Origin of the sequence: uncultured Pluralibacter sp., from assembly GCF_913775985.1 — a bacterium.
Classification (GTDB): domain Bacteria; phylum Pseudomonadota; class Gammaproteobacteria; order Enterobacterales; family Enterobacteriaceae; genus Pluralibacter.
Genome location: NZ_CAJYMB010000124.1, coordinates 57,672 through 114,172 on the forward strand (window position 1 = coordinate 57,672; position 56,501 = coordinate 114,172).

Annotated in this window: 54 protein-coding genes, 1 tRNA gene and 1 pseudogene (2 of these 56 cut by a window edge); 33 read left to right on the forward strand and 23 right to left on the reverse strand. The window is 55.8% G+C overall.

Annotation, left to right across the window (positions count from 1 at the left end; genetic code table 11):
• Positions 1–68, forward strand: partial view of a lipid IV(A) 3-deoxy-D-manno-octulosonic acid transferase gene (gene waaA / locus QZ766_RS14750; protein WP_297203184.1) — the final stretch only. 1,210 nt of this gene lie to the left of the window's left edge; the window shows 68 of its 1,278 coding nt (coding positions 1,211–1,278); its start codon lies beyond the left edge, outside the window; the stop codon is at positions 66–68.
• A gap of 8 nt (positions 69–76) precedes the next feature.
• Positions 77–556 (forward strand): pantetheine-phosphate adenylyltransferase, encoded by a 480-nt coding sequence (coaD, locus tag QZ766_RS14755; protein WP_297203186.1) that lies wholly within the window; start codon positions 77–79, stop codon positions 554–556.
• Between the two features lie 4 nt (positions 557–560).
• Here coaD and mutM read toward each other — a convergent pair whose 3' ends face one another.
• From mutM to radC, 4 genes are all read right to left on the reverse strand, one after another.
• Positions 561–1,370, reverse strand: coding sequence for a bifunctional DNA-formamidopyrimidine glycosylase/DNA-(apurinic or apyrimidinic site) lyase (mutM, locus tag QZ766_RS14760; protein WP_297203188.1), 810 nt, complete (start codon positions 1,368–1,370; stop codon positions 561–563).
• A 186-nt stretch (positions 1,371–1,556) separates the two neighbouring features.
• The gene (rpmG, locus tag QZ766_RS14765; protein ID WP_003024094.1) at positions 1,557–1,724 is read right to left on the reverse strand and encodes a 50S ribosomal protein L33; all 168 of its coding nucleotides are present in this window, start codon (positions 1,722–1,724) and stop codon (positions 1,557–1,559) included.
• 21 nt (positions 1,725–1,745) lie between these two features.
• Positions 1,746–1,982 carry a 50S ribosomal protein L28 gene (rpmB, locus tag QZ766_RS14770; RefSeq protein WP_043081265.1) on the reverse strand — a complete coding sequence of 79 codons (237 nt, stop codon included), beginning with the start codon at positions 1,980–1,982 and terminating at the stop codon, positions 1,746–1,748.
• 204 nt (positions 1,983–2,186) lie between these two features.
• Positions 2,187–2,849, reverse strand: coding sequence for a DNA repair protein RadC (radC, locus tag QZ766_RS14775; RefSeq protein ID WP_297203192.1), 663 nt, complete (start codon positions 2,847–2,849; stop codon positions 2,187–2,189).
• A 166-nt stretch (positions 2,850–3,015) separates the two neighbouring features.
• Between radC and coaBC the strand changes: the two genes are divergently transcribed.
• The 3 genes from coaBC (at position 3,016) to slmA (ending at position 5,381) form a co-directional block, all read left to right on the forward strand.
• Positions 3,016–4,230, forward strand: a complete 1,215-nt coding sequence (coaBC, locus tag QZ766_RS14780) for a bifunctional phosphopantothenoylcysteine decarboxylase/phosphopantothenate--cysteine ligase CoaBC (protein ID WP_297203195.1) — start codon at positions 3,016–3,018, stop codon at positions 4,228–4,230.
• Positions 4,208–4,666 carry a dUTP diphosphatase gene (gene dut / locus QZ766_RS14785; protein ID WP_297203196.1) on the forward strand — a complete coding sequence of 153 codons (459 nt, stop codon included), beginning with the start codon at positions 4,208–4,210 and terminating at the stop codon, positions 4,664–4,666. The genes coaBC and dut overlap by 23 nt, the downstream gene beginning before the upstream one ends.
• A 118-nt stretch (positions 4,667–4,784) precedes the next feature.
• Entirely contained in the window at positions 4,785–5,381 is a 597-nt protein-coding gene (gene slmA, locus QZ766_RS14790) for a nucleoid occlusion factor SlmA (protein ID WP_297203198.1), read from the forward strand.
• Positions 5,382–5,412: 31 nt separating this feature from the next.
• On the opposite strand, the gene pyrE is transcribed toward slmA, so the two are convergent.
• Positions 5,413–6,054 carry an orotate phosphoribosyltransferase gene (gene pyrE, locus QZ766_RS14795; protein WP_297203200.1) on the reverse strand — a complete coding sequence of 214 codons (642 nt, stop codon included), beginning with the start codon at positions 6,052–6,054 and terminating at the stop codon, positions 5,413–5,415.
• A gap of 59 nt (positions 6,055–6,113) precedes the next feature.
• Positions 6,114–6,830, reverse strand: a complete 717-nt coding sequence (rph, locus tag QZ766_RS14800) for a ribonuclease PH (protein ID WP_297203201.1) — start codon at positions 6,828–6,830, stop codon at positions 6,114–6,116.
• A 212-nt stretch (positions 6,831–7,042) separates the two neighbouring features.
• On the opposite strand from rph, the gene QZ766_RS14805 reads away from it, so the two are divergent.
• From QZ766_RS14805 to QZ766_RS14835, 7 genes are all read left to right on the forward strand, one after another.
• The gene (locus tag QZ766_RS14805; RefSeq protein WP_297203203.1) at positions 7,043–7,906 is read left to right on the forward strand and encodes a YicC/YloC family endoribonuclease; all 864 of its coding nucleotides are present in this window, start codon (positions 7,043–7,045) and stop codon (positions 7,904–7,906) included.
• A 418-nt stretch (positions 7,907–8,324) separates the two neighbouring features.
• Positions 8,325–10,610, forward strand: a complete 2,286-nt coding sequence (locus QZ766_RS14810) for a catecholate siderophore receptor Fiu (protein ID WP_297203205.1) — start codon at positions 8,325–8,327, stop codon at positions 10,608–10,610.
• Positions 10,611–10,715: 105 nt separating this feature from the next.
• Positions 10,716–11,390 (forward strand): PKHD-type hydroxylase YbiX, encoded by a 675-nt coding sequence (gene ybiX / locus QZ766_RS14815; protein WP_297203207.1) that lies wholly within the window; start codon positions 10,716–10,718, stop codon positions 11,388–11,390.
• 50 nt (positions 11,391–11,440) lie between these two features.
• The gene (locus QZ766_RS14820) at positions 11,441–12,349 is read left to right on the forward strand and encodes a LysR family transcriptional regulator (RefSeq protein WP_297203209.1); all 909 of its coding nucleotides are present in this window, start codon (positions 11,441–11,443) and stop codon (positions 12,347–12,349) included.
• A 103-nt stretch (positions 12,350–12,452) separates the two neighbouring features.
• The gene (locus QZ766_RS14825; protein WP_297203211.1) at positions 12,453–12,860 is read left to right on the forward strand and encodes a DoxX family protein; all 408 of its coding nucleotides are present in this window, start codon (positions 12,453–12,455) and stop codon (positions 12,858–12,860) included.
• A 9-nt stretch (positions 12,861–12,869) separates the two neighbouring features.
• On the forward strand, positions 12,870–13,826 hold the full coding sequence (locus tag QZ766_RS14830) for a glutathione S-transferase family protein (RefSeq protein WP_297203213.1): 957 nt from the start codon (positions 12,870–12,872) through the stop codon (positions 13,824–13,826).
• A 185-nt stretch (positions 13,827–14,011) separates the two neighbouring features.
• Positions 14,012–14,629, forward strand: coding sequence for a trimeric intracellular cation channel family protein (locus QZ766_RS14835; RefSeq protein ID WP_297203215.1), 618 nt, complete (start codon positions 14,012–14,014; stop codon positions 14,627–14,629).
• Here QZ766_RS14835 and ligB read toward each other — a convergent pair.
• Entirely contained in the window at positions 14,626–16,302 is a 1,677-nt protein-coding gene (ligB, locus tag QZ766_RS14840; protein WP_297203217.1) for an NAD-dependent DNA ligase LigB, read from the reverse strand. The genes QZ766_RS14835 and ligB overlap by 4 nt on opposite strands.
• A 253-nt stretch (positions 16,303–16,555) precedes the next feature.
• Between ligB and gmk the strand changes: the two genes are divergently transcribed.
• The 7 genes from gmk to fpr all read left to right on the forward strand — a co-directional run bounded on the left by gmk (position 16,556) and on the right by fpr (position 24,492).
• On the forward strand, positions 16,556–17,179 hold the full coding sequence (gmk, locus tag QZ766_RS14845; RefSeq protein ID WP_297203219.1) for a guanylate kinase: 624 nt from the start codon (positions 16,556–16,558) through the stop codon (positions 17,177–17,179).
• Between the two features lie 54 nt (positions 17,180–17,233).
• Entirely contained in the window at positions 17,234–17,509 is a 276-nt protein-coding gene (rpoZ, locus tag QZ766_RS14850; RefSeq protein WP_002442542.1) for a DNA-directed RNA polymerase subunit omega, read from the forward strand.
• 19 nt (positions 17,510–17,528) lie between these two features.
• Entirely contained in the window at positions 17,529–19,637 is a 2,109-nt protein-coding gene (spoT, locus tag QZ766_RS14855) for a bifunctional GTP diphosphokinase/guanosine-3',5'-bis pyrophosphate 3'-pyrophosphohydrolase (RefSeq protein ID WP_297203224.1), read from the forward strand.
• Positions 19,638–19,819: 182 nt separating this feature from the next.
• The gene (gene trmH, locus QZ766_RS14860; protein ID WP_297203225.1) at positions 19,820–20,509 is read left to right on the forward strand and encodes a tRNA (guanosine(18)-2'-O)-methyltransferase TrmH; all 690 of its coding nucleotides are present in this window, start codon (positions 19,820–19,822) and stop codon (positions 20,507–20,509) included.
• Between the two features lie 3 nt (positions 20,510–20,512).
• Positions 20,513–22,594 (forward strand): ATP-dependent DNA helicase RecG, encoded by a 2,082-nt coding sequence (gene recG / locus QZ766_RS14865; protein ID WP_297203227.1) that lies wholly within the window; start codon positions 20,513–20,515, stop codon positions 22,592–22,594.
• Between the two features lie 44 nt (positions 22,595–22,638).
• Positions 22,639–23,649, forward strand: coding sequence for a class II fructose-bisphosphatase (gene glpX, locus QZ766_RS14870; RefSeq protein ID WP_297203229.1), 1,011 nt, complete (start codon positions 22,639–22,641; stop codon positions 23,647–23,649).
• A gap of 96 nt (positions 23,650–23,745) precedes the next feature.
• Positions 23,746–24,492: a ferredoxin--NADP(+) reductase gene (fpr, locus tag QZ766_RS14875; protein WP_297203231.1), complete on the forward strand. Its 747-nt coding sequence runs from the start codon at positions 23,746–23,748 to the stop codon at positions 24,490–24,492.
• On the opposite strand, the gene QZ766_RS14880 is transcribed toward fpr, so the two are convergent.
• On the reverse strand, positions 24,493–24,912 hold the full coding sequence (locus QZ766_RS14880; RefSeq protein WP_297203233.1) for a DUF805 domain-containing protein: 420 nt from the start codon (positions 24,910–24,912) through the stop codon (positions 24,493–24,495).
• Positions 24,913–25,025: 113 nt separating this feature from the next.
• On the opposite strand from QZ766_RS14880, the gene QZ766_RS14885 reads away from it, so the two are divergent.
• Positions 25,026–25,616, forward strand: a complete 591-nt coding sequence (locus tag QZ766_RS14885; RefSeq protein ID WP_297203235.1) for a DUF1454 family protein — start codon at positions 25,026–25,028, stop codon at positions 25,614–25,616.
• Between the two features lie 108 nt (positions 25,617–25,724).
• The gene (gene tpiA, locus QZ766_RS14890) at positions 25,725–26,492 is read left to right on the forward strand and encodes a triose-phosphate isomerase (protein WP_297203237.1); all 768 of its coding nucleotides are present in this window, start codon (positions 25,725–25,727) and stop codon (positions 26,490–26,492) included.
• Positions 26,493–26,532: 40 nt separating this feature from the next.
• Here the strand turns inward: tpiA and QZ766_RS14895 are convergent, their stop codons facing one another.
• The 5 genes from QZ766_RS14895 to zapB form a co-directional block, all read right to left on the reverse strand.
• Positions 26,533–27,837 carry an SLC13 family permease gene (locus QZ766_RS14895; RefSeq protein ID WP_297203239.1) on the reverse strand — a complete coding sequence of 435 codons (1,305 nt, stop codon included), beginning with the start codon at positions 27,835–27,837 and terminating at the stop codon, positions 26,533–26,535.
• A gap of 64 nt (positions 27,838–27,901) precedes the next feature.
• Positions 27,902–28,990 carry an AAA family ATPase gene (locus QZ766_RS14900; RefSeq protein ID WP_297203241.1) on the reverse strand — a complete coding sequence of 363 codons (1,089 nt, stop codon included), beginning with the start codon at positions 28,988–28,990 and terminating at the stop codon, positions 27,902–27,904.
• Positions 28,987–29,745, reverse strand: coding sequence for a CDP-diacylglycerol diphosphatase (locus tag QZ766_RS14905; protein WP_297203243.1), 759 nt, complete (start codon positions 29,743–29,745; stop codon positions 28,987–28,989). The genes QZ766_RS14900 and QZ766_RS14905 overlap by 4 nt, the downstream gene beginning before the upstream one ends.
• A gap of 88 nt (positions 29,746–29,833) precedes the next feature.
• Positions 29,834–30,823 (reverse strand): sulfate ABC transporter substrate-binding protein, encoded by a 990-nt coding sequence (locus QZ766_RS14910; RefSeq protein ID WP_297203244.1) that lies wholly within the window; start codon positions 30,821–30,823, stop codon positions 29,834–29,836.
• Positions 30,824–30,985: 162 nt separating this feature from the next.
• The gene (gene zapB / locus QZ766_RS14915) at positions 30,986–31,225 is read right to left on the reverse strand and encodes a septal ring assembly protein ZapB (RefSeq protein ID WP_043081326.1); all 240 of its coding nucleotides are present in this window, start codon (positions 31,223–31,225) and stop codon (positions 30,986–30,988) included.
• A 435-nt stretch (positions 31,226–31,660) separates the two neighbouring features.
• Here zapB and QZ766_RS14920 point away from each other — a divergent pair, with 435 nt between their 5' ends.
• From QZ766_RS14920 to QZ766_RS14940, 5 genes are all read left to right on the forward strand, one after another.
• Entirely contained in the window at positions 31,661–32,509 is an 849-nt protein-coding gene (locus QZ766_RS14920) for an MIP/aquaporin family protein (RefSeq protein ID WP_297203247.1), read from the forward strand.
• Between the two features lie 21 nt (positions 32,510–32,530).
• Positions 32,531–34,039 carry a glycerol kinase GlpK gene (gene glpK / locus QZ766_RS14925; protein WP_297203249.1) on the forward strand — a complete coding sequence of 503 codons (1,509 nt, stop codon included), beginning with the start codon at positions 32,531–32,533 and terminating at the stop codon, positions 34,037–34,039.
• 142 nt (positions 34,040–34,181) lie between these two features.
• Entirely contained in the window at positions 34,182–35,573 is a 1,392-nt protein-coding gene (locus QZ766_RS14930; RefSeq protein ID WP_297203251.1) for a uracil-xanthine permease family protein, read from the forward strand.
• A gap of 117 nt (positions 35,574–35,690) precedes the next feature.
• Positions 35,691–37,373 carry an AsmA family protein gene (locus tag QZ766_RS14935; protein WP_297203253.1) on the forward strand — a complete coding sequence of 561 codons (1,683 nt, stop codon included), beginning with the start codon at positions 35,691–35,693 and terminating at the stop codon, positions 37,371–37,373.
• A gap of 205 nt (positions 37,374–37,578) precedes the next feature.
• A tRNA-Sec gene (locus QZ766_RS14940) sits at positions 37,579–37,673 on the forward strand.
• A gap of 306 nt (positions 37,674–37,979) precedes the next feature.
• On the opposite strand, the pseudogene yqhD reads toward QZ766_RS14940, so the two are convergent.
• The 4 genes and pseudogenes from yqhD to QZ766_RS14960 form a co-directional block, all read right to left on the reverse strand.
• A pseudogene (gene yqhD, locus QZ766_RS14945) lies at positions 37,980–39,143 on the reverse strand (alcohol dehydrogenase).
• 246 nt (positions 39,144–39,389) lie between these two features.
• Positions 39,390–39,704 carry a putative quinol monooxygenase gene (locus QZ766_RS14950; RefSeq protein WP_297203255.1) on the reverse strand — a complete coding sequence of 105 codons (315 nt, stop codon included), beginning with the start codon at positions 39,702–39,704 and terminating at the stop codon, positions 39,390–39,392.
• 28 nt (positions 39,705–39,732) lie between these two features.
• Positions 39,733–40,314 (reverse strand): NAD(P)H-dependent oxidoreductase, encoded by a 582-nt coding sequence (locus QZ766_RS14955; RefSeq protein ID WP_297203257.1) that lies wholly within the window; start codon positions 40,312–40,314, stop codon positions 39,733–39,735.
• 15 nt (positions 40,315–40,329) lie between these two features.
• Positions 40,330–40,851 (reverse strand): hypothetical protein, encoded by a 522-nt coding sequence (locus QZ766_RS14960; RefSeq protein ID WP_297203259.1) that lies wholly within the window; start codon positions 40,849–40,851, stop codon positions 40,330–40,332.
• On the opposite strand from QZ766_RS14960, the gene QZ766_RS23095 reads away from it, so the two are divergent.
• From QZ766_RS23095 to QZ766_RS14970, 3 genes are all read left to right on the forward strand, one after another.
• Positions 40,804–40,914 carry a YdgH/BhsA/McbA-like domain containing protein gene (locus QZ766_RS23095; RefSeq protein WP_366509426.1) on the forward strand — a complete coding sequence of 37 codons (111 nt, stop codon included), beginning with the start codon at positions 40,804–40,806 and terminating at the stop codon, positions 40,912–40,914. The two genes, QZ766_RS14960 and QZ766_RS23095, sit on opposite strands and share 48 nt — an antisense overlap.
• A gap of 187 nt (positions 40,915–41,101) precedes the next feature.
• Positions 41,102–41,887 carry a glucose-1-dehydrogenase gene (locus QZ766_RS14965; RefSeq protein WP_297203261.1) on the forward strand — a complete coding sequence of 262 codons (786 nt, stop codon included), beginning with the start codon at positions 41,102–41,104 and terminating at the stop codon, positions 41,885–41,887.
• Positions 41,888–42,057: 170 nt separating this feature from the next.
• Positions 42,058–42,909, forward strand: a complete 852-nt coding sequence (locus tag QZ766_RS14970) for a GRP family sugar transporter (RefSeq protein WP_297203263.1) — start codon at positions 42,058–42,060, stop codon at positions 42,907–42,909.
• A gap of 393 nt (positions 42,910–43,302) precedes the next feature.
• On the opposite strand, the gene QZ766_RS14975 is transcribed toward QZ766_RS14970, so the two are convergent.
• Positions 43,303–44,793, reverse strand: a complete 1,491-nt coding sequence (locus tag QZ766_RS14975) for a PLP-dependent aminotransferase family protein (RefSeq protein WP_297203265.1) — start codon at positions 44,791–44,793, stop codon at positions 43,303–43,305.
• A gap of 284 nt (positions 44,794–45,077) precedes the next feature.
• Between QZ766_RS14975 and QZ766_RS14980 the strand changes: the two genes are divergently transcribed.
• Entirely contained in the window at positions 45,078–45,533 is a 456-nt protein-coding gene (locus tag QZ766_RS14980; RefSeq protein WP_297203267.1) for a GNAT family N-acetyltransferase, read from the forward strand.
• Between the two features lie 49 nt (positions 45,534–45,582).
• Here QZ766_RS14980 and potE read toward each other — a convergent pair whose 3' ends face one another.
• Positions 45,583–46,929, reverse strand: coding sequence for a putrescine-ornithine antiporter (gene potE, locus QZ766_RS14985; protein ID WP_297203269.1), 1,347 nt, complete (start codon positions 46,927–46,929; stop codon positions 45,583–45,585).
• A 572-nt stretch (positions 46,930–47,501) separates the two neighbouring features.
• Here potE and adiA point away from each other — a divergent pair.
• The 3 genes from adiA (at position 47,502) to argS (ending at position 52,562) form a co-directional block, all read left to right on the forward strand.
• Positions 47,502–49,772: an arginine decarboxylase gene (adiA, locus tag QZ766_RS14990; RefSeq protein ID WP_297203271.1), complete on the forward strand. Its 2,271-nt coding sequence runs from the start codon at positions 47,502–47,504 to the stop codon at positions 49,770–49,772.
• A 426-nt stretch (positions 49,773–50,198) separates the two neighbouring features.
• A complete protein-coding gene (argR, locus tag QZ766_RS14995; RefSeq protein WP_297203274.1) occupies positions 50,199–50,663 on the forward strand; it encodes a transcriptional regulator ArgR in 465 nt (154 codons plus the stop codon).
• Positions 50,664–50,831: 168 nt separating this feature from the next.
• On the forward strand, positions 50,832–52,562 hold the full coding sequence (gene argS, locus QZ766_RS15000; protein WP_297203276.1) for an arginine--tRNA ligase: 1,731 nt from the start codon (positions 50,832–50,834) through the stop codon (positions 52,560–52,562).
• A gap of 281 nt (positions 52,563–52,843) precedes the next feature.
• Here the strand turns inward: argS and QZ766_RS15005 are convergent, their stop codons facing one another.
• From QZ766_RS15005 to tssF, 4 genes are all read right to left on the reverse strand, one after another.
• Positions 52,844–53,314, reverse strand: a complete 471-nt coding sequence (locus QZ766_RS15005) for a hypothetical protein (protein WP_297203278.1) — start codon at positions 53,312–53,314, stop codon at positions 52,844–52,846.
• A gap of 88 nt (positions 53,315–53,402) precedes the next feature.
• Entirely contained in the window at positions 53,403–53,945 is a 543-nt protein-coding gene (gene tssJ / locus QZ766_RS15010; RefSeq protein WP_297203280.1) for a type VI secretion system lipoprotein TssJ, read from the reverse strand.
• Positions 53,923–55,005, reverse strand: a complete 1,083-nt coding sequence (gene tssG / locus QZ766_RS15015) for a type VI secretion system baseplate subunit TssG (protein WP_297203281.1) — start codon at positions 55,003–55,005, stop codon at positions 53,923–53,925. Before tssG ends, tssJ begins: the two co-directional genes overlap by 23 nt.
• Positions 54,969–56,501 carry the 3' portion of a type VI secretion system baseplate subunit TssF gene (gene tssF, locus QZ766_RS15020; RefSeq protein ID WP_297203283.1) on the reverse strand. It continues 222 nt past the right edge of the window, so 1,533 of the gene's 1,755 nt are visible here — the last part of the coding sequence; its start codon lies off the right edge, out of view; its stop codon occupies positions 54,969–54,971. The genes tssG and tssF overlap by 37 nt, the downstream gene beginning before the upstream one ends.

A 56,501-nucleotide genomic window follows, 5' to 3' on the forward strand; every position in this document is an offset into this window, starting at 1 on the left:
AGAACCAGGGCGCGCTGCAGCGTCTGCTACAGTTACTGGAACCGTATCTTCCCCCCAAATCACACTGAGGTCTGATATGCACAAACGGGCTATCTATCCCGGCACATTCGATCCAATGACCAACGGCCATCTCGATATCGTCACTCGCGCTGGCTGCATGTTCGATGAAGTGCTGCTGGCTATTGCCGCCAGCCCCAGTAAAAAACCGATGTTCAGCCTCGACGAGCGCGTGGCGCTTGCGCAGCAGGCAACGTCGCATCTGGATAACGTGCAGGTGGTTGGCTTTAGCGATCTGATGGCGAACTTTGCCCGCGAGCAGCAGGCCAACATTCTGATCCGCGGCCTGCGCGCGGTAGCGGATTTTGAATATGAGATGCAGCTGGCGCAGATGAACCGCCACCTGCTGCCCGAGCTGGAAAGCGTATTTCTGATGCCCTCGAAGGAGTGGTCGTTTATCTCGTCCTCGCTGGTAAAAGAGGTCGCCCGCCACGGCGGCGACGTAACGCATTTTCTGCCGCCGGTTATCCATCAGGCACTGCTGCAGAAGCTCTCCTGAGCGCTTACTTCTGACACTGACGGCAGTAGAAGGTCGCCCGCTGCGCGTGCTTAGTCGCAATAATTGGCGTACCGCACACCCGGCAGGGCTCGCCCTTGCGGCCATAAACCTGCAGCTCCTGCGCGAAATAGCCCGGCTTGCCATCGCTCTGCAGGAAATCCTTCAGCGTGGTACCGCCCTGTTCAATGGAGCGCAGCAGCACCGCCTTAATGGTGCTCACCAGCAGCGCCGACTCCTCCGGCGATAGGGACGATGCCAGCCTGTCAGGGTGGATCCCGGCGGCAAAGAGCGATTCGCTGGCGTAAATATTCCCCACGCCCACCACCAGCTTGTTATCCATCAGCCACGGCTTGATCGGGCTTTTTTTCTTTGCGCACTTCTCGCGGAAATAATCGGTATTGAATGCATCGCTAAGCGGCTCCGGCCCGAGGTGCGCCAGCACATTGTGCCCTTCCAGCTCTTTCGTCCACAGCCAGGCGCCGAAGCGGCGGGGATCGGTGTAGCGCAGCACCTTGCCGTTGCTCATCACCAGGTCGACGTGGTCGTGCTTCGCCGGGGGCAAATCCTCAGGCAGGATGCGCAGGCTGCCGGACATACCGAGGTGAATAATGATCCAGCCATCGGGCAGTTCCAGCAGCAGGTATTTGGCGCGGCGCTGCACGCTGAGCACCGGTTTGTCGCTCAGGCTGTGGATCTCGGCCGAGACCGGCCAGCGCAGGCGCCCGTTGCGCACAACTGCGTGCAGGATAGTCTCGCCGACCAGATGCGGCTCGATGCCGCGGCGGCTGGTTTCAACTTCAGGTAATTCAGGCATAGCGACTCCGGCAGTGGCAGGTGTAGGCCCGGCATATCGTAGGCGGCAGGAATTTCAGACGCGCACAGGCGCCGCGTCAGAGACCTTGCTCCACCGCTCGAATGATGTCGGATAGGATTATTATGGGGACGGCCTGAAAACAAAAAACCCCGCCGAAGCGAGGTTTTTTGTTTAAGAAACCGAAAATTATTTAATTTTCGCTTCTTTGTACAGAACGTGCTGACGGACAACTGGATCGAACTTTTTCAGTTCCAGTTTTTCCGGCTTAGTACGCTTGTTCTTCGTGGTGGTATAGAAGTGACCAGTACCAGCAGAAGAAACCAGCTTGATTTTCTCACGAATACCTTTAGCCATGATTTATTTCCTCTTAAGTACTTAGTACTTTTCGCCACGGGCACGCATGTCGGTCAGGACCGCATCAATGCCTTTCTTATCAATAACACGCATACCTTTAGCAGATACGCGCAGGGTGACAAAACGCTTCTCGCTCTCAACCCAGAAACGGTGAGAGTGCAGGTTCGGCAGGAAACGGCGTTTAGTCGCGTTCAGTGCGTGGGAACGGTTGTTACCGGTCACCGGACGCTTGCCAGTTACTTGGCAGACTCGGGACATGTCTATTCTCCAAAAATCAAATTAGCTCGAGCTTCGTATAGGGTATTGGCGCCTCGTCAGGCTGCTACAGCCCGGTTTGACGGTTCTTAGTGAACTCGTACAGCCAGGCCCAATTGCCAAACCCGAGATTCTCAAAGGTGGCGTAGTATACGCTGCCTGAGCGGTGTGCTCAAGTCCCGAACAGACAAAGATCCCGATGGATCGCTAAATCCAGCCGCGTTCGGCGAAAGAAACGATTTCACCGCGGCCAATTACCAGGTGATCGAGAACCTTTATCTCCATGAAGTTGCAGCTTTTTACCACTTTTTCGGTGATAAATCTATCCGCTTTGCTCGGTTCAGCGCTGCCTGACGGATGATTGTGCGCGAGAATTAATGCCGCGGCATTAGCTTTGATCGCCTCGCGGACAATCTCGCGCGGGTGCACTTCAACGTGGCTGAGGGTGCCAGAAAACATACGGCTGTGCTTGATCACCCGATTCTGGTTATCCAGAAAGATAACCATAAAGATCTCCCGCTCCTCATCGCACAGGTGGCTTTGCAAAAATTCCCGCGTGGCGTCCGGCGTGTGCAGCGGATCCTGCTCCATTAACCGCACGCTAAAAAAGCGCCGGGCCAGCTCGGTAATCCCCTTCAACTGGGCATACTTGGCCATGCCAATGCCGTTCACGCCCCGCAGCTCGGCTTCGGATGCCTCAAGCAGCCCGTGTAGCGAGCCAAAGTGGCTGAGCAAATAATCGGCAAAGGTTAATAAGTCTTTGCCGCGGGTTCCGGTGCGTAAAAAAAGCGCCAGCAGCTCGGCATCTGTGAGCGCGCTAATACCGTTATGCTGCATCTTCTCCCGGGGCAATATCCGTTCTGTCTCCATAAACACCTCCCTGTCAGCCAACAGTGTGCCGGGCCGCTTCCCGGGCCGCCATGCCGGGATCTGCCGCCTGCGCAGCGGCTCGCAAAGTGAATTTCCCTTTGCAACGCGGCTGCAGGGGGATTGTGATAAAATGGGCAGATTCCGATGTACAGCACAGGAAAGAATCATGATCAGTCTGGCGGGTAAAAAAATCGTGCTCGGCGTCAGCGGCGGCATTGCCGCTTACAAGACGCCGGAACTGGTGCGTCGCCTGCGCGAGCGCGGCGCAGACGTGCGCGTCGCGATGACCGATGCAGCAAAAGCCTTCATTACACCGCTGAGCCTGCAGGCGGTGTCTGGCTATCCGGTTTCGGATAGCCTGCTGGATCCCGCAGCAGAAGCCGCGATGGGCCATATTGAACTGGGCAAATGGGCGGATCTGGTGATCCTGGCGCCGGCTACCGCCGATCTCATCGCCCGCGTAGCGGCGGGAATGGCTAACGATCTGGTTTCTACTATTTGCCTGGCCACCGCCGCACCGGTAGCGGTGGTACCCGCGATGAATCAGCAGATGTACCGCGCCGCCGCAACCCAGCACAACCTCGCCACGCTGTCCGAACGCGGACTGCTCATCTGGGGGCCGGACAGCGGCAGTCAGGCCTGCGGCGACGTGGGCCCGGGCCGCATGTTAGATCCGCTGACGCTGGTAGAGATGGCCGCAGCCCACTTTTCGCCTGTCAACGATCTGCAACATCTGCGTATCATGATTACCGCAGGTCCCACCCGGGAGCCGCTGGATCCGGTTCGCTATATCAGCAACCACAGCTCCGGTAAGATGGGATTTGCCATTGCTGCCGCGGCAGCCCGGCGCGGCGCAAAGGTGACGCTGGTCAGCGGCCCGGTAAACTTGCCAACCCCGCCCGGCGTTCAGCGTATCGACGTGACTACCGCACTTGAAATGGAATCCGCCGTGCAGGCCCGCGCACCGCAGCAGCACATTTTTGTCGGCTGCGCCGCCGTTGCCGACTACCGCGCCGCCACCGTTGCCGATGAAAAAATTAAAAAGCAAGGCGATGAAATCACACTGAAAATGGTCAAAAACCCGGACATTGTTGCCGGCGTCGCCGCGTTAAAAATCGATCGCCCCTATGTCGTAGGGTTTGCCGCAGAAACAAATAATGTGGAAGAATATGCGCGGCAAAAACGTGCCCGCAAAAACCTGGATCTGATTTGCGCCAACGACGTATCTCAGCAAAATCAGGGCTTTAACAGTGACAGTAATGCACTGCACCTTTTCTGGCAGGAAGGAGATAAAGTCTTAGCGCTTGCGCGCAAAGAGCTCCTGGGCCAACAACTACTGAACGAGATCGTTACCCGTTATGATGAAAAAAATCGACGTTAAGATTCTGGACCCGCGCGTGGGCGAGCAGTTCCCGCTGCCGACGTATGCGACCTCCGGCTCCGCCGGACTTGATCTGCGAGCGTGTCTTGATAACGCCGTTGAGCTTGCGCCGGGCGCAACCACGCTGCTGCCGACCGGACTGGCTATTCATATCGCAGACGCCTCTCTTGCCGCCGTTATTCTGCCGCGCTCGGGACTCGGCCATAAGCACGGCGTTGTGCTGGGCAACCTGGTCGGCCTTATCGATTCAGACTATCAAGGGCAGCTGATGGTTTCCGTCTGGAACCGCGGCCAGCAGAGCTTCACTATCGAACCGGGCGAGCGCATTGCGCAGATGGTTTTTGTGCCGGTAGTGCAGGCCGAATTTAATCTTGTTGAAGAGTTTGATGCCACCGACCGTGGCGAAGGCGGCTTTGGCCATTCAGGACGTAAATAACACGCCCTGCTGAGTATCCCACTGCGTAAAAATGCAAAAACAGTAACGCCAACATTATGTTGCGTTCGCAGTGCGGGTGCCTGTCTGATGCGCGTTTATTTCAGGGGTATTTTAAAACATGGCAGAAAAACAAACTGCGAAACGGAATCGTCGCGAAGAAATACTTCAATCTCTGGCACTGATGCTTGAATCCAGCGACGGCAGTCAGCGTATTACCACCGCCAAGCTGGCCGCTTCCGTTGGCGTCTCCGAAGCGGCGCTGTATCGTCACTTTCCCAGCAAGACGCGGATGTTCGACAGCCTGATCGAGTTTATCGAAGATAGCCTGATCACCCGCATCAACCTGATTCTGAAAGACGAAAAGGATACCGGCGCGCGCCTGCGGCTGATCGTGCAGCTTATCCTCGGCTTCGGCGAGCGCAATCCGGGACTGACCCGCATCATGACCGGCCATGCGCTGATGTTTGAGCAGGATCGCCTGCAGGACCGCATTAACCAGCTGTTTGAGCGTATTGAAGCCCAGCTGCGTCAGGTACTGCGGGAGAAAAAAATGCGCGAAGGGGAAGGCTACAGCGTTGATGAAACCCTGCTGGCAAGCCAGCTGCTGGCGTTCTGTGAAGGGATGCTGTCTCGCTTCGTGCGCAGCGAGTTCAAGTACAGCCCCACCGCCGACTTTGACGTGCGCTGGCCGCTGGTGGCCGCGCAGCTGCAGTAAGCAAAACCGGGCTGGCGCCCGGTTTCTATTTTCAGACGCCAAATGCCTCGCGGTAGGCTTCCACTGCCGCCAGATGATCGGCCATTTCCGGCTTCTCTTCCAGGTAAGCCACCAAATCTTTCAGGGTGATAATCGAAATCACCTTACAACCGTAGTCGCGCTCAACTTCCTGAATTGCCGAGATATCGCCGCGTCCGCGCTCCTGCCGATCGAGAGAAATAAGCACGCCCGCAAGCGTCGCGCCGTGCGCCTGGATAATTTCCATCGACTCCCGGATAGCGGTGCCGGCAGTGATAACGTCGTCCACCAGCATGATGCGTCCTTCCAGCGGGCTGCCCACCAGGCTGCCGCCTTCGCCGTGATCTTTCGCCTCTTTGCGATTGAAGCAGTACGGCACGTCGCGCTCGTGATGCTCGGCGAGCGCCACGGCGGTAGTTGTGGCAATCGGAATACCCTTGTAGGCCGGGCCAAACAGCAGGTCGAAATCAATCCCGGAATCTACCAGCGCCTCGGCGTAGAAGCGACCCAACAACGCCAGATCGCGTCCGGTATTAAACAGCCCGGCGTTAAAGAAATAGGGGCTTTTGCGCCCGGATTTCAGCGTAAACTCGCCGAACTTAAGCACCTGCTTGTTAAGCGCAAATTCAATAAACTGGCGCTGATACGGTTTCATGGATTTGCTCCTCGCTACGTTTTTTGGACAAAAAAAAGGGCGACCGCGTCGCCCTTAAATCAATTTTCCAGTGCCGCTTTCTGCGTCACGATAATGGATTCGATGCCCCCTCTGGCCAGCGCCAGAAGCGTCAACAGCTCTTCGTGGGTGAACGGCTCGCCCTCGGCGGTGCCCTGCACCTCGATAATGCGCCCGTCTTCGGTCATCACCACGTTCATATCGGTTTCCGCTGCGGAATCTTCAACGTACTCCAGATCGCACACCGCTTCGCCGCCAACGATGCCCACGGATACCGCGGCCACCATGCCTTTCATCGGATTGGTTTTCAGCTTGCCCGCCGCGACCAGCTTGCCAAGGGCGTCCGCCAGCGCCACGCAGGCGCCGGTGATAGATGCGGTACGAGTGCCGCCGTCCGCCTGGATAACGTCGCAGTCGAGGGTAATGGTAAATTCACCCAGCGCTTTCAGATCGACGGCAGCGCGCAGCGCGCGGGCGATAAGACGCTGGATTTCCATGGTGCGGCCGCCCTGCTTGCCTTTCGCTGCTTCGCGGGCGTTGCGGGTGTGGGTGGCGCGGGGGAGCATACCGTACTCGGCGGTGATCCAGCCCTGGCCCTGGCCTTTCAGAAAGCGCGGCACGCCTTCGTCAATAGAGGCAGTGCAGAGGACTTTGGTGTCGCCAAATTCGACCAGCACGGAGCCTTCTGCGTGTTTAGTGTAGTTACGGGTCAGAGTAACGGGACGCACCTGCTGTGCGCTTCGACCTGCTGGACGCATAATGAAATCTCCGGCGTTAACGAATGTGGCGCGCATTATACACAAAATCCCTCACGTTGCATTGCGCCGGCGGGCGGGCCTGCATTCTCGACATCGTCGCTTCAGGAGAAGCAATTCTGCGCCAGCGGGCCGCATAAACCGCGCTTATCCCTGTCCTGCGATCGCCGCGCCCGCTATAATCCCTCCACTCTCCTTTAAAAACAGGAACGTCTATGATCCGCAGTATGACCGCCTACGCCCGGCGTGAAATCAAGGGCACATGGGGCAGTGCCGCGTGGGAACTGCGCTCGGTAAACCAGCGTTATCTCGAAACTTACTTCCGCATGCCGGAGCAGTTCCGCAGTCTTGAGCCGGTGGTGCGCGAGCGCCTGCGCAGCCGACTGACGCGGGGCAAAGTAGAGTGCACGCTGCGCTTTGAGCCGGATCCGAGCGCGCAGGGCGAGCTGATCCTCAACGAGAAGCTGGCTAAGCAGCTGGTCAACGCCGCCAACTGGGTCAAGATGCAGAGCGACGAAGGTGAAATCAATCCGGTCGATATTCTGCGCTGGCCGGGGGTTATGGCCGCTCAGGAGCAGGATCTTGACGCCATTACCGCTGAAATTCTCACTGCGCTTGACGGCGCGCTGGACGACTTCATCGTCGCGCGCGAAACGGAAGGTCAGGCCCTGAAATCGCTGATTGAGCAGCGCCTCGACGGCGTCAGCGCCGAAGTGGTGAAAGTTCGCGCCCGCATGCCGGAAATTCTGCAGTGGCAGCGCGAACGCCTGCAGGCCAAACTGGAAGAAGCGCAGGTGCAGCTGGAAAATAATCGCCTGGAGCAAGAGCTGGTAATGATGGCCCAGCGCATCGACGTGGCCGAAGAACTGGACCGCCTGGAAGCCCACGTGAAAGAGACCTGGAATATCCTGAAGAAAAAAGAAGCCGTCGGCCGCCGCCTCGACTTTATGATGCAGGAGTTCAATCGCGAGTCAAACACGCTGGCGTCAAAATCCATTAATACGGAAGTCACTACTTCAGCTATCGAGTTGAAAGTGCTGATTGAGCAGATGCGGGAACAGATTCAGAACATTGAGTAACGACGCGCGCAGCTAATAACTCTGCAAGCCCATATTATATGGGCTTTTTTATAACCGGAATGCGTACCATTCACGCATGTTCAAGCCTCGCTTCTGAAAAACCCTTGAACTGTAACATTATCGTACTGCCACATCCCGTGCCACAGCGTAGGTTACGCTGCGATCGCACTTCACAGTCTGCCAATCCACATCACAAAAGCCCATTTTTTAGTCAATTTTACTGAATTACAATTTTGGTAAAGAAATGTATTTATAAGTATGTGGCAATATGTAAAATGCTAAGCCAAATGATAATTGTTTTCTTTATCATTCAAACATGATGCCGCAGCTATCACTCTTTATTACCATGATAAACAGGTAATTTTTGGTTTGAAGTAGGCACCATCCCGAATTTCATAAAAATTATAGCACCTGCAAAATGAATAAAAATTCATCGTTGACGTTCACGCAGTTCAATTCACTGGCGCTGTTTACCGGGCTTTGCCTCGGTACGGCACCTGCGGCCGCTTTATCTGCAGAGAAATCGAACAGTAAAAGTGAAGATACGCTGGTGGTTCAGGCACCGCTTCCGTCACTCTATTCACCCGGCGCATCCGCAGATCCTAAATTTACCCGACCGCTGGTAGATACCACCCGTACCATGACGGTGGTGCCGGAGCAGGTGCTCAAAGATCAGGGCGTCACCACCCTTACCGACGCGCTGAAAAACGTGCCGGGCGTCGGCGCGTTTTACGCAGGTGAAAACGGCAGTTCCTCTACCGGTGATTCGGTCTATATGCGCGGTGTCGATACGTCCAACAGCATCTATCTGGACGGCATTCGCGATATCGGCAGCGTGACCCGCGACACCTTTAATACCGAGCAGGTTGAAGTCATTAAAGGACCCGCGGGCACCGACTATGGCCGCAGCGCGCCGTCGGGCTCAATCAATATGATCAGCAAACAGCCGCGCCTGGAAAACGGTCTGGACGGTTCCGCAAGCGTAGGCAGCGCCTGGCGACGCCGCGGGACGCTGGACTACAACCAGGTCATCAACGACAACGCCGCCTTCCGCCTGAACGCAATGGGTGAGAAAAATCACGATCGCGGACGCGACAACGTTCAAAACGAGCACTACGGTTTTGCACCGTCGCTGGCGCTCGGCCTGGACACCCCGACCCGGGTTTACCTGAACTATCTTCACGAGCACCAGAACAATACCCCGGACGGCGGCATTCCCACTATCGGCCTGCCGGGCTATTCTGCGCCGTCCGCCAGGTTTGGCGGTCTGGAAAGCGCCGGAAAAGTGAACACGCATAACTTCTACGGTACGGCATCAGATTTCGACCACTCGACTCGCGATACCGGCACAATCCGCTTTGAGCATGATTTGTCGGATAACACCACTATCCGCAACACCACCCGCTGGTCCCGCGTGAAGCAGAAGTATCTGATGACGGCTATCATGGGCGGAGCGGGTAACATCACTGCCCCGAACATCAACGATCTCGATAGCTGGAGCTGGTCGCGGCTGGCGAATACCAAAGATGTCAGCAACCGCATCCTGACTAACCAGACGAACATCACCTCAAAATTCAGCACCTGGCAGGTGGACCACGACGTTAGCGCCGGGGTGGAATTTACCCGCGAGAAGCAGACTAACTACGGCGTTAACGGCATTACGCCGCCCGCGGTCAATATTTATCACCCGGTAAGCGATGTCTCTGTCGGCGGACTGCACCGCAACGGCGCGAACGCCAACGGGCAGACGGATACTTTCGGCGTCTACGCCTTTGATACGCTGTCCATTACGCGCGATTTTGAAATCAACGGCGGCATGCGTCTTGACCGCTACGATACCGACTATGACAGCGCAACCGCCTGCGGGGCTACCGGCCGCGGCGCCGTGGCCTGCCCGGCGGGCGTGCGCAAAGGCACGCCGATCACAACGGTAAATACCTCAAAATCGGGCAGCCTGCTGAACTGGAAGGCGGGGGCGCTCTATCACCTGACCCGGGAAGGCAATGTCTACATTAACTACGCCACCTCAAAACAGCCGCCGGGGGGCAGCAACTTTGCCCTTAGCGCGGGCGGCGCGGGCAATAGCGCTAACCGCACCGATTTCAGCCCGCAGAAGGCAAAATCCGGTGAGATCGGTACCAAGTGGGAGATTCTGGACAAGCGCCTGCTGCTTAATGCGGCCGTATTCCGTACCGACATTGAAAATGAAGTCGAATCCAATGATGACGGCACTTATTCGCAGAACGGCAAAAAGCGGGTTGAGGGCTACGAACTGTCCGCGACGGGCAACATCACTGACGACTGGGCGGTGATGGCGGGCTACACCAATCAGCATGCAACGGTGAAAAAAGGTACCAGCGTCTCGCAGGACGGCTCTTCTTCACTCTCCTATACGCCGAAAAATGCCTTCACCCTCTGGACGCAGTATCAGGCAACCACCGCGCTGTCGGTAGGTGCCGGCACCCGCTACGTCGGCAGCATGCACCGCGGCAGCGATGGCGCGGTCGGTACGCCGGATCGCACCGAAGACTACTGGGTAACGGACGCAAAAGTGGGTTATAAGGTGAATAACAACCTCGATCTCCAGCTTAACGTCTACAACGTGTTTGATAAGAATTACGTTGCGTCCATCAACAAAAGCGGCTATCGCTATCACCCGGGTGAGCCGAGAACATTCCTGCTGACGGCGAACGTTCACTTCTAAAACCGACAGGCTTCCGGCGGTATCTCGCTGTCGGCAGCTCGCAGTATCGTTACCCGGCGCGGTAGCACCGGGTAACAAGCTCCGCAATATTGAGGGCACCAGCATATGATGTATCACATTCCGGCAGTACTGACGCCGGACGAGGTTTACGCCATCAGGCAGCAAATGCAGCAGGCCGCGTGGATTGACGGGCGCGCCACGGTCGGACACCAGGGCGCTACGGTAAAAAATAATCAGCAAATCGATACCGGATCTGCAGGCTATGCCCCCCTCCAGGAAACAGTGACCCAGGCGCTCAACCGCAGTCCGCTGTTCTTCGCCGCCGCGCTGCCCCTGAGCATCTCCTCCCCGCTGTTTAATCGCTATCAGCAGGGGGAAACCTACGGCTTTCACGTTGACGGCGCGATGCGCAGAAACGGTGCATCCTGGATGCGCACCGACCTTTCCGCCACGCTGTTTCTCAGCGCGCCGGAGAGTTACGAAGGCGGGGAGCTGGTGATTGAGGATACTTACGGCCAGCACAGCGTGAAGCTTCCGGCCGGGGATCTGGTACTGTACCCTTCAAGTAGCCTGCACTGCGTCAACCCCGTCACCGCCGGCTGCCGCGAGGCCTCGTTTTTGTGGATCCAGTCGATGATCCGCGACGACAAGCAGCGCGCCATGCTGTTTGAGCTGGACAGAAACATTCAAAGTCTCAAGGCGCGCCACGGGGACAGCGAAGAGACGCTGTCGTTGCTCAACATGTACCACAACCTGCTGCGCGGCTGGAGCGAGACGTAAGCGCCTCTCCCGCATAGTAATGTCTGTTTCAGCCCCCGGAGGCACCGCGAATGGAACGACTGGAGTGCGACCGGATGTTTGTCGCGGTCATGGAGACCGGGAGCTTTACCCTGGCCGCTCAGCGCTGCGGCACCAGCCACGGTCAGGCGTCGAAACTTATCTCCCGCCTGGAAAAAGAGCTTGGCGCTAACCTGTTTCGCCGCAGCACCCGTTCGCTGACGCCCACGGACGTGGGCCTCGCCTACTACGACAGGATCCGCCAGCTGTTGATTGACTATGACGCGCTTAACGATTCGGTGCGCAATATCGCCAACGCGCCCTCCGGTCAGCTGCGGATCTCCGCACCGGTGACGTTTGGCACCACGCAGCTTGCTCCACACCTGGTAAGCTTCGCGCGCCGCTATCCGGATATCGCGCTGGACGTCAGTTTTTCCGATCGGTTGGTCAGCGTGGTGGACGAAGGCTTCGATCTGGCGCTGCGCATCGGCAGCCTTACCGACAGCAGCCTTCTCGCCAGACGCCTGTGCGCAATGCGTAATACGCTCATTGCTTCACCGGACTACCTTGCCGCCCGCGGCGAGCCGCAGCACTGGCGCGAGCTGAGCCAGCACGCGCTGATTGTTGATACCAACTTCCGCGATCCGTGGCGCTGGCCGTTCCTCGACCCCCAGCAGAAGCTGCACCTGCAGCCCGTTGACGGCAAAATGCGCTTTTCCAATGCGGAAGTTTGTCTGGAGGCCGCAAGCGCTGGTCTGGGCATTACCCGGCTACCCTATTTTATTGCCCGCAAGTCCCTTGCCGAAGGGCTCGTGGTCCCCGTACTGACCGCCTTTGAAGCTCCGCCGCTGGCGCTGTTTGCCGTATTCCCGCCCGCCCGCTATACGCCGCAAAAAACCCGAGTGATGATCGATTTTCTGGTTGATATATTTTCTCCCGGAGAAGATACCGCCGCGCGCTAGCGATTATTTCCATTCTGGAAATAAACATCTCCTTTTCAGTGGGATAATTACGCTGAAAAAAAACGTTACAGTGTTCTCCACTTACAGACAGGAGAATGCGACTATGTTCGATCAACGTACTACCCCCTATGCAGCGCTGCTGCTGCGCCTGGCGCTGGCCGTGCTTTTCTTCGCCCACTTCGGCCTGAAATTTTTTGTTTTTACCCCAGCCGGTACGGCAAAGTTTTTCGCTTCGCTCGGGCTTCCCGGCTGGCTGGCCTACATCACCATGGCAGTTGAGTTCTTCGGCGCTATCGCTCTGGTGCTTGGCATCTACACCCGGGTTGTGGCGGTTATCCTGATCCCGGTTCTGCTGGGGGCTATCTTTACGGTACACGGCCCGGCTGGCTTCTTTTTCACCAACCCCAACGGCGGCTGGGAGTATCCGGCGTTCTGGATTATCGGCCTGATTGCGCTGGCGCTGATTGGTGACGGAAAATATGCCCTGAAGCCCACCACGCGCAGAGGATAAAGGCACACTATGTTGGTTGACGGAAAATGGGCAGCGGAGTGGCATCCGCTGCAGGCCAAAGATGAAAAAGGCGGATTTGTTCGCCAGACCTCCAGCTTTCGCCACTGGGTAACCCCGGACGGCGCGCCGGGCATTACCGGTGCGGGCGGTTTTGCCGCAGAGCCCGGCCGCTACCATCTTTACGTCGCGCTCATTTGCCCCTGGGCCTCGCGCACTCTGATTGCGCGCAGGCTCAAAGGGCTGGACAAGATTATCAGCCTGTCTGTCGTCGAGCCCCGCCTGCAGAGTGAAGGCTGGCGCTTCGGAGATTACCCCGGCGCTACAGAGGATAGCCTGCGGCACGCAACGTGGATGCACGAGCTATACACTCACGCCGATCCGCATTTTACAGGCCGCGCTACGGTACCCGTGCTGTGGGATAAGAAAACCGATACGCTCGTTAATAACGAGTCCGCGGACATCCTGCGGATGTTTAACAGCGGCTTCGGCGATCTTGCGAGCCATCAGTACGATCTCTACCCTGCCCATCTGCAGGAGGAGATAGACGCCCTGAACGCGGAGATCTATCCCAGGCTCAATAACGGCGTCTATCGCGCCGGGTTTGCCACCACGCAGCTGAGTTATGAAGAGGCGTCGAACGATGTCTTTACGATGCTCAACGTGCTGGAACAGCGCCTTGCGTCACGTCAGTTTCTCTGCGGCGGGCTGCTGACCGAAGCGGATATCCGCCTGTTCGTCACGCTCATTCGCTTCGACGCCGCTTATCACGGACTGTTTAAGTGCAACCAGCGCAAGCTGTCCGAATATCCGAATCTGGATAGCTATCTGCGCCGCCTTCTGGATGTGCCCGGTATTCGGGAAACGGTCAATATTGACCACATCAAACAGGGCTATTACTCCATTAAGGCCCTTAACCCGAACGGTATTGTTCCTGCAGGACCCGACCTCAGCATTTACGGGCTTTAAACATTCTCCCAGGTAAGAAAACTAATCCTCTTTTAACAGGCCTTTATTATCGAAACGCGATAAGTAAGGCCTGAGTCACTTCTGTTGATTAGAAAAACTAATGCATTGTGCTTTGCCTTAGAAAATCTCAATCGTGAGATTGTTCACAATTCACTACTCTGCAGCCCTCTGCTCTGGGGGACAATATGCTGCTACACACGCTCTATTTAATTGGAATCACCGCTGAGGCAATGACCGGCGCACTGGCAGCGGGCCGCAGGCGCATGGACACCTTCGGCGTCATTATTATTGCCACCGCCACGGCGCTGGGCGGCGGTTCGGTGCGCGACATCCTGCTGGGACACTACCCGCTGGGCTGGGTAAAACATCCGGAATATGTGGTCATTGTGGCCGCCGCCGCCGTGCTGACTACCGTTGCGGCACCGGTCATGCCACACCTGCGCCGGCTGTTTCTGGTACTGGATGCCCTGGGCCTGGTGGTGTTTTCCATCATCGGCGCGCAAATTGCGCTGGAGATGGGCGAAGGCCCGATTATTGCCACCATTGCCGCAGTGATTACTGGCGTCTTCGGCGGCGTGCTGCGAGATATGTTCTGCAAGCGCATTCCGCTGGTATTCCAAAAAGAGCTGTATGCCGGGATCGCGTTCGCGTCTGCGGTGCTGTATATCGCGCTGCAGCACTACGTGAGCAGTCACGATGTCGCGGTCATCGCCACGCTTCTTTTCGGCTTTACCGCCCGGCTGCTGGCGCTGCGCCTGAAGCTCGGCCTGCCGGTATTTTATTATCGCCACGACGCACACTAGAGGCGAAAACCGCTGACGCCCTGCTCCGCCAGCCATCCGGCGAGCGCTTTTATCTCCGGCGCATTCAGCCAGCCGCGCAGCTGTTCGGCTTTGGCTTTACCGACAAAAGGCAGCCGCTGCCAGTCCGACTCGCTACGGGCAAGCAGCAGTTCCCAGCTCTCCCCGGCAATATCCCGCAGCGCGCCGGCGTTGAGCGGAATACCCATCGCCTGCAGCCAGAGGCGAAACGGCTGGCGGCGGGCCAGATTGAACTGGTGCCAGAGCTGCAGCGCCCTTTTTGCCGACAGTCCCGGCGTTCTTTCGAGCGCCTCTTTATTCAGCGCCAGCCACGCAAAAAGGTTGTCGAAGCGGTGCTGAGAATTTAGCTCGCGCCACATCGCCTCGCCCACGCCCTTTATTTGCAGCATTTTCCCTGACCAGACCAGCCGCGCCAGAAACTGCTCCCGGCAACCGGGCGTTGAGTAATAGCAGCTCAGGGAATGGAAAGTATCTACCGGCGGCTGAGGTTTAGCCCGTCCGGCGGCGCGCCAGGCCACGCGCTCGATACGCGGAATGCCCTGCCCGGCGAGCCCAATTTCCAGCCGATCTCCGGGGGCGATGTCCCACTCGCGCCAGCGCTTAACGGAGCCAATATTGACCCGCTGCACCCGCTTATCGTCCAGCATAATCGGCTCAAGCCTGGCGACCGCAGAGACATTCCCGGTGCGGCCGACGTTAAACGAGATCCCTTTCACCTCCGCCAGCTGCGTCGTCGGCGGGTATTTCCACGCAACAACCCAGTCGCCGTCGCCGGGTTTCCAGAGCCTGCCCGCAGGCTCTTTTGCCGAGCGCACCACCACGCCGTCGGTGACAAACGGCAGCGGCTCGGTCAGCCAGCGCTGCCGCTGTCGGGCGACTTCCGCAGCGGTGATAACCGGTAACGTAAATTCGCTAACGTAGGCAAATCCGGCCTCCTTCAGCAGAGCAAGCCTGTGCGTCATCGTCCCGGGAGCATCGGGCCATGCCCAGATAAAAATGCCGATATCGTTTAGCGGCCCGGTCCGATCCTTGCGCATCATTGTGCCTGCCACTTTAGATCGTGCGTTGATACCTCCCGCCGCCTGCTGGATGTGCCCGTCGCGCAGCAGGAAAAGCTCGCCCTGCAGCACGCTGTTGCGCAAAGGCCCGCTCAGGCGATGGGGCAGCGACGGGATCTGCTTTACTTTATCCTTCCACCGTTCGCCCGCCAGGCCGTCGCCGCGGCTGATAGCCTGCTCCAGTTCACCGTTGCGGTAGACCAGCGTTACGGCCACGCCGTCCACTTTAGGCTGCACCCACAGATCCTGCTTTCCGCGCATCCAGCGGGCCAGCTCGGGCTCGCCCGAGAGTTTACGCACGCCGGTATGGGCAATGGGATGAGGCGCTACTCCTGCTTTTGCCGGAATAGTGACGGCGGTAATCGGCTGCCCGAAACAGGCTTGCCACTCTGTTAGCTGGGCGCTGAGCCGGTCAAAGGTTTCATCGTCTATCTCCGACACGCCGGACTGCCAGTACAAATCATTCCAGCGGGCAACTTGCGCATCGAGCCGCGCAATCTCTTCTGCCGCGCGCGCCGGCGTCCATGCCGGGCAGGAAGCCCGCGCCTGAACGCTGAAAATGATGAGAATCAGAACCCCGCTCCTGAGCCATGCCATGCTTTATCTCCCGTTAGCCTGCCGCAGGTTATAGCGCTGCAGAGTGCGCGGTGCGATAGCAGGCTTTACACTTTACGAGGAGAGTTCCAGGAGAGTGGTGCAACAGTGAAACAGTTGAGGAACATGCGGAAACGGCAGCGGAAAAAGCGCAAACGGAGACAAAAAGTGTGACAAAAGCTACGTCGCGCAGCGGCGACGTGTATAATAAGCCCGTATGTAGGCACTCTTTTCGACTCTCATACACAAGACTCTCATGGCTCAAGGCACGCTATATATTGTTTCTGCGCCCAGCGGCGCGGGTAAATCAAGCCTGATTCAGGCTTTACTGAAAACCCAACCGCTTTACGACACCCAGGTTTCTGTCTCACACACCACGCGCGCACCGCGGCCGGGTGAAGTTCACGGTGAACACTATTACTTCGTTAATCACGACGAATTTCGCGCGATGATTAGCCAGGATGCTTTCCTTGAGCACGCAGAAGTATTTGGCAACTATTACGGCACGTCGCACGACGCTATTAAGCAGATCCTGAAAACCGGCGTTGATGTGTTCCTCGATATCGACTGGCAGGGCGCGCAGCAGATCCGCCAGCGGATGCCCGAATCGCGCAGCATCTTTATTCTGCCGCCGTCCAAAGACGAGCTCGATCGCCGCCTGCGCGGGCGCGGTCAGGATAGCGAAGACGTTATTGCTAAACGCATGGCGCAGGCGGTTGCAGAAATGAGCCACTACGCTGAGTATGATTACCTTATTGTGAATGATGATTTTGATACCGCGCTGAGCGATTTGAAAATCATTATCCGCGCTGAACGTCTGCGCATGAGCCGCCAAAAGCAGCGACATGACGCTTTAATCAGCAAACTATTGGCAGACTGAGTCCACTTTCAGTATCATGCCCAGTCATTTCTTCACCTGTGGAGCTTTTTATATATGGCACGCGTAACTGTTCAGGACGCTGTAGAGAAAATTGGTAACCGTTTTGACCTGGTGCTGGTCGCCGCGCGTCGCGCTCGTCAGATGCAGACTGGCGGAAAGGATCCGCTGGTACCGGAAGAAAACGATAAAACTACCGTTATCGCACTGCGCGAAATCGAAGAAGGTCTGATCAACAACCAGATCCTCGACGTTCGCGAGCGCCAGGAGCAGCAAGAGCAGGAAGCCGCAGAACTGCAGGCAGTCACCGCAATTGCTGAAGGCCGTCGTTAATTAACCCTGCGGGTAACCCTTGTATCTGTTTGAAAGCCTGAATCAGCTGATTCAAACCTACCTGCCTGAAGACCAAATTAAGCGTCTTCAGCAGGCGTATCTCGTTGCACGTGACGCTCACGAGGGTCAGACACGTTCAAGCGGTGAGCCCTATATCACGCACCCGGTAGCCGTCGCCTGTATCCTGGCCGAGATGAAACTCGACCACGAAACGCTGATGGCCGCGCTGCTGCACGACGTGATTGAAGATACCCCCGCCACTTACCAGGACATGGAGCAGCTGTTTGGCAAAACCGTGGCCGAACTGGTGGAAGGGGTCTCCAAGCTCGACAAGCTCAATTTCCGCGACAAGAAAGAAGCCCAGGCCGAAAACTTTCGCAAAATGATCATGGCGATGGTGCAGGATATCCGCGTCATTCTGATCAAACTCGCCGACCGCACCCACAATATGCGCACCCTGGGCTCCCTTCGCCCGGACAAGCGCCGCCGCATCGCCCGCGAAACGCTGGAGATTTACAGTCCGCTGGCGCACCGTTTAGGTATTCACCACATCAAAACCGAGCTTGAAGAGCTGGGCTTTGAGGCGCTGTACCCGAACCGCTACCGCGTCATTAAAGAAGTGGTAAAAGCCGCGCGCGGCAACCGTAAAGAGATGATCCAGAAGATCCTCTCGGAAATCGAAGGGCGCTTGCAGGAAGCCGGTATCCCCTGCCGCGTCAGCGGTCGCGAAAAGCATCTGTACTCGATCTACTGCAAAATGGTGCTTAAAGAGCAGCGTTTTCACTCGATCATGGACATCTACGCCTTCCGCGTTATCGTCCAGGACTCCGATACCTGTTATCGCGTGCTGGGCCAGATGCACAGCCTCTACAAGCCGCGTCCCGGGCGGGTTAAAGACTATATCGCTATCCCGAAGGCGAACGGCTATCAGTCTCTGCACACCTCGATGATTGGCCCGCACGGCGTGCCGGTAGAGGTGCAGATCCGTACCGAAGATATGGATCAGATGGCAGAGATGGGGGTTGCCGCCCACTGGGCCTATAAAGAGCACGGCGAAACCAGCACTACCGCGCAAATTCGCGCCCAGCGCTGGATGCAGAGCCTGCTTGAACTCCAGCAGAGCGCCGGCAGCTCGTTTGAATTTATTGAAAGCGTTAAGTCTGACCTGTTCCCTGACGAAATTTACGTTTTCACCCCGGAAGGCCGCATTGTCGAACTTCCCGCCGGGGCAACGCCGGTGGATTTCGCCTACGCGGTGCATACCGATATCGGCCACGCCTGCGTCGGTGCCCGCGTCGATCGGCAGCCTTATCCGCTGTCGCAGCCGCTCACCAGCGGCCAGACCATTGAGATTATTACCGCGCCGGGCGCCCGCCCGAATGCCGCGTGGCTCAACTTCGTGGTCAGCTCCAAGGCGCGGGCCAAAATTCGCCAGCTGCTGAAAAACCTCAAGCGCGACGATTCCGTCAGCCTCGGACGCCGCCTGCTTAATCACGCGCTCGGCGGCAGCCGCAAACTGGCCGAGATCCCGCCGGAGAACATCCAGCGCGAGCTTGAGCGCATGAAAATTGCCAGCCTCGACGATCTGCTGGCGGAAATCGGCCTCGGCAACGCCATGAGCGTCGTGGTGGCGAAAAACCTGCAGCAGGGTGAGGCTTCACAGATGCCCGCACCTTCCGGCCAGAGCCATTTACCGATTAAGGGCGCGGACGGCGTGCTGATTACGTTCGCCAAATGTTGTCGACCAATCCCGGGCGATCCGATTATTGCCCACGTCAGCCCCGGTAAAGGGCTGGTTATCCACCACGAATCCTGCCGCAACATTCGCGGTTATCAGAAGGAAGCCGAGAAGTTTATGGCCGTGGAGTGGGACAAAGAGACCGCGCAGGAGTTTATCGCCGAAATTAAGGTCGATATGTTCAACCATCAGGGGGCGCTGGCCAACCTGACGGCGGCGATTAACACCGCGACCTCGAATATTCAGAGCTTAAATACTGAAGAGAAAGACGGCCGCGTGTACAGCGCCTTTATCCGCCTGACCACGCGCGATCGCGTGCATCTGGCCAATATCATGCGCAAAATACGCGTGATGCCGGATGTCATTAAAGTCACCCGCAACAGAAACTAGCGTTAAGCAGCGCATCATTCGAACAGCGCAAAGCGGCAAACGAATGAGTATCCGGTTACGTACAGAAGTACGCAGCCGGGCGCGCGGCAAACCGGTCTGCAGCATGCCTGACTAACGCGCAGCAGTTTTAAGCACCGCGTGACCAGCAGCCTGTACCGGGCCATTTTGAAGGACAGCATCTTATGAATTCACAGCGTTATGCGCGCATATGCGAAATGCTCGCTCGCCGTCAGCCCGACCTGACGGTCTGCATGGAGCAGGTCCACAAGCCTCATAACGTCTCGGCGATAATCCGCACCGCCGATGCGGTCGGGGTACACGAGGTTCACGCCGTATGGCCGGGCAGCCGGATGCGCACGATGGCTTCGGCCGCAGCCGGCAGCAACAGCTGGGTGCAGGTCAAAACCCATCCGACCATCGGCGATGCCGTCTCGACGCTGAAAGGGCGCGGCATGCAGATCCTCGCTACCCACCTCTCGGATAGCGCCGTCGACTTCCGCGATATCGACTATACCCGCCCCACCTGCATTCTGATGGGCCAGGAGAAAACCGGCATCACTCAGGAGGCGCTGGACCTGGCAGACCAGGACATTATTATCCCGATGATCGGCATGGTGCAGTCTTTAAACGTCTCTGTTGCCTCGGCCCTTATTCTCTACGAAGCCCAGCGCCAGCGACAGAACGCCGGCATGTACGCGCGCACCAGCAGCATGCTGCCGGACGACGTGCAGCAGCGCCTGCTGTTTGAAGGCGGCTATCCGGTTCTTGCCCACGTCGCCAGACGCAAAAAGCTGCCCTATCCGCGGGTTAACGAAGGCGGCGAAATAGAGGCGGACGCGGACTGGTGGGCCACCATGCAGGCGGCGGGCTAAGCTATGCAGGGGCGCTTACTGGATGCCGTACCCTTAAGCACGCTCACCGGCGTCGGTGCCGCGCAGGCCAGCAAGCTGGCGAAAATTGGCCTGCATACCGTGCAGGATCTGTTGCTGCACCTGCCGCTGCGCTATGAAGACCGCACCCAGCTCTACACCATCAACGATCTGCTGCCGGGAATATACGCCACGGTAGAGGGCGAAGTTCTCAACAGCAATATCACTTTCGGCGGCCGCCGGATGATGACCTGTCAGATAAGCGACGGCACCGGCATCCTTACCCTGCGCTTTTTCAACTTCAACGCGGCGATGAAAAACAGCCTCGCCACCGGGCGCCGGGTGCTGGCTTACGGCGAAGCAAAACGCGGCAAGTACGGGGCCGAGATGATCCATCCGGAGTACCGCGTGCAGGGCGACCTGAGCTCCCCCGAACTGCAGGAAACGCTTACGCCCGTTTACCCCACCACCGAAGGCGTCCGTCAGGCTACCCTGCGCAAGCTGACCGATCAGGCGCTGGATCTGCTGGACACCTGCGCCATTGCCGAACTTCTGCCGCCGGAGCTGGCCCAGGGAATGATGAGCCTGCCCGAGGCGCTGCGCACGCTGCACCGCCCGCCGCCGACGCTGCAGCTTGCAGATCTGGAAACCGGGCAGCATCCCGCCCAGCGCCGTCTGATTATGGAAGAGCTGCTGGCGCATAACCTCAGCATGCTGGCGGTGAGAGCCGGCGCGCAGCGCTATCACGCCGAGCCGCTTAAGGCCGACGATGAGCTGACCCGGCGCTTTCTGGCCTCGCTGCCGTTTAAACCCACCGCTGCCCAGGCGCGGGTTGCCGGCGAAATCGATCGCGATCTCGGCCGCAGCTCGCCGATGATGCGTCTGGTGCAGGGGGACGTTGGCTCCGGCAAAACGCTGGTTGCCGCACTGGCCGCGCTGCGGGCCATCGCCCACGGCAAGCAGGCTGCGCTGATGGCGCCCACTGAACTGCTGGCCGAACAGCACGCCAACAACTTCCGCAGCTGGTTCGCGCCGCTCGGTATTGAAGTGGGCTGGCTGGCGGGCAAGCAGAAGGGCAAGGCCCGGCAGGCGCAGCAGGAGGCCATCGCCAGCGGTCAGGTGCAGATGATTGTTGGCACCCATGCCATCTTCCAGGAGCAGGTAAAGTTTAACGGCCTCGCGCTGGTGATTATCGACGAGCAGCACCGCTTCGGCGTCCACCAGCGGCTGGCGCTGTGGGAAAAAGGCCAGCAGCAGGGCTTTCATCCCCACCAGCTGATCATGACCGCTACCCCTATTCCACGCACGCTGGCGATGACCGCCTATGCGGATCTCGATACGTCGGTAATTGACGAGCTGCCTCCCGGAAGAACGCCGGTGACAACGGTGGCGATCGCCGATACCCGCCGCAGCGAGATTATCGAGCGCGTGCGCAGCGCGTGTGCCAGCGAAGGCCGCCAGGCTTACTGGGTCTGCACCCTGATTGAAGAGTCCGATCTGCTGGAGGCTCAGGCGGCGGAAGCGACCTGGGAAGAGCTCAAGCTGGCGCTGCCGGCGCTGAATATTGGCCTGGTTCACGGGCGCATGAAGCCTGCAGAAAAGCAGGCGGTCATGCAGGCCTTTAAGCTGGGCGAGCTGCACCTGCTGGTTGCCACAACGGTCATTGAAGTCGGCGTTGACGTCCCTAATGCCAGCCTGATGATTATCGAGAACCCAGAGCGCCTGGGGCTGGCCCAGCTGCACCAGCTCAGAGGCCGCGTCGGCCGCGGCGCGGTAGCCTCTCACTGCGTGCTGCTCTACAAGTCCCCGCTGTCAAAAACCGCCCAAATGCGCCTGCAGGTGCTGCGCGACAGCAATGACGGCTTCGTGATTGCGCAAAAGGATCTGGAGATCCGCGGCCCCGGGGAGCTGCTCGGCACCCGGCAAACCGGCAACGCCGAGTTCAAAGTGGCAGACCTGCTGCGCGATCAAGGTCTTATTCCCGACGTTCAGCGCATTGCGCGCCACATTCACGAAAAATATCCGCAGCAGGCGCTGGCGCTGATCGAGCGCTGGATGCCGGAAACCGAACGTTATTCCAACGCGTAGCCCAGGCTGCGCGTTTTTTTTACAGCTACCACGACGAGTATGTGATGAGACGAGAACTTGCTATCGAATTTTCGCGCGTAACCGAAGCCGCCGCCCTTGCCGGCTATAAGTGGCTTGGCCGCGGGGATAAGAACGTTGCCGACGGTGCTGCGGTCAATGCCATGCGCATTATGCTGAACAAGGTCAATATCGACGGCACCATCGTGATCGGCGAAGGCGAAATTGATGAGGCGCCGATGCTGTTCATCGGTGAAGCGGTTGGCACCGGCAACGGCGACGCGGTGGATATCGCCGTCGATCCTATCGAAGGCACCCGCATGACCGCGATGGGCCAGGCCAACGCGCTGGCCGTGCTGGCCGTTGGCGATAAGGGCTGCTTCCTCAACGCGCCGGATATGTACATGGAGAAGCTGATCGTCGGCCCGGGGGCCAAAGGCAGTATCGACCTGGATCTTCCGCTGGAAGAGAACCTGCGCAACGTCGCCCGGGCGCTGAATAAGCCCCTCGGCGAACTGACGGTCACTATTCTTGCCAAACCGCGCCACGATGCGGTCATCGCCGCCATGCAGGCGCTGGGCGTGCGGGTGTTCGCGATCCCCGACGGCGACGTCGCCGCTTCCATTCTGACCTGCATGCCGGACAGTGAAGTTGATGTGCTGTACGGCATTGGCGGCGCGCCGGAAGGCGTGATTTCCGCAGCGGTCATTCGCGCGCTCGACGGCGATATGCAGGGCCGCCTGCTGGCCCGCCATCACGTGAAAGGCGACAGCGAAGAGAACCGCCGTATCGGCGAAACAGAGCTGGCGCGCTGTGCGGAAATGGGGATTGAAGCCGATAAAGTGTTGACGCTGGACGACATGGCGCGCAGCGATAACGTTATTTTCTCCGCCACCGGCATCACCAAAGGCGATCTGCTGGACGGCATTACCCGCAAGGGCAATATCGCCACCACGGAAACGCTGCTGATCCGCGGTAAATCGCGCACGATCCGCCGCATTCAGTCCATTCACTATCTCGATCGCAAAGATCCGCAAATCCAGCATCACATTCTCTGAAATATTTGATCAATCGAGCTTTCCGGCCCCTGCGGGCTGGAAATCCCGTTCTCATCTGGCGAAGATAGAGTCATTAACGCCGTTGAGGAGGGGAATATGGCAACCTGGGTTACCGGAAAAGTTATCAGAGTCGAGCAATGGACGGACGCCCTGTTTAGTCTGATTGTTCACGCACCCGTTCACCCCTTTGCTGCCGGGCAATACGGCAAGCTTGGCCTGGAAATCAACGGCGAGCGCGTGCAGCGCGCCTACTCCTATCTCAACGCGCCCCACAATCCCGATCTTGAGTTTTATCTGGTGACCGTTCCCGAGGGCAAGCTGAGTCCGCATCTGGCGGCCCTGAAGCCCGGCGACGAGCTGCAGCTGGTCAGCGAACCCGCAGGCTTCTTCGTGCTGGACGAACTGCCGGACTGCGACACGCTCTGGATGCTGGCCACCGGCACCGGGCTCGGGCCTTATCTGTCTATTTTGCAGGAAGGCAAAGATCTCAAACGCTTCCAGAATATTGTGCTGGTACACGCCGCGCGCTATGAAGCCGATCTCAGCTATCTGCCCCTGATGCGGGAGCTGGAGCAGCGCTACGAAGGCAAACTGCGTATTCAAACCGTGGTCAGCCGGGAGACAGCGCCTGGCTCCCTGACGGGCCGCGTGCCGGCGCTGATTGAGAGCGGCGAGCTGGAAGCGGCGGTGGGCCTGTCGATGACCACCGATAACAGCCACGTCATGCTGTGCGGCAACCCGCAGATGGTGCGGGATACCCAGACGCTGCTGAAAGAGACCCGGCAGATGGCGAAACATTTACGCCGACGTCCGGGGCACATTACCTCGGAAAACTACTGGTAATCAGCGGTATTTCACCGCCAGCGTCGCCTTGCCGTATTTATTCTCCCCCCGGGTGCCCGTGATGGCACCCAGCTCAACCAGCAGCAGAATAAGAATTACCGTCGGCACCACGCGGCCCAGCGCCCATGCCCAGAGGCCGGAGAGCATCGCCCAGTTACCGGCGAGCAGCATCCAGGCCAGGATCAGCAGCAGCGCCCACAGGCCCGATCTGCCGCGATCGTGAAGCCTTTTGACGGTAACCGCCGCGGTTGGCCACAGCAGGCACACCAGCGCAAAGGCGGCCGTTTGCAGCGTGAGCCAGTCCCGGGCCGCGGCGGCAAACAGTACCAGCATCGCCAGCAGCCAGAGCCCCATCCATATCCAGAAGTCGCGGCGCCCGATGCGCCCCTTAATTGAGAATAACCACTGCTGTAGGGTCATCGGTTTTTCCTTATTATTATCATCCGCCGTAGTTTACCCTGGAGCCGCCACTCTTTGACAAGCGGGACCGTTTCCCGCTTTAATCATGGCTAAAAAAATCACAGGTATCGTTAATGAAGAGATGGATCGCGTTGTGTCTGACCGGGGTAACGGCTCTGGCTGCATCGTCGGGCCCGGTATTTGCCGCGCCCGCCACCGCGTCCTATTTGCTTTCCGGCGCGCCGGCGTTCGATCTCTCCATCAGCCAGTTTCGCGAAAAATTCAACGCCGAAAACCCGACGCTCCCCCTGAACGAATTCCACGCCATCTCCGGCAACAGCGATCGGGTTAACCTGACCCGCGCCGCCAGCAAGATCAGCGAAAATCTGTACGCGTCCACCGCGCTGGAGCGCGGCACGCTGAAGATAAAATCAATGCAGATAACCTGGCTGCCTATTCAGGGCCCGGAGCAAAAAGCGGCCCGGGCCAAAGCGCTGGAGTACATGAGCGCCACGCTGCGCATCTTTACCCCCGGAATTACCAAAGCCCAGAGCAGTCAGAAACTGCAGAAGTTGCTGGCTGCCGGTAAAAACCGGCGCTACTACGCAAACACGGAAGGCGCGCTGCGCTATGTTGTGGCAGACGGCGGCGATAAAGGGCTGACCTTCGCGGTTGAACCGATTAAGCTGGCGCTATCAGAGACGCTGGAAGAGAGCAATAAATGACAAAAAGCAAAGCCTTTCCATCGTCCGATCTCTATACTGTTTCACAGACCATGCCGCCCTGCGGGCGGCCATAATCCTTAATTCGCCCTAGCAGCGAGGAGATTTAACATGCGACATCCATTAGTGATGGGTAACTGGAAACTGAACGGCAGCCGTAAAATGGTAAACGAACTGGTCGCGAACCTGCGTACCGAACTGGCTGGCGTTTCAGGCTGCGACGTGGCTATCGCGCCGCCGGAAATGTACATCGATCTGGCTAAGCACGCCGCGGGCGGCAGCCACATCAACCTGGGCGCGCAGAACGTTGACCTGAACCTGTCCGGCGCATTCACCGGCGAAACCTCCGCCGAAATGCTGAAAGATGTTGGCGCAAAATACATCATCATTGGCCACTCCGAGCGCCGTACCTACCACAAAGAATCCGACGAGCTGATCGCCAAAAAATTTGCCGTGCTGAAAGAGCAGGGCCTGATCCCGGTACTGTGCATCGGTGAAACCGAAGCAGAAAACGAAGCGGGCAAAACCGAAGAAGTGTGCGCGCGCCAGATTGACGCAGTGCTGAAAACCCAGGGTGCAGCGGCGTTTGAAGGCGTGGTTATTGCTTACGAGCCAGTTTGGGCTATCGGCACCGGCAAATCCGCAACCCCGGCGCAGGCGCAGGCGGTTCACAAATTCATCCGCGACCACATTGCCAAAGCTGACGCGAAAATCGCCGAGCAGGTTATCATCCAGTACGGCGGCTCCGTAAACGCGGGCAACGCGGCCGAGCTGTTCGGCCAGCCGGACATTGACGGCGCGCTGGTTGGCGGTGCTTCTCTGAAAGCAGACGCATTCGCGACCATCGTGAAAGCTGCAGAAGCCGCTAAACAGGCGTAATGCTCCTCCCTCGCCCCACCGGGCGAGGGATACTCCCCTCCTACAGTTTCCCCAGCAGCTGATACCACAGGTAATCCAGCGGCAGCAGCAGCAGATAGCTCACCAGCGCCAGCGCGATACACAGCAGCATCCCGGATCTGACCGGCACCTTGCCGAGCGCCATCGCCACCACAATCGGCGAGGCCTGATACGGCAGCAGCGGCGTGGAGTAGCCCAGCACCTGAATCATAATCACGCTCAGCAGCGGGAATCCGGTCGCGTCGGCAAAGCTGCCGGCAAAGGTGGTGTAAAGCGCGGGCACGCCGTTAGCGGTCATGATGAAATTAAGCGCCGACGTGATGCCGGTCAGTGCCAGAAAGCTGGTAAAGGGCGCGTCTGCATCCAGCGGCATCACCCGCATCAGCGCCTGCCCGACCGCTTCGCCAATGCCGGTACGGGTAACGGTGATGGCCAGGCCGAGAATACCCGCGACGTAAATGCAGGTGCGGATGTTAACCCCGGAAGAAAACGCCTCGCCGTCGATAAATCCCACTCTCGGCAGCAGCGTAACGCAGGCGGCCGCCAGACCGGTCCACGCCGGGCCGATACCGTGCCAGCTTTCGGTTACCCACAGCGCCAGCACTACCGCCAGCAGCCACGCCAGTCGCTTTTCATCTGCGCTCATCGGACCCGGCGGCGGCGCGGCTTCCGGCGGCTGCGGCTTTCCCGGAAACAGCCAGCAGATCAGCGCCACCAGCAGCGTTCCTTTCAGCCAGGCGAGTACCGGCGTATGCAGCAAAAGATAAGGCAAATAGTTGAGATGGATGCCATAAGCACCCTCTGCGGCGCCGCTCATCACCAGGTTCGGCACGTTTGCCGGGAGGATCGTCGCTGACAGCTGGAAGGTACCAAACCCCACCGCCAGCGCCAGCCCGTGCCAGCTCCGCGTGCCTTCGTGAATGCCGGCCCGCGCCGCCATCGCCGCCACAATCGGCATCAACAGCGCGATGCGCCCCATGTTAGAGGGCATCACGAACGCCAGGGCGTAGCTCAGCAGCACCACGCTGGCGACCATTTTCGGCCATGAGCCGGTAAGGCGGGCTGAGAGCATTCGGGCGACTCTGTCCGCAAGACCCGTTTTGCGGATGGCGATCCCCAGCACAAAGCCGCTGAACACCAGCCAGAATGCCGAAGAGGCAAAACCGCCGAAAATCACTTCCGGCGGCGCGATTTTGGCCGCCATCGCCGCGGTGAAAAACAGCAGGGCGGTAATAAACTCGGGCAGCAGCGACGTGGCCCAGAGAACGAGGGTAAGGCCGACTATCAGCGAGGGTAAAAACAGAGGGTGGGTTAACCAGAGCGACATACCTGTCTCCGTCGTTTTTTTAAGCGAGTCTACGACGGCGGGAAGAACAGGTAAACGCCCGGGATCAGTCTATTTGCACAATATCAGACGCGCCGTCGTCAATGCTCAGCTCAAAAAGGCTGAAGCCAACGTGGGCCTTGATGAGCTTTGCCAGCACGGTCGAGTGGCTGGTGAGCCAGATTTGCGTCTCGCGGCTGGCTTCGGCAATCAGCATCGCCAGCGCCGGCAGCATGTCCTGATGGAGACTGTTTTCCGGCTCGTTGAGGGCAATAAACGCCGGCGGGCGCGGGCTCAGCAGCGCCACCGCCAGGCACAAAAAGCGCAGCGTGCCGTCCGACATTTCTGCCGCCTCCAGCGGCCGCCTCAGCCCCTGGCGGTACATCTGCATCAGAAAACGACCGTCGCTCAGGGTGACCTCGAAGGTACACTGCGGAAAAGCCTTCGCCAGGATCTCCCGCAGCAGCTCCGCGTTGCCCACCTCTTCAATGGTGCGAAATGCGGCCGCCAGATTCGCGCCGTCGCTGGAGAGCACCGGCGAGCGGTAACCCACCTGCGGCACCCGCAGCGGCGAGCCGCCGGAGATCGCAAACTCGTGGTAGAAGCGCCAGTTGCGGATAAACTCCCTCGCGCTGGACGCGTCGGGATAGCGGTGCGGCTCGCCAATCTGGCCGAACACCGACTCGTTTTCGTACAGCGACGCGGGATAGGTTATCTTTTCTCCCTCGACGTTGGTCAGAAACACCGTCTGGTTGCGCCGCTTCATCACCATCGACGAGGGTCGTCGCCCGAAGCCCGCCAGCCACAGATTCTCCTCTTTCACCACCGGATCCAGTTTGAAAAAAGTCGGATAGGGGATCCTGTCCGGATAGCCAAGCTGGAGTTCGTAGCTGAAGTCGTCGGTATCGACAGAGAGCATGACGCGCCGGATTTCACCGACCTTCGTATCGCCTGCCCACATCGCTTTCTGAATACCGCCTTCGTCCGCCAGCCTGGCGGCGATCCGGCCTTCCGCGGCGCTGTGGATCAGGCGCAGGGCATTGTAGATATTGGATTTCCCCGCGCCGTTAGCGCCGAAAACCAGGTTGAGCTGGCCGAGCTCAAACGCCACCTTGCGGGCCGAGCGGTAGTTTTCGATAGAGACACTGTGGATCATTGCGCCTCCAGAATGCGGCACGTGTGATCCTGAATGTCCTCCGCTGTGCCGAGATTCATCATCAGCAGGTCGCGCTCGGTGGCCAGCAGCACGAAGCTGCCGTCGCGCTGGCGCACGATCGCCAGCGAGTAGCGGCCCATGTGCTCCCGGGCCCCCGGCACTTCGTCAGCCAGCATCAGAAACGGGCTCCTCTGCGCCAGCTCGCTTTCATTCACCCGGCGGGCGAGATAATCGTGCCCCGCCAGTCCGTTGGGCAACGTCGTCCAGCGCCCGCTTATCGACGAAGCCAGCGCATTCAGGTGCTCGCGCGCGGCGGGACGCAGGCAGGAGATATGAATATGGAAATGGTTTTGCGTGCGGCCGCTGCGGGAGTTAATCGCCAGCGCAACGGCGGAGTCCGGCACCGGCGAGCCGCGCCGGGCGCTCATTACCTGACGGTTTTGCCAGGCCTGCCAGAAGAAGTTTTGCGTGCGGGGATCGAGCAGGAGCGGGCTTTCGATACCGTTAATGCGGTAAGTGGGCATCAGCAGATACTGCAGCGGGCCGTTACGGTCTTTAAACAGCGCGTAGCCGCCGGGCAAATTGACCGATTCGCAGGGCAGAGGCGAGCGGTGGTGCTGCTGGTTGGGCACGCACTCATCAATCACGAAATGGCGCAGCGTATCGGGATCTCCGTGGTGGAGCCACAGCCAGCCACCTGCTGCACCGGCTACTACCAGCACGGCTGCCAGAAATCCATATCGCCATCGTTTCATTATGCGCTCTCCGGAAAAATCAGGAGCTCAAGGGTAACGCAAAATGAAGGCCAAATGGAAAACGGCCCCGCAGGGCCGCACGTAAAACTTAGCGTTTGTTGATCTGATCGAAGGTTCCGCCGTTGGAGAAGTGCTCTTTCTGCGCCTTTGTCCAGCCGCCGAACACCTCGTCGATGGTAAACAGCTTCAGCTTCGGAAACTCGCTGGCGTACTTCTGCGCCACCTGCGGATCCCGCGGGCGATAGAAGTTCTTCGCCACGATATCCTGACCTTCCGGCGAGTAGAGGTATTTCAGGTAGGCTTCCGCCACCTGGCGGGTTCCTTTCTTGTCGACCACTTTATCGACTACGGAAACCGTCGGCTCGGCGAGGATAGACTCGCTCGGGGTGACGATTTCGAATTTGTCTTTGCCCAGCTCTTTGGTCGCCAGCAGCCCTTCGTTTTCCCAGGCAATCAGCACGTCGCCGATGCCGCGCTCAACGAAGGTATTGGTGGCTCCGCGCGCGCCGGAGTCCAGCACTTCCACGTTTTTATACAGCGCTTTCACGAAGTCCTGCGCTTTGGCCTGGTCGCCGTTATTGTGGTGCAGGGCATAGCCCCAGGCCGCGAGATAGTTCCAGCGCGCGCCGCCGGAGCTTTTCGGGTTCGGGGTAATCACCGAAACGCCGGGCTTCACCAGGTCATTCCAGTCGTGGATTTGCTTCGGATTGCCCTTGCGCACCAGGAAAACGATGGTAGACGTATAGGGCGCGGAGTTATCCGGCAGGCGCTTGATCCAGTCTTTCTCGATGCGCCCGCGTTCGGCGATGGCGTCCACGTCGTAGGCCAGCGCCAGAGTGACCACATCCGCTTCGATACCGTTAATCACCGAGGTCGCCTGCTTACCGGAGCCGCCGTGGGACTGGCGGATCACGACGTTATCGCCGGTTTGCTGTTTCCAGTGGGCGCTAAATGCTTTGTTGTACTGATCGTACAGCTCCCGGGTGGGATCGTACGACACGTTCAGCAGCTGGATATCCTTTGCCATAATGCTGGCGGACGCCAGCAGAAGAGTTAACCCCACGCTCCACTTTTTCATCAGCCGTTCTCTTATTCGTTGTGTTGAGATGCGGCTAGCGTGCCAGAAACAATTCTGATGATTAAAGAATAAAAAAAGATTGGCTATAACCAGAGGGTATAAGAAAGAAGGGAATGCTGACGGGGAAATAAATCACCCTTCCGTAGAAGGGTGTTGGCTAACTTAGACTTCTTCCATGCGGCCCAGCAGCGCCTGCAGACGCTCCTGCCAGCCGTGCTGCTGCTCTTTCAGCTGATTGTTTTCGCGCTCCAGCTCTTCGCGACCGTGCTGGGCGTTCTGCACGTCCTGTGACAGAGCGTTGTTCTTCTCTTTCAGCTCTTCAATTTCCATCTGCAACAGCGTAATGGTATCAATCGCCTGCTGGACTTTCGCTTCCAGTTTCTCAAAAACTTCTAAAGACATGGTCTTACCTCTCCTGAATATGCAAGGCGTTGAATTAGTTTTCGCTCGTCCCGAACCCTCGGACGCCTTAAGAATTAGCGTACAACACTATTGCATCCGATTGTATGAAGCCCCGCCGCCCCTGTCCAGCGCCAGGGCGCGCAGATTGCGGTTTGCAACACTTTTCGGCTTATGCCTGGCCATATCCGAAAGCGTTAGCGGTAAATGTTAATAGATTCGTTAAAAAAGACGAGTCCGGCACCGCCGGGAGCCGATAAGAATGTGCTAAAAACTGCGCGAAAACGCTCATTTTATGACGGGGTACACATATTTCAATTTCGATATTTCTCGTTTTTGTTCGTTAACGATAAATTAACACTACACCTACATGGCGGCATGGTCGGCTTATCACTTCCATGTTCACAATAATCATTAATTCGTCTTCAGGATCCGATTATGAGTCAAACATCAACCTTGAAAGGCCAGTGCATTGCCGAGTTCCTCGGTACCGGCTTGTTGATTTTCTTTGGCGTAGGCTGCGTTGCCGCGCTCAAAGTGGCGGGCGCCAGCTTCGGCCAGTGGGAAATCAGTATTATCTGGGGCCTGGGCGTAGCGATGGCTATCTACCTGACGGCCGGCGTCTCCGGGGCGCACCTCAATCCGGCGGTGACCATTGCGCTGTGGCTGTTTGCCTGCTTCGACGGCCGCAAAGTGGTGCCGTTTATCATCGCCCAGTTTGCCGGCGCGTTTTGCGCCGCAGCGCTGGTATACGGCCTTTACTACAACCTTTTCTATGATTTCGAACAGACGCACAATATGGTGCGCGGCAGCGTGGCAAGCCTCGATCTGGCGGGGATTTTCTCCACCTACCCGAACCCGCACATTAACTTTGTGCAGGCATTCGCTGTTGAAATGGTGATCACCGCCATCCTGATGGGCGTTATCCTGGCGCTGACTGACGACGGCAACGGCATTCCGCGCGGCCCGCTGGCCCCGCTGTTAATCGGCCTATTGATCGCCGTTATCGGTGCCTCAATGGGTCCGCTGACCGGCTTTGCGATGAATCCGGCGCGCGATCTGGGGCCTAAAACCTTCGCCTGGCTTGCGGGCTGGGGCGAAGTGGCCTTTACCGGCGGTAAAGATATTCCTTACTTCGTGGTGCCGCTGTTTGCGCCCATCGTCGGTGCCGCGCTGGGCGCGTTCAGCTACCGTAAGCTGATTGGCCGCCATCTGCCCTGCGACGTTTGCGCCACAGAAGAAAAAGAGACGACATCCGGTAACGCGCAGCAAAACGCTTCGCTGTAATTTTTCACGGGAAAAAGCATCATGACTGACAAAAAATATATCGTTGCGCTCGACCAGGGCACCACCAGCTCCCGCGCCGTAGTAATGGACCACGACGCCAATATCATCAGCGTTTCCCAGCGCGAATTTGAACAAATTTATCCGAAGCCGGGCTGGGTTGAGCACGACCCGATGGAAATCTGGGCCTCCCAAAGCTCCACCCTGATTGAGGCGCTGGCGAAAGCGGACATCGACTCCGATCAGGTGGCGGCGATTGGTATCACCAACCAGCGCGAAACCACCATCGTCTGGGATCGCGAAACCGGCAAGCCGATTTACAACGCCATCGTCTGGCAGTGCCGCCGCACCGCGGATATCTGCGCCAAACTGAAGCGCGAGGGCATGGAAGACTATATCCGCAGCGCCACCGGGCTGGTTATCGACCCGTATTTCTCCGGCACCAAAGTGAAGTGGATCCTCGACCACGTTGAAGGCGCCCGCGAGCGGGCCAAAAAAGGCGAGCTGCTGTTCGGCACCGTAGACACGTGGCTTATCTGGCGCATGACCCAGGGCCGCGTTCACGTCACCGACTACACCAACGCCTCCCGCACCATGCTCTTCAATATTCACGAGCTGGACTGGGACGACAAAATGCTGGAGGCGCTGGACATCCCGCGCGCCATGCTGCCGGAAGTGCGCAAATCTTCCGAAGTGTACGGCAAGACCAACATCGGCGGTAAAGGAGGCACCCGTATTCCTATCGCCGGCATCGCCGGTGACCAGCAGGCGGCGCTGTTTGGCCAGCTGTGCGTGAAAGAGGGAATGGCGAAAAACACCTACGGCACCGGCTGCTTTATGCTGATGAACACCGGCGAGAAAGCGGTGAAATCGGAGAATGGCCTGCTGACTACTATCGCCTGCGGCCCGAGCGGCGAAGTGAACTACGCGCTGGAAGGCGCGGTGTTTATGGCCGGCGCGTCCATTCAGTGGCTGCGCGACGAGATGAAGCTGATTAACGACGCGTTCGACTCGGAGTATTTCGCCACCAAAGTGAAGGATACCAACGGCGTGTACGTAGTTCCGGCCTTTACCGGCCTCGGCGCGCCCTACTGGGATCCGTACGCCCGCGGCGCGATCTTCGGCCTGACCCGCGGTGTGAACTCGAACCACATTATCCGCGCAACGCTGGAATCCATCGCCTACCAGACCCGCGACGTGCTGGAAGCGATGCAGGCCGACTCCGGCATCCGCCTGCACGCCCTGCGGGTAGACGGCGGCGCGGTTGCCAACAACTTCCTGATGCAGTTCCAGTCCGATATTCTCGGCACCCGCGTTGAGCGTCCGGAAGTGAAAGAAGTGACCGCGCTGGGCGCCGCCTATCTGGCGGGGCTGGCGGTGGGCTTCTGGCAGAATCTCGACGAGCTGCAGGAAAAAGCGGTCATCGAGCGCGAGTTCCGCCCGGGGATCGAGTCCAGCGAGCGCAACTACCGCTATAAAGGCTGGCAGAAAGCCGTTAAGCGCGCGATGGCGTGGGAAGACAGCGACGACTGATATCTACAGCGCGTATCGTTCAGGCCGGGTAACTCCCGGCCTTTTTCATTTTAGCGCCGCGCTAAATATTACTGGCAAACGTTTGCTTTTGCCTGGCAGTCCGTTAAAATTCCCCCTTTTCCAACACGGGATTATCTCTGCAATGTCAGCGAACACCCTCGAATCCGCATCCGCCCAGGCAGCCGGGCAGACGCAGAACAGCGAGCTCATCTACCGTCTTGAAGACCGCCCCCCGCTCCCGCAAACGCTTTTTGCCGCTTTCCAGCATCTGCTGGCGATGTTTGTGGCCGTTATCACCCCGGCACTGCTGATTTGCCAGGCCCTGGGTCTACCGGCACACGATACCCAGCACATCATCAGCATGTCGCTGTTTGCCTCCGGAGTGGCCTCCGTCATTCAGATCAAAGCCTGGGGGCCGGTAGGCTCCGGGCTGCTGTCGATTCAGGGCACCAGCTTCAACTTCGTGGCGCCGCTGATCATGGGCGGTACCGCTCTGAAAACCGGCGGCGCGGACGTGCCGACCATGATGGCGGCGCTGTTCGGCACCCTGATGCTGGCGAGCTGCACGGAAATGGTTATCTCCCGGGTGCTGCACCTGGCGCGGCGGATCATCACGCCGCTGGTTTCCGGCGTGGTGGTGATGATCATCGGCCTGTCGCTGATTCAGGTGGGCCTGACCTCTATCGGCGGCGGCTACGCGGCGATAGCCGACCACAGCTTCGGCGCACCGAAAAATCTGCTGCTGGCGGGCGTGGTGCTGGGGCTGATTATTCTGCTCAACCGCCAGCGCAATCCCTACCTGCGCATCGCTTCGCTGGTCATCGCAATGGCTGCGGGCTATCTGCTGGCCTGGTTTATGGGCATGCTGCCCGCAGAGACCTTGCCGGTGAACCAGCCGCTAATCGTGGTGCCGACGCCGCTCTATTACGGTCTGGGCATCGACTGGAGCCTGCTCCTGCCGCTGATGCTGGTATTTATGATCACCTCCCTGGAAACAATCGGCGACATTACCGCCACCTCTGATGTTTCCGAGCAGCCGGTATCCGGCCCGCTGTACATGAAGCGCCTGAAGGGCGGCGTGCTGGCGAACGGGCTGAATTCCTGTGTATCGGCGGTATTTAACACCTTCCCCAACTCCTGCTTCGGCCAGAACAACGGCGTGATCCAGCTGACCGGCGTGGCCAGCCGCTACGTCGGCTTCGTGGTGGCCCTGATGCTTATCGCCCTCGGCCTGTTTCCGGCCGTGAGCGGCTTCGTGCAGCATATCCCCGAGCCGGTGCTCGGTGGCGCGACGCTGGTGATGTTCGGCACTATCGCCGCCTCCGGCGTGCGCATCGTCTCCCGCGAGCCGCTGAACCGGCGGGCAATCATGATCCTCGCCCTGTCGCTGGCCGTCGGCCTCGGCGTTTCGCAGCAGCCGCAGATCCTGCAGTTCGCACCAGACTGGCTGAAAAACCTGTTCTCCTCCGGAATCGCCGCCGGCGGCATCACCGCGATTGTTCTGAATCTGGTCTTCCCGCAGGAAAAGGCCTGATCCCTCGCCCGGCGGCAGCGCATCTGCCGCCGGGCCCGCCACATCGCGGATTGCGTCCTTGAGGATCGCGCATAAATCGGGCATAACTGCCCTGTGTGTCTCTCAGGATGAAAAGCGATGAAATTTCTCGGAAAGCTGTTGCTCTGGTTAGCCATCGCCGCGCTTGCGGCTGTTGCAGTGGTCTATTTTCTGGTGCAGACGCGCTGGGGCGCGCATCAGGTAAGCCGCTGGATCTCGGCAGGCAGCGACTACCATCTGACCTTCGATAAGATGGAGCACCACTTCTCTTCACCCTCGCAGATCCAGTTAGTCCATGTTGCCTTTGGCCGCCGCGGCCAGCCCGATACGCTTGCTGCCGGGCGCGTTGATATCGGCCTGAGCAGCCGCCAGCTCACCGCGCCGCTACATTTTGGCGCGCTTACGCTGCAGGACGGCACGCTTAACATCGCCGCGCCTGCCGCCGCCCTGCCCTTTCAGGCCGACGCGCTGCGGCTCAATAATATGACGCTAACCGGCGGGGATCTGAGCGCACAGCAGGTCAGCGGCAGCGTTGCGCCCTGGCAGCCCGAGGCGGACAATCTGCTAGGCAAACAGGCGCAGGTACAGCTCAGCGCCGCGTCCGCAACCTTTGACGGCGTACCGATGAAAAACCTGCTGGTTCAGGGGCGCATCGACGGCGGCATTACTACTCTTAATACGCTTAGCGCCGATATTTCCCGCGGCTCCCTGAGCGGGCGCGCCACCCGCGGCGCGGACGGCAGCTGGCAGATAGATACCCTGCGCCTGAGCGAGGTGCGGCTGCAAAGCGATCGCGCCTTCGGCGACTTTTTCGCGCCGCTGTCGCACATTCCATCGCTGGCGATTGGCCGACTGGAGGTAGCTAACGCCAGCCTGCAGGGTCCGGACTGGTCGGTGACCGATCTGGATCTCAGCCTGCGCAATCTGACCTTTCGCCAGGGCGGCTGGCAGAGCGAGGACGGGCGCCTGTCGATGAACGCCAGCGAGTTTATTCTGGGCGGCCTGAACCTGACCGATCCCATCGTTAACGCCGAATTTTCACCGCGCGGCATCGCCCTGCGCCAGTTCACCTCCCGCTGGGAGCGCGGCACGGTGCGCGCCTCGGGCCAGTGGCTGCGCGAGGGCAGCACGCTGGTGCTGGACGACCTGTCCGCGGCAGGGCTGGAGTACACGCTGCCGGACAACTGGCGGCAGCTGATGCAGCAGCCGCTCCCCGCCTGGCTGCAGAGCGTGACCGTGAACAAATTCAGCACCAGCCGCAATCTGATTATCGACATCGATCCGGATTTTCCATGGCAGATCACCTCTCTTGAGGGCAGCGGCGACGCCATACAGCTGGCGCAGAGCGGCCGCTGGGGCATCTGGCGCGGCAGCCTGGCGCTGAGCGGCGCGTCGGCCACCTTTAATCGGGTCGATCTGCGCCGCCCTTCGCTGAAGCTGGCGGCCAACAGCTCGACGCTCAATATCAGCGCGATGAACGCCTATACCGGCCGCGGTATGCTCGATGCGACCGCTGTCATCTCCCAGCTGCCGCAGCGCCAGGCGACCGTTAGCCTCAACGGCCGCGGCGTACCGATGAATATCCTGCAGCCCTGGGGCTGGCCGCCGCTGAACGTTACCGGCGAAGGCAACCTCCAGCTGCGCGCCAGCGGCAGCCTGCAGCCCGGCACCGCAATGAAGCCAACGGTGAACGGCGAGCTGCGCGGGGTAAACGCCAGCGGGCAGACGGTCATGCAGGTCGTGCGCGAAGGACAGGCAAGCACCGGCGGCGCGGCGCAGTAGCGCGGCCGGATATCGGGAGATCGCGCGCCAATCCCCCGATAATTTTTGTGAATACCAAACTGCGCTAATCGCATGATTGTTATATGGATTATTCTCAAATCACCAGTCAGGGTACGTTTGTTCGATAAATTTTGCGCTCAAAGAGTGTGGTAACTGCCTGAAAGTAGCTATAATGCGCCCCGCCTCCATGTAGCAATGCAGGCGCGGAAGGTCGTCGTCTCCGGTGAGGCGGCTGGACTTCAAATCCAGTTGGGGCCGCCAGCGGTCCCGGGCAGGTTCGACTCCTGTGACTTTCCGCCATTTCACTTCTCCCTGGCTCTATTGAATTCGAAAAATCTTTGTTTTAACTGATTAAAAAAAATCACGACTCCACCAATGTCGCCCGAATGTAACCGGCATCAAGTACTTTTGGGGGTGCATATGGGGGTGCTATTTTCAGCCCGAAATAACAGCCCCCCAAAATGATAAAAATCACTAATGACATAAAGTTAAATTCAAGGAGATCGAAGGATCTCAACCGGGTTAGTGTCCTGGCTCGACACTGATAAATGCCGGAGCACGCTCCGGCACTTATCTAATAGTGGATATATGATTAGCTAATTTATATTAACGTGCTGACTCGTAAATTCGACGGCTGACATCAAGCGTAATATCTTTATGCTCACCTATTGCCGTTGCACCATGTTGTTCCAGCTTGGCAATCAGTGCTGGAATAGAACTTCCATCCAGCTGATAATCACTGAGATGAGTTGCCAGCCCCATTTGCTCAAAGAATGCACGGGTTGCCTGAATAGTTGCATCAATACGTTCATCAATTGAGCCTTCTGTAATATTCCAAACCCGCTCACCCATTTGAAGTATTTTAGCACTTTTGACATCACGCTTTTCGTTCATTACTGCGGGCATAATAATGGCTAAAGTCCGTGCATGATCGATCCCATGCATGGCTGTTAATTCATGTCCCATCTGATGGCTTGTCCAGTCCTGTGGAACACCAGCGCCAATTAAACCGTTTAATGCCATGGTTGCGGCCCACATAATGTTTGCACGAACATCATAGTTTTCTGGTTCTACAAGGGCACGCGGTCCATCTTCAATCAGGGTCAGTAAAATACCTTCAGCGAAACGATCCTGAATCCTGGCATCAACCGGATAAGTTAGATATTGTTCAAGCGTATGAATGAAGGCATCCACAACACCGTTTGCAACCTGACGTACGGGCAGCGTATACGTATATTCCGGATCCAGAACCGAGAATTGTGGACGTACGAGGTCAGATTCAAATTACCGTTTATCGCCGGTGGTCTTGCGGGAGATTACCGCTGCAGGGTTACTTTCCGAACCGGTGGCCGGCAGGGTCATCACGGTTCCCAGCGGCAATGCCTCTTTAATATTGTCACCAAAGGTTTCTAAAATCTCCCAAGGATCTACACCCTCATCATAACGCGCAGCAGCAGCGATAAATTTGGTTGCATCAACGACGGAACCACCACCTACGGCAAGCAAAAAATTAATATCCTGTTCTTTAACTACTTCAACGGCTTTCATCGCCGTTTCATAGGCTGGGTTAGATTCAATCCCACCAAACTCAACAACATAAAAATCTTTAAGCTGCGCTAAGACCTGATCCAAAACACCGGTTTTTTTTACACTGCCGCCGCCATAGGTCAATAAAATTCGGGCACCCGCTGGAATTTGTTGACGTAATTCATTAACGGCACCTTTACCAAACAAAATACGGGTTGGGGTATAGAGGTTAAAATTATTCATCGTTCATATCCTGATTATAAATGTTTATCGGGCGTTACCCAGAATTCATTTTTCAAAAAAATTGATTTGGTATAATTAATACCAATACTTTGGATCATTCTGATGTGATTGATCCTCGTTACAAATACGGACAGTATAAGTATGGCGCTGCCTGTCTCAGAAAAGAGTGTATATATCGGCCCGGACTATCATATCCATCACAAGGCAACGCTTGCTGAAAGTAATAACACCCTTGTCTACGCGGAATTACAATACGCTTTCTAAAATACGTACTTTTATATCGGTAATATGTTTCTTAGCCTGCTGATGGAAGGTCATCATGTGGGGCGCTGCCCTATGCGCTTGCAGCGCGGCGATATCCTGCCACTGTTCAATCATTATTACGCTATTTGCATTTACTGACTGAAAATCGGCACCGGTAGGGCTATCGATCATTGACGCGTAGCCAAAACAACCCGGTTCAGCCAGAACGGCCGGAGTAACTTCTTTGAACAGCGCCAGTACTGCGTCACGGTGATGCTGGCCGGGATAAGTACAAACTTCTGCGACAATTGTCAGCACGTTAACCTCTCTTTTTAACACGTCGCGATCAGGCAAAAATGGCTTTCAGGTGCGCGCGGTAGGCGGCAATGTCGCGTGGTACATCGGGCATTTTAATTACATCATTGGCAATATAGGTTGGCAGTGCGGCCATGCCCAGGAACTGATTCGCCTTATGGAATGGTAGATATACCCCGTCGACGCCCACGCCGTGGAAGAATTGCTCTTCATCGGTAAAGGCTTCCATCGGCGCATTCCAGGTCAGGGATAGCATGTAAGTTTTGCCCTGAATCAGGCCACCTGAGCCGTACTTTTTGCTGGCATCAGAGCGGGTACGGCCGTCGCTGGCATACAACGTACCGTGACCTTTGGTGAAAACGTCGTCCATGTATTTTTTTACAGTCCACGGTGCGCCCATCCACCAGCCCGGCATCTGCCAGATCACGGTGTCGGCCCACAGGAAGTTTTCAACTTCCGTTTCGATGTTGTAGTCACCGTCGGCGCGGGTCACTATGACATTGTGCCCTGCTTCGCGTAGAAAAACGTCTGCCGCATCGGTCATCGTGTCATTCAGCTGACCGTTTGAGTGACCAAATTTTTTTGCACCGTTAATAATCAGTATGTTGCTCATATTCATCGTCCACATTTACGGGAAAGTGGATGCATTGTAATACGCAGATACTTTCAATAAAGAACCATAAATAGGATTAACCTTTGCATATTTAGCAATAATAGACGATGGCTTGCATCGTCTATCGACGACCTGGCATGTTGAGATAGCGTCATTGAACTGCAGAGACTGCATTTTCAGTCCAACCGACTTCACGATCGGCAAACCGGCAGGCACAGCTTCACTATTGCTAAAAATGCAAAGGTTTATTATTAATTTTCCTGTTTTTGGAAAAGAGAGCTTACCGCATAATGCGCTCCACTTACTAAGCGGCGCGAGCAACCCGGCGCTATCACCATATCCTGAGACACGATGATGAACATATTTACCGTACGTACGACTTTCCTGACGGCCCTTCTGGTTCTGGCCCCTGCTACCGGCGCGCTGGCTCACTCTACTGAAGGCTCTCGCTTCGGCACCGTGTCTGCCTGCGGCAGCACGCTCGATGAAATGGAACAGGCGGTGCACGCCAAAATGGATAAGATGGGTGGTAGCCATTATGTAATAACGTCGGCTCGAATGGGTAACCGAACAGCCGGCACAGCTATTATTTTCAAATAAAGGGCAGTAACCAGGTAGTGCTTTATTTATATCAAGCACTTTATTATATGGAATTTAAATTTTCCACAGACTGTTCAAATATAAAGTAAACTTATTGAAAGGCTGTGTTATTTCTTATGATCAGCTTTAATAACATATTGTGAGTCATGTTCAGAGTATTCTGAATAACCACGCTAAGGATTTTATTATGTATACAGATCTTACAGGTAAAGTGGCTATTGTTACCGGCGCATCTAAAGGCATCGGCGCAGAAATTGCCGAACGTTTTGGCCGCGAAGGCGTAAATGTTGTCGTTAACTACAATAGTGATAAAGACGGCGCGGATCGCGTGGTCGCCAATATTATTGCTGCCGGCAGCAAAGCCGTAGCGGTACAGGGTGACATGTCCCGTGAAGAGAGCGCACAGTTATTACTGGATGCGGCAATCACACATTTTGGCCAGCTGGATATCATGGTTAATAATGCCGGCATGGAGGTGCCCGCGCCATCTCATGAAATGACGCTGGATAACTGGCAGCGCATTATCGATGTGAATTTGACCGGCTATTTTCTCGGTGCACGTGCGGCTCTCAAATACTTCGTGGATAACGGTATTAAAGGCAACATTATTAACCTCTCGTCAGTTCACGAGCAGATCCCGTGGCCTACTTTTGCGCACTACGCCGCGAGCAAAGGCGGGATTAAACTCCTGAATCAGACACTGGCTCTGGAGTATGCCCCTCTGGGTATTCGCGTGAATGCCATTGGTCCGGGGGCGATCAATACGCCAATCAATAAAGAGAAAATGAACGATCCCGAGAAGAAGGCTGCTCTGGAAAAAATTATTCCGATGGGCTATGCCGGGGAACCTGACGTCGTCTCTAATGCAGCAGCCTGGCTGGCATCCGAACAGTCCTCTTATGTCACGGGCATTACGCTGTTCGTGGATGGTGGGATGACCCTCTACCCCGCCTTTATGAATGGTAACGGTTGATAATGTACTGCGGTAAGGGGAGATAGTCTCCCCTTATGGCATTTTTCTTTTTTCTGCGCGTATTATTTAATTTTTCTTGAAAAGAAAATAGCGACAAATTTAGCATTTTAATAATCAGAGCAAAACTCCCTAAGATAATAGCACCTATAGAATAAGTTCAAAGGTATACAATGAATATTTTAATTGCTTTAGCGCCGGCCTTATTTTGGGGCATTCTTCCTGTCATCGTCACTCGCGCAGGGGGAAAGCCTAATCAGCAAATTCTCGGCACCACCCTGGGTACGCTCCTCGTTTCAGTTATTTTATATTTGTTTACCCATCCGCAAATTACAGCCGGTGTATTTATTTTTAGTTTTATTTCTGGTGCTTTTTGGGCATTTGGCCAGGTGAACCAATATAAAGCGTTCACTGAAATTGGCGTGTCGCGCGCCATGCCGATCTCTACCGGTCTGCAGTTAGCATCGACTTCGCTGATGGGAGTGGTCGTTTTCGGCGAATGGCCGGCGCTGACGACTCGTCTGCTGGGGCTGCTGGCCATTATCATCATCATTATCGGTATCGCGCTGACTACCTGGCAACAGAACAAAAGCGGCTCGTCGGTAAACATGAAAAAAGGGCTGATTACCCTACTGATTTCAACCATCGGCTACCTTGGCTTTTCGGCATTTCCGCGCTTTTATAACATGGATGGCTGGCAGGCATTTATGCCGCAGGCTATCGGGATGTTCAGCGCATCACTTGTTATGGGGCTCCTCAACCGTCAGCAGGATCTGTTCAACAAATTCGTGCTGCGTAACCTGGTTTCCGGCGTGGTGTTTGCTCTGGCAGCGTTCAGCTATCTCATTTCGGCGCAGGTCAACGGAGTTGCTACCGGCTTTACGCTCTCGCAAATGAACGTCGTGATAGCAACGCTGGCCAGTATCTGGATCCTTGGCGAGTGTAAAACCCGTAGCGAAATGATGTACGTTGCCGCCGGACTACTGTTTGTCATGACGGGTGGGGTAATCATTGGCTTGATTTAATTTCTACCGGTCTCTGCCGCGCTTTGGGGTCCTGTTATTAAGCGTAATGCTTAAACCGTTAATCTTTTGAAAGTAGCCGTAACGTATCGCGTTGCGGCTTTTTTTACCGCCCGGTGGAATGCCCTCGACTACGCCCTGGCTGGACTGACCGCATCGGCATATGCAGTATTTCATTCATTTTTTCGATATTTCCCGGTACAACTACTGGCAGTAATCTTAACTGAACCGTCAGCTACAGGCTCGCTTGCTTAAAACCTACCTTATACGGATCTCCCCCCTTTCAGGCTGTAAGGCAGCGATTAATTCCCCTGCCTGTATTGGCATCACCACTTGTAGAACAATTGTATCGGGCACTCTTTCGCCACTCGCCTGTCATTAGCCGCTCCTCTGGCATCACGCAGAAGAGCCAGCCTGGCGAAAAATAGACGCCAGGGCCATCACCGCCCTTTCAATTTCCTGCTCTGTATAAGCAGCAAATCCCATCAGGAATCCGGAAAACGCGGGGTGGTCCATATACAATCGGGTAAGCTCCAGCATATCAATGCCGGCGCGGCGGGCGGCATCAGCGATGACGTTCTCTGAAATGCCGGGCCTGAGGTGGCAAGGCATCTGCAATCCACCAACAGGGGTTACACCGACCACAAAATCGGAGAGATACTGACGCAATAGCCTCGCCAGTATGTCGCGACGCTCGGCATAAACACCTCTCATCATTCTGACATAGGATCCAAAGTGCCCCCCTTCCAGAAATTTTGCCAGCGTCAGCTGCGTGATTGACGCGGTATGCCCGTCCATCAGGGATCTTGCCGCGGTAAAAGGCGCAACAAGCTTATCCGGCAGCAGCATGTAGGCAATACGCAGTCCCGGAAAAAGAGATTTCGTGAACGTACCGATATAGAGCGTGCGGCCGCTGTTATCCAGTCCCTGTACACAGGCCATAGGCCTGCCTTCATAGTGGAACTCACTGTCATAATCATCCTCAATGATCCAGGTATGGTGATGATTAGCCCAGTTAATGACGTCCAGCCGCCGCTCAAGAGACAGGGTGACGCCGGTTGGGTACTGATGCGAAGGCGTAATATATATCGCCTTTACCGGGGCTTTCAGCGCATTAAGAGAGTCAACGCAAATACCTCGACTATCGAGAGGAACCGGGATGCAGTTAAGTCCGGCAGCATTAAACGCCTTGCGGGCTCCCAGGTAGGTTGGCTCTTCGATGACAATGCCATCCCCCCAGTCCATGAGCACATGCGAACACAGTGCCATGGCCTGCTGAGAACTCGTCAGAATCAAGATACGCTCTGCGGTAGCATGTGCCCCCCGCTCAAGATTCAGGTACTCTGCGATTGCCTGTCTTAACGGCGCCATACCCTGAGGCGGGCTTTGTTCGAGCGCGCGGTGCTTATACTCTTTCAATACTTGTCTTTGAAGGCGCTCCCAGATTTGAAGGGGAAACATGCGTGTTTCGGGGATCCCCGGTGCCAGCGGCCGGGGTAACATAAACTCGCGACTGCCTCCGCTTTTATAAATAATCTGCCCGCGGGTGCTAAGCCCGGGTTCACACAGCTGGTTATCTAAGTGCCGCTGTCGTGAATGAGCTTTAGGAAACCGCGTGTTTGCAGATACGAAACTCCCCCGGCCAGTATGCCTGTCGATAAAACCTTCTGCGTGCAGGCGGGTATAGGCTGCTTCAATGGTGTCACGTGAGACGTTGAGTGATTTTGCCAGCGCCCGCGAGGCCGGCAGGGCCTTACCATTCGGCAGGCCGCCGTCCAGAATCAGCGTCCTGATTGCCCTCTGGATCCTTTCATGCAGCGACATCGCGCCATTGGCAGGATCGATCATTGAGGCTTTTACCGTTTCAAGCTGTGCATGCTTAAGCATCGACCTTGCTCCTTTGATCCTATTGTCACCCAGTCTAAAACATCTGAGGCGAAACGCTGAGAAAGGATTGGTCTGCTCTCATACCTAAAATTGGCGGGGCTAAACGCACCATTTAGCCCTTATCCTATTTTTGAGGTTAGCCCACGGGTGAACGGGCCGCTGATTTTAGCCGTCCCCTGTAGCACTCGCTAAAATTTCATTTTTAAACCCTGACGGCAGCAACAGTTGCATTCGGGCTAAACAGTATAACTATCTCAAAATCGTATTTAATTATTAAGGTGAGAATGATGAATGGAAATAGTGTGACAATTGCGCCTGTTCAAGAAAAAGATTATGACGAGTGGCATTCTCTTTGGTTGAAATATCAGGAATTTTATAACGTAGAAATTCCTGACGCCGTAACTGAAATGACGTGGCAGCGCTTTTTTAATCAGGCTGAGCCTATGTTCTGTGCCGTCGCAAAAAGTAATGGAATACTCATCGGATTAGTCCATTACACTTTCCACCGGTCGACATGGGCTGAAAATAACTATTGTTATCTGGAAGATCTCTATGTCTGTGAAAATACCCGGGGTCAGCACGTTGGCAAGCAGCTCATTGAATATGTTAAAGGAGAGGCCAGCAAAAAAAATGCCAGCCGCCTTTACTGGCATACGCATGAAGAAAATCATCGCGCGCAGCGGCTGTATGACTGGGTGGCAAAGAAAACGGGCATGATTAAATATCAGATGCCGATGTAATATTGTAATAAAGCCAGCGTGCGATACGCTGGCTGGATGCAGCACATGATTAATGCGTGTCAAAGTGTTTCTTTCCAGGGTGTGTCATCTGGAACTCAGTTTCTCGACCAGCGAGGTAGCCGTAAAATATATAACCAAAGAGCGTAATAATTGATCCGCCGTATACCGCCACTTCACCGCAGGCATATACACCATAAATACTATAGACTACGGCAATGGTTCCCAGTACCGAACCCAAAATATACTGCGCCTGTGTGACATGATTTTTACGCAGCAGCACCTGGAGTCCTGTCATTGCCAGGACATAAGGTACCATATTAATAAATACCGCCAGATTGAGCAGCAGGTTAAACTGTTTTAGCAAATTGGGTGAAATGGTCATACTGGCTAGCAGCAGTTCCAGCACCAGCATAATCAGCATACCCGGAATGGGGGCATCATCTTTAGTGACTTTCTTAAAAACTGCCGGAAATAGCGTGGTCTCTGCCGCAGCTTTTGAAACCTGCGCATTGGTAAATTGCCAGCCAAGCAGAGAGCCTATGCAGGCAATAACTGCCAGCGCTGTGATCACTTTCCCCACTTCCGGCGTAAACATCATACTGAACACCAGACCGAATGGTGCATCGGAGTTCGCAAGCTGCGCGTTAGGAACAATTCCCTGAATCACTGATGTTGAGGCGATATATACGATGGCGGCAAACCCTGTACCAAAAAGGCAGGCCAGCGGCACGTTACGTTCCGGATTTTCAACTGTATCTGAGTTAGCACCTGCAGATTCGATACCGAGAAAAGCCCACAGAGTCAGGGAGATACCGGAGGAAACGGCGCCGCCGGTTGGCATCTGGTGTGGATTCCATGCAGACATAAAAATGTCCGGTTTAAACCAGAACCAGCCGATAACAGAGAGCCCGGCTACCGGAATAATAATTCCCCAAACGGTAATACCAGAGATGCGGCCGGTTAAGCGGGGGCCTTTAAAGTTTGCCACCATGGTCAGTACCAGGATTGCTACAACGGTGGAAAATGTGTGTATCGGCGAACTTTTTATCCACGGAAAGAACGGTGCAAGATAGCCAGCAGCAGAAACGGCAATGGCAACACAACTAATTATCAGGCAAATATAATAGGTATAAGACGCAATAAAGAAAGAAGACGGTCCGTGAGCCTCTGCAGAGTAAGCCGACATCCCACCGGCCTGTTTACAGTAAGCGCCAAGCTTAGCAAACGTGTAGGCTATGCACATCGAACCTAACGCGGTGACAACCCAGGAAAGAATAGAAATAGCGCCGATTTGCGCCAGGCTCGACGGGAGCATAATTATCCCTGAGCCCATCATATTGACTGCGACCAGTATGGTCAGGCCAGTTAGCCCCATTTTCTTCGATTCACTAGCCATGTTTTTACTCCACTTAAGTAAAAGAAAATCAGCACACTATGAATGAATGAAAACTCATCAGTGATTGATAACTATTAATACCTGAAGAATTAATAATTATGCCTGCGACAGCAATATAAATTCATCAGTTAAATATCCGGAGTGATGTTGTGTTCGTAATCCTATTGGATGATTTTTTTCACGTCAATTATTAATTTATTTTTAAATGTTTATATCGAATGTTTATTTTCACGTAATGAATTTTTATTACCCAGATTAACCAGACACAGGCTTTTATCTGTATTTGCCACTGGGGGATTTGAGTTATATATTTTTTCACATAAAAATATCATTAATTGACGTCTATTCAGGATATTTATCCAATACTTTCCAGATAATTATCTCCAGTTATCTTTTAGTAATATTTTAGGGCTAGGAAATTATATTTTATTGTTTTATCTTCACTATCGTTCATTGGTTTATTAAACGGTGCAGCCGAATAACATCAGCAAATATATAGCCAATATCTTAGGGTTATATCAATGACTCCACCTGTTATTCACCAGGTTTGCGCTTTACATAAGGAGTAGCCCATGTCAGATAAAAAATATTTAGTCGTAGGCGGCTCAATCGCCAATAATCCGACGCTGGAAGAGGCAATTGATCAGATCGTTACTTCGCTAACAAATACGGGTGAACACGTTCGTTTTGCACCAACTTACGCCCAGGCGACAGACTATGTCATGTCAACAGCAGCCGTCGACTGCATTATGCTGGAATGGGCTCCAGCGAAAGTAGCGGAGATTGTCGCTTTCCTTAACAGCCTGTATAAACATCATGCGAAAGTACCGGTGTTTATGATGGTGAACTCGCATGCTGAACATGGAGAACTGAATCCCGAAGTCATGAACCGTATCACCGAAACATTTCTGGTACTGGATGACACGACCGACTTTATCGTGGGCCGTTTGCGCGCTGCGGTAGCCCGTTATGAAAAAATGATTATGCCGCCGTTGATGGCTGCAATGATGAATTATACCCGAGAGAAAGAGTATTCATGGTCTGCACCGGGCCATCAGGGTGGGATAGGTTTTTGTAAGACACCGGTCGGACGCAAGTTTTATGACTTTTACGGCGAAAATATCTTCCGCACCGATATGGGAATTGAGCGTGCCTGTCTAGGATCCATGCTCGATCATACAGGCGCCTTTGGCGAGAGCGAAAAATATATTGCTGATGTGTTCGGTGCCGACCGCTCCTATTCATTGGTTGTTGGTACTTCAGGTGCAAATCGTACAATCATGCAGGCCTGCTGTACCGAAGACGATATTGCACTATGCGATCGCAATAGCCATAAATCTATTGAACAGGGATTAATGCTTACCGGGATCCGCCCGGTTTATATGACGCCTACACGAAATGCATACGGCATTATCGGGCCAATCCCTAAGGAGCAGATGACTGCACAATCAATTAAAAAGGCGATTAGCCAGAATCGTTTTGCTGTTGACGCGCCAAATCAAAAACCGGCGTATAGCGTCGTGACTAACTGTACTTATGACGGCCTTATTTACAACGGGGATGCCATTGAGGCACTGCTGGGTGAAAGCTGCGATCGAATTCATTTTGACGAAGCCTGGTTTGGCTACTCGCGATTTAATCCCATCTACAAAGGCTTCCACGCGATTCGCGGTGAAAAAGGCTCACACAGTAAAAAACAGCCAACAATTTTTGCTACCCACTCTACGCATAAACTGCTGAACGCCCTTTCTCAGGCATCCTACATCCACATCCAGGAAGGGCGTGGCAATGTGGAGCCAGCCCAGTTCAACCAGGCCTATATGATGCACGCCACAACATCGCCACTGTATTCCATTGCGGCATCCAACGATGTTGCCGCTGCGATGATGGACGGTGAGCAGGGTATTAACTTAACAACGGAAGTGATTGAAGAGGCAGTATCGTTCCGTCAGGCCGTTTCCCGTCACTGGCACGAAGCTAAAAAAAATGGCGACTGGTTCTTCAAACCCTGGAATCCGGATGTTGTGATCGATCCTGAGACGGGCGAAAAATACGATTTTGTCGATGCACCTCTTTCCCTGCTAACCACACAACAGTCATGCTGGAAGCTGAACCCAAAAGATAAATGGCATGGTTTCAGTAACCTTGATGAAAACTGGGTGATGCTGGATCCGGTTAAAGTCAGCCTGCTGGCACCTGGTCTTAATGAAGATGGCTCTTTGTCTGAAAACGGTGTGCCGGCAGCACTGGTTACAGCCTATCTTTCCAGCGTGGGGATTGTTCCGACCCGCACAACAGACTTCCAGATTATGTTTCTGTTCTCGATGGGCATCACCAAAGGCAAATGGGTGACGCTGATGAACAGCCTGCTCGCATTTAAGCAGCATTACGACAATGATGATCTACTGTCTGAAGTCATGCCTGGCCTGGTCGCCAGCGCGCCGGAAATATACAGCCGCATGACGATGCAGCAGCTGGGTAAAAAAATGCTGGCGTTCCTCAACGAGTACAATCCTAGCGTTCAGCTAAACAAAGCCTATTCGACACTGCCAACAATCGATATGATCCCACGCCACGCAAATCGGCAGCTCGTTATCAATAACGTTGAATCTGTGTCGATTACCGATCTTGCCGGGCGCACCGCAGCGAACTCGGTTATTCCGTATCCGCCGGGAATTCCGATGCTGATGTCCGGAGAGAACTTCGGCGATCGCAACAGTCCACAAATTGCTTATCTGAGAGCATTACAGGCCTGGGACGATGCTTTTCCTGGCTTCGAACATGAAACGGAGGGTACACATAAAGTTAACGGTACCTATCATGTTATGTGTGTCAAAGCCTAACGCTGAAAGGTTTTAAGGCATTTGAATCAAGCTTAATCAGGGGCGATATGCTATCGCCCTGACTTCAAGTTTTATTGATAGTTGCATAAAAAGCATATCTCCCTGAATACTTATTTTTACCGACATCAAAAATAGTGACGCCTGATATTATAATTACTAATGATACTTAAGAAATTATAATGATAAGCAGCACATCAGGAGAAAATAGCTATTGTTGTTTTAAGCCATATTACAGTTAGTTACCAGAAGAGTATAATATAAATATGAAATCTGTTTGCATGATGACTTACATCAACATGTGAATAAAATAATTTCCAATGTAAATAAAAGGTGGCATAAAAGAGTTGCATTAATAATTATTACTCATTGACTGGTAGTTAGTGCAGGAGATAATAGTGCTAATAATCCCAGCCAGGAATTAATATCATGCATCCGACACAGGAACTGGAGAATATTTTTAAAACCATGCTACGGGAAGAAAATATTAGCTCGCAGAATGAAATTGTTGAATATTTGAAAGAAAAGGGGTTCTTGCATATCAATCAGTCACGCGTTTCCAGAATGCTTGCCAGCCTTGGTGCAGTCAGAGCGCGTAATGCCAAGATGGAAATGGTATATTGTCTGCCTTCTGAAATGGGTATTCCTACAACTAATACGCCATTATGCAAATCGGTCATTGATATTATTTCGAATGAAACAATGGTAGTAACGCATACTGTCCCTGGAGCAGCTCCGCTGATAGCAAGATTACTGGACTCCTGCGGTAAACCTGAAGGAATATTGGGTACAATTGCGGGTGATGACACAATATTTATTGTACCCGTATCTGGCTTTGACATTAGCGAGCTAAAAGCAAAGGTGACAAATATACTTCAGGCCGACCACACCTAAATTTTTATTTTAATGGCGTACTGTGAGATTAAAGATTAAACCAAGGTATACATTTGCAAATTCAATAGAGAGTAACCACCTTTACTCAAATCACAACGTTTCTGTCCTGAATTAGAGCACGTATGATCGAGTAATTGAAAATTAATTATTGCTCATAGAGGGATAACTATGGATATCAAGAAAAGGCTTACTGATGCGTTAGCCGATGTCTTTGCTGAATTAAAAATCACTCCCGAGGTGGAAATAACCGTACGCCCGTCATCCGTGAAAAAATTTGGCGATTATCAGATAAACTGCATTATGCAGATAGCCAGTCAGCTGAAAATATCACCGTTATCGCTTGCCGAACGCATTGCAGAGCATCTAAGAAAAACACCAACATATCAGCACACTGTCTCCCATATTGACGTTGTTGCTCCGGGTTTTATCAACCTCTTTCTGAATGACGATGCGCTGGCTAAAATGCTGGAGGTCGCTCTGGCGGATGATCGGCTCGGTGTTGAGAACGTTATCTCAAAAACGATTGTTGTAGATTATTCATCACCGAATGTTGCGAAAGAAATGCATGTGGGACATCTGCGATCAACGATTATCGGTGATGCCGTAGTGCGAACGCTTAATTTCCTCGGGCATCATGTTATTCGGGCTAACCACATCGGCGACTGGGGGACGCAGTTCGGCATGCTGATTGCCTTACTGGAAGAACAACAGCATGAAAGTAGCCGCTCGCTTTCGGGACTGGAAGCCTTCTATCGTGAGGCCAAAAGGCGGGACGAAACCGATCCGGCTTTTTCTAAAAAAGCTCGCGAATATGTAGTGAAATTGCAGCAAGGTGATGCGCACTGCCGCACGCTGTGGAAGCAGCTGGTACACATAACAATGGAGCAAAATCAGCGCACCTATCAGCGTCTTAATGTCACGCTTGGTCCACAGGATATTATGGGCGAAAGCCTTTACAATCCGATGCTGCCGGGTATTGTTGACGACCTGCTTACCCGCGGAATTGCTGAAGAAAGCCGCGGTGCCGTCGTGGTTTACCTTCCTGAATATCAGAACAAAGAGGGTGAATCCATGGGCGTCATTATCCGCAAGAAAGACGGCGCCTACCTGTATACCACCACCGATATTGCCTGCGCAAAATACCGTTACGAAACCCTCCATGCAGACCGAATGCTCTACTACATCGATGCCCGTCAGCATCAGCACCTGATGCAGGCCTGGGCGATTGTACGTAAAGCGGGATATGTTCCACCGGAGGTTTCGCTTGAGCACCACATGTTTGGCGTGATGCTCGACAAATCAGGTAAACCGTTTAAAACCCGTGAAGGCGGAACGGTGAAGTTATCAGATCTGCTGGACGAGGCTGTGTTTCGTGCAGCACAGATAGTCAGTGCAAAATCGCCGCATCTGGATGCGGGGGAACAGCGCTATCTGGCTAATGCCATTGGTATTGGCGCAGTGAAATACGCCGATCTTTCTAAAAACCGGACCACGGACTATGTCTTTGACTGGGATAATATGCTCAGTTTTGAAGGCAATACCGCCCCCTATATTCAATATGCTTTTGCCCGCATTGCATCCATTTTACGACGAGTTACGACCGATCGTATAAGCGGGCCCGTGGTTATCAGCAATGATAAAGAGCATACGCTTGCCGTTAAACTTTTACAGTTTGAAGAAACGCTGCACCGGGTGGCAAAAGACGGAACGCCGCATGTTATGTGCGCCTGGCTGTACGATCTGGCGGGCGCTTTCTCACGCTTTTATACGGACTGTCCGATTCTTAATGCCCTGGAGCCTGCACAAACGGCCAGCCGTTTAAAGCTCGCTGAACTGACGGCGCGAACGTTAAAAATGGGGCTGACAATGCTGGGTATTGATGTACCAGAGCGAATGTAACAGCAAGAGAGATAATCGAGGAGATGCAGCCTGAAACGAGGCTGTCTCTGCGCTCGCTTCTTCGTTTTTGATGGGATATTAATGCAGTAAGGCAGGAGGTCTGTTTCTAAAACAGGGCAGATTTTAGCAAACGCGGGGGTATTCAGAATTATATTGCCGCTGGCGGCGTGCGGCCTTCCGCAGGGAGCGGAAGGCCTGAGGGTTCACGGGGTAGTAAAGGGCCATCACTGAATTGTGGCTCCGGATGCGACCAGCTACTAAATGAGCGGCAGTCGCAGATGCTAAGGCAAAAGCCCGGCAATCAGGCTAAAGAACGCGTCTTCGCCAAAGGCGGCGGCTGAGCGGGAGGGCTCGCTCTGCGGGCTGAACGTCCAGCCTCTGGCGTTTCCCGCGCGCATCCACAGCCTGCCCTGCGGGACCATTTTTGCGTCCGCATGGAGCGTAATCTCCACGCAGCCGGTGACGCCGTGGCCGTATAAAAAAATCGGCAGGAATTTCATCACCCGCCGCTCGTAGCGCAGCGCGATCCCGGGAATTTCAAACGTCCCGCCGTCCACCAGCAGATCGGTAGCCTGGACGTTTATCTGTTCCGTATCAAGACCGGTATCCGTAAGCCAGACGTCCATTTGCTCCTGAAGCAGCGCCATTTTCTGGCGAAACTCGGCAATATCGGCCTGCTGCTTGCTGAGAAGCGGATCGTGAGGCGATTGTCTGACCTGGAGCTTTTTCAAAAATTGCGATTTTGCTGACATACCTTATCTCGTCGTCCGTGCGGGTTGATATTTTACCGCCTCGCGAAATACCGCCGCTGCACGGCCATGTTGCCCGGCAGCGGCTCCCTTACTCCTTCACCGGCACCAGCTGCAGGTGATTATTTCCCGCCTCAATAACCCGCGGCTTATCCGGATCCAGCTCTTCGCGCTGCAGCACCTGCTTCCAGCTGTTGCTGACCATATCCGGATGACGGAATAGCCCGACTACGGCGACAAATTGCGTCCCCTCCTCCATTGGCATATCGAGAAGGGCATCGCCGCCGGGCTTGATAACCACATCGCGGCTGGCCAGTAGATCGTCCTTCAGCAGAGTATCCGCCTCGTTAAGCAACTGCTGATAGACCGCTTTATCGAAAGCTTTACGGTCTTTGAGCTGGTAAACCCGCACCACCACGGATTCAGAAAGAGAATTGTTTTCGCGAGCGTCGGTGTTGAGCGCCTCGCGTGCGGTAAAATCCAGATGCAGTACCTTAATTTTCTTATAAAAAACGGCGTTATAGACCGATTTGGTACCGTCCGCGACGCCCTGCGTCACGCCGCATCCCGTCAGGCTAAACGCCAGCAGGGCGGGCAGCAGGCCCGCCGGTTTAATTAAACGTGTAGTTAACATGTCGATTTCCCTGTTGTGGTATTGCGGGCTGCAGGCCGGTGTAATAGCCCAGCTCCGTCGTAAAGGTCGGCGGAATATCATCTGCGCACGCGTCTTCCCCGGCGCCGAGCACGCCGTTCATGCCGAGCCAGAAATTACCTTCGCCCAGCGGCGGCGCAGCCAGCAGGGGGGTTCGGGTGGTCAGGGTGATTTTGGCCTTGAAGCGCCAGCCCAGATACACCCGCAGCATCACCAGAAAATCCTGATACAGCAGCCCACCGGGCTTCCAGCCCTGAAACTCCTGCTCGCTATCGCAGGAGAGCGCGATCAGCAGCTGGCTGCTGGCATCCATCGCTTCGTCGCCGAGCGGCGTATTGCCGTCCAGCAGAAAATCCTCATTGCCGTAAAAGCCCTGCGGGCGACTGATTTCCACCGGCCGCAGGCAGTACGGACTGACCCGCACCGCAGTATCGGGGGCCAGCAGGCTGACCAGCGCCTGGATCCCCTCCTGGGTTTTTCCAGGCTGCTGCAGTACGCCGAGCAGCGACAGAAAGCGCGATACCGGCGTGGCAATATGCTCTGCGGTACCGGGAATACCCAGCCCTACCAGGCCCAGTAGCGACTGCGAGATGCTGTCGCCGCCGCCGGGCTCAAAGGTGGCCGGGTACGAGTACTTGCGCCAGATGCGGTAAAACTGCGTCAGAACCCGGTGGCTGAAGATATCGAGAAAGCCCTGCATCGCCTCGTGGCCTTCCCGACGCTGGGTGATGTCGTCAAGATAGGCGGTGGGCAGCGGTGAATCGACGCCGTACATTCCGAGAAAGGTCGAGCGCACCACCGGCGGCCCACTGTCGCTCTCGTCGTATTCAATCGCTTTCAGCTCGCTGGCCGGAAACCCCATGCCGGGATCGGGCGCAAAACGCACCGGATCGTCGGCGGGATGGCTGCTTGAACCCAGCAGCGGCTTGCCCGGATTGCGTTTTTCCAGCAGCTGGCAGAAGCGGTAAAAGTTAATTCGCGTAAGGTCAGACTCCAGCCGCAGGCTCAGCCGGGAATGCGGCGATTGTGCTTCTCTTCCCATTCGAGGCGCTCTCCGGTGGGTTGCAGGGTAATAATCAGGCGATTAAACAGGTAGATATCGGTATACAGTGCGAAGAAGCGGCTCAGCATTTCGCCAAACAGGCAGATATCGCCCCGCCCGGCAAAGCCGCGGCTGTCGAGCGAAACGTCAATCTGCACGCCGCGCACCAGATACCCCTGCTCGAAACGTTCGGTTTCGCTGTGTTTTACGTTGAGAATGGCCTCCAGCCGGCGGCGGTTCATCTCGCTGCCGGTCCACTCGTACAGCGCCAGGGTGCCGCGCAGCACCTCCGCACTGTCCATCATCGACAAAAAGCCGCTGCCGAGGTGGCTCAGCACGCGCCAGTGGAAGCGATCCTGCGCCGGCGGATAGCACGGGAGCGTCGGGGCGCACAGGTTGCGCACGACGATGCTGACCGACGTGGTTTTTACCACGGTATCGAGCACGGTACTTTGCAGCGCCCGGCGCGGCAGCTGGCCGTTGGTGCCGGTGAGGGTCAGAGACAGGCTCTCGTCTTCCGGCACGGTATGATTATCAAAGGCGGCGCCGCCGAGAATAAGCCAGGTGTTGTGCAGCCCGGACGGGCCGCGGCGCACGCGGGTATGGTAGTAATACTCCGGCGCGTCGTGGCGCATCATGCCGCCCCGGTGGCGAAAGCTCGAGAAAGGCACGTAGGTGTGCTGGCTCGATGACATCACCGAATCAACCGCATAAATCTCCGTGTGCCCGTCCTGCACGCGCATCGGACGCAGCATGTACTCGGTCTGCAGCCCGTTAAGCGTCAGCGGATCGGACTCCAGCGGGAACAGATTTATTACCGGCACGCAGTTCAGCCGCAGATTTTTGCCGGTAAAGCTGAAGTCGTGATCCCAGCGCTCCGCCAGCACCACGTCGATTTCGAACCACGAAAGCGCCTCCGGGAACACCACGCTCTCCAGCCCGCGCAGGCCGGTAAACATGAATTTCTCGCGGAAGGTAAAGTACTCCAGCAGCAGCTGGTAGCCGCTAAAGCTGCTGCTGCCTTTCGGCCATAGCGTATCGTCATCGCCAAACCCGAGGGCGGTGAAGCGACCGTCCAGCGGCCTTCGGTCCACGTCGCCGGGCAACCGCAGCCATATACTGGCGACATTCATGGTGAACGCCTCGTGCATGGCGCAGGCCAGCGGCGCGTCGGCATTAAAATAGAGCGGGATATGGCTGAGATCGACGCGGCTCCAGTCCGCCAGCTGGCTGCAGGCAAAACGCAGCGTAATCACTGACCGGCCATCGGGATCTGTTGCCAGCCCGGCGTGCTCGAGCGAGAGCGGCTGGAGGTCTATCTCTTTGGTGGTGGTATAGCGGCAGCGGGTCCCCCTTTCGCCAATGGGGCGGGAGAGCACTTCAAAGCCGCTGTCTATATGCATCGGCTCTTTCATTTCGCGCCAGTCCGGGGTGAACTCCACCACCGACATCGACGGAATGGTACGCAGGTACTGCGGCCACAGCAGGCTCACCAG

Excerpts from the sequence above, each read along its gene's own strand:
- QZ766_RS23095 (WP_366509426.1), top strand. The coding sequence starts at position 40,804 with ATGGAACAGGCGGTGCACGCCAAAATGGATAAGATGGGTGGTAGCCAT.
- QZ766_RS14830 (WP_297203213.1), top strand. The coding sequence starts at position 12,870 with ATGTTGGTTGACGGAAAATGGGCAGCGGAGTGGCATCCGCTGCAGGCC.
- QZ766_RS14805 (WP_297203203.1), top strand. The coding sequence starts at position 7,043 with ATGATCCGCAGTATGACCGCCTACGCCCGGCGTGAAATCAAGGGCACA.
- pyrE (WP_297203200.1), bottom strand. The coding sequence starts at position 6,054 with ATGAAACCGTATCAGCGCCAGTTTATTGAATTTGCGCTTAACAAGCAG.
- mutM (WP_297203188.1), bottom strand. The coding sequence starts at position 1,370 with ATGCCTGAATTACCTGAAGTTGAAACCAGCCGCCGCGGCATCGAGCCG.
- QZ766_RS14835 (WP_297203215.1), top strand. The coding sequence starts at position 14,012 with ATGCTGCTACACACGCTCTATTTAATTGGAATCACCGCTGAGGCAATG.
- QZ766_RS14885 (WP_297203235.1), top strand. The coding sequence starts at position 25,026 with ATGAAGAGATGGATCGCGTTGTGTCTGACCGGGGTAACGGCTCTGGCT.
- QZ766_RS14930 (WP_297203251.1), top strand. The coding sequence starts at position 34,182 with ATGTCAGCGAACACCCTCGAATCCGCATCCGCCCAGGCAGCCGGGCAG.
- QZ766_RS14975 (WP_297203265.1), bottom strand. The coding sequence starts at position 44,793 with ATGCTTAAGCATGCACAGCTTGAAACGGTAAAAGCCTCAATGATCGAT.
- QZ766_RS14825 (WP_297203211.1), top strand. The coding sequence starts at position 12,453 with ATGTTCGATCAACGTACTACCCCCTATGCAGCGCTGCTGCTGCGCCTG.
- zapB (WP_043081326.1), bottom strand. The coding sequence starts at position 31,225 with ATGTCTTTAGAAGTTTTTGAGAAACTGGAAGCGAAAGTCCAGCAGGCG.
- glpK (WP_297203249.1), top strand. The coding sequence starts at position 32,531 with ATGACTGACAAAAAATATATCGTTGCGCTCGACCAGGGCACCACCAGC.
- rpmB (WP_043081265.1), bottom strand. The coding sequence starts at position 1,982 with ATGTCCCGAGTCTGCCAAGTAACTGGCAAGCGTCCGGTGACCGGTAAC.
- fpr (WP_297203231.1), top strand. The coding sequence starts at position 23,746 with ATGGCAACCTGGGTTACCGGAAAAGTTATCAGAGTCGAGCAATGGACG.
- ligB (WP_297203217.1), bottom strand. The coding sequence starts at position 16,302 with ATGGCATGGCTCAGGAGCGGGGTTCTGATTCTCATCATTTTCAGCGTT.
- argR (WP_297203274.1), top strand. The coding sequence starts at position 50,199 with ATGCATCCGACACAGGAACTGGAGAATATTTTTAAAACCATGCTACGG.
- QZ766_RS14955 (WP_297203257.1), bottom strand. The coding sequence starts at position 40,314 with ATGAGCAACATACTGATTATTAACGGTGCAAAAAAATTTGGTCACTCA.
- tssG (WP_297203281.1), bottom strand. The coding sequence starts at position 55,005 with ATGGGAAGAGAAGCACAATCGCCGCATTCCCGGCTGAGCCTGCGGCTG.
- adiA (WP_297203271.1), top strand. The coding sequence starts at position 47,502 with ATGTCAGATAAAAAATATTTAGTCGTAGGCGGCTCAATCGCCAATAAT.
- rph (WP_297203201.1), bottom strand. The coding sequence starts at position 6,830 with ATGCGTCCAGCAGGTCGAAGCGCACAGCAGGTGCGTCCCGTTACTCTG.
- rpmG (WP_003024094.1), bottom strand. The coding sequence starts at position 1,724 with ATGGCTAAAGGTATTCGTGAGAAAATCAAGCTGGTTTCTTCTGCTGGT.
- QZ766_RS15005 (WP_297203278.1), bottom strand. The coding sequence starts at position 53,314 with ATGTCAGCAAAATCGCAATTTTTGAAAAAGCTCCAGGTCAGACAATCG.
- QZ766_RS14810 (WP_297203205.1), top strand. The coding sequence starts at position 8,325 with ATGAATAAAAATTCATCGTTGACGTTCACGCAGTTCAATTCACTGGCG.
- QZ766_RS14980 (WP_297203267.1), top strand. The coding sequence starts at position 45,078 with ATGATGAATGGAAATAGTGTGACAATTGCGCCTGTTCAAGAAAAAGAT.
- tpiA (WP_297203237.1), top strand. The coding sequence starts at position 25,725 with ATGCGACATCCATTAGTGATGGGTAACTGGAAACTGAACGGCAGCCGT.
- QZ766_RS14895 (WP_297203239.1), bottom strand. The coding sequence starts at position 27,837 with ATGTCGCTCTGGTTAACCCACCCTCTGTTTTTACCCTCGCTGATAGTC.
- coaD (WP_297203186.1), top strand. The coding sequence starts at position 77 with ATGCACAAACGGGCTATCTATCCCGGCACATTCGATCCAATGACCAAC.
- radC (WP_297203192.1), bottom strand. The coding sequence starts at position 2,849 with ATGGAGACAGAACGGATATTGCCCCGGGAGAAGATGCAGCATAACGGT.
- QZ766_RS14820 (WP_297203209.1), top strand. The coding sequence starts at position 11,441 with ATGGAACGACTGGAGTGCGACCGGATGTTTGTCGCGGTCATGGAGACC.
- dut (WP_297203196.1), top strand. The coding sequence starts at position 4,208 with ATGATGAAAAAAATCGACGTTAAGATTCTGGACCCGCGCGTGGGCGAG.
- argS (WP_297203276.1), top strand. The coding sequence starts at position 50,832 with ATGGATATCAAGAAAAGGCTTACTGATGCGTTAGCCGATGTCTTTGCT.
- glpX (WP_297203229.1), top strand. The coding sequence starts at position 22,639 with ATGAGACGAGAACTTGCTATCGAATTTTCGCGCGTAACCGAAGCCGCC.
- QZ766_RS14910 (WP_297203244.1), bottom strand. The coding sequence starts at position 30,823 with ATGAAAAAGTGGAGCGTGGGGTTAACTCTTCTGCTGGCGTCCGCCAGC.
- trmH (WP_297203225.1), top strand. The coding sequence starts at position 19,820 with ATGAATTCACAGCGTTATGCGCGCATATGCGAAATGCTCGCTCGCCGT.
- QZ766_RS14900 (WP_297203241.1), bottom strand. The coding sequence starts at position 28,990 with ATGATCCACAGTGTCTCTATCGAAAACTACCGCTCGGCCCGCAAGGTG.
- QZ766_RS14960 (WP_297203259.1), bottom strand. The coding sequence starts at position 40,851 with ATGGCTACCACCCATCTTATCCATTTTGGCGTGCACCGCCTGTTCCAT.
- QZ766_RS14880 (WP_297203233.1), bottom strand. The coding sequence starts at position 24,912 with ATGACCCTACAGCAGTGGTTATTCTCAATTAAGGGGCGCATCGGGCGC.
- coaBC (WP_297203195.1), top strand. The coding sequence starts at position 3,016 with ATGATCAGTCTGGCGGGTAAAAAAATCGTGCTCGGCGTCAGCGGCGGC.
- QZ766_RS14970 (WP_297203263.1), top strand. The coding sequence starts at position 42,058 with ATGAATATTTTAATTGCTTTAGCGCCGGCCTTATTTTGGGGCATTCTT.
- rpoZ (WP_002442542.1), top strand. The coding sequence starts at position 17,234 with ATGGCACGCGTAACTGTTCAGGACGCTGTAGAGAAAATTGGTAACCGT.
- recG (WP_297203227.1), top strand. The coding sequence starts at position 20,513 with ATGCAGGGGCGCTTACTGGATGCCGTACCCTTAAGCACGCTCACCGGC.
- slmA (WP_297203198.1), top strand. The coding sequence starts at position 4,785 with ATGGCAGAAAAACAAACTGCGAAACGGAATCGTCGCGAAGAAATACTT.
- QZ766_RS14905 (WP_297203243.1), bottom strand. The coding sequence starts at position 29,745 with ATGAAACGATGGCGATATGGATTTCTGGCAGCCGTGCTGGTAGTAGCC.
- QZ766_RS14920 (WP_297203247.1), top strand. The coding sequence starts at position 31,661 with ATGAGTCAAACATCAACCTTGAAAGGCCAGTGCATTGCCGAGTTCCTC.
- potE (WP_297203269.1), bottom strand. The coding sequence starts at position 46,929 with ATGGCTAGTGAATCGAAGAAAATGGGGCTAACTGGCCTGACCATACTG.
- gmk (WP_297203219.1), top strand. The coding sequence starts at position 16,556 with ATGGCTCAAGGCACGCTATATATTGTTTCTGCGCCCAGCGGCGCGGGT.
- QZ766_RS14965 (WP_297203261.1), top strand. The coding sequence starts at position 41,102 with ATGTATACAGATCTTACAGGTAAAGTGGCTATTGTTACCGGCGCATCT.
- QZ766_RS14935 (WP_297203253.1), top strand. The coding sequence starts at position 35,691 with ATGAAATTTCTCGGAAAGCTGTTGCTCTGGTTAGCCATCGCCGCGCTT.
- ybiX (WP_297203207.1), top strand. The coding sequence starts at position 10,716 with ATGATGTATCACATTCCGGCAGTACTGACGCCGGACGAGGTTTACGCC.
- tssJ (WP_297203280.1), bottom strand. The coding sequence starts at position 53,945 with ATGTTAACTACACGTTTAATTAAACCGGCGGGCCTGCTGCCCGCCCTG.